This is a genomic window from Sphingomonas panacis, from assembly GCF_001717955.1.
GTDB classification, from domain to species: domain Bacteria; phylum Pseudomonadota; class Alphaproteobacteria; order Sphingomonadales; family Sphingomonadaceae; genus Sphingomonas; species Sphingomonas panacis.
The window spans coordinates 3627501-3685171 of sequence record NZ_CP014168.1 but is presented as its reverse complement, the minus strand read 5'-3'; the positions used below and the strand labels follow the sequence as shown (position 1 = coordinate 3685171).

Annotated in this window: 38 protein-coding genes (2 of these 38 cut by a window edge); 20 read left to right on the top strand and 18 right to left on the bottom strand. The window is 65.7% G+C overall.

Annotated elements, in window-relative coordinates; translation table 11 throughout:
* On the top strand, window positions 1-40 hold the 3' end of the coding sequence (locus J0A91_RS16675; RefSeq protein ID WP_069205833.1) for an acyl carrier protein. Its footprint begins 206 nt before the window's first position; only the last 40 of its 246 coding nucleotides appear in the window; the start codon falls outside the window, past its left edge; its stop codon occupies window positions 38-40.
* A 55-nt stretch (window positions 41-95) separates the two neighbouring features.
* Window positions 96-1079, top strand: coding sequence for a class I SAM-dependent methyltransferase (locus J0A91_RS16670; protein WP_083224737.1), 984 nt, complete (start codon window positions 96-98; stop codon window positions 1077-1079).
* An 18-nt stretch (window positions 1080-1097) separates the two neighbouring features.
* Here the strand turns inward: J0A91_RS16670 and J0A91_RS16665 are convergent, their stop codons facing one another.
* Together J0A91_RS16665 and J0A91_RS16660 are read right to left on the bottom strand one after the other, a co-directional pair.
* Window positions 1098-1658 carry an NUDIX domain-containing protein gene (locus tag J0A91_RS16665; RefSeq protein ID WP_069205832.1) on the bottom strand — a complete coding sequence of 187 codons (561 nt, stop codon included), beginning with the start codon at window positions 1656-1658 and terminating at the stop codon, window positions 1098-1100.
* 136 nt (window positions 1659-1794) lie between these two features.
* A complete protein-coding gene (locus tag J0A91_RS16660) occupies window positions 1795-2325 on the bottom strand; it encodes a Ros/MucR family transcriptional regulator (RefSeq protein ID WP_069205831.1) in 531 nt (176 codons plus the stop codon).
* A gap of 478 nt (window positions 2326-2803) precedes the next feature.
* On the opposite strand from J0A91_RS16660, the gene J0A91_RS16655 reads away from it, so the two are divergent.
* Window positions 2804-4702 (top strand): NPCBM/NEW2 domain-containing protein, encoded by a 1899-nt coding sequence (locus J0A91_RS16655; RefSeq protein ID WP_069205830.1) that lies wholly within the window; start codon window positions 2804-2806, stop codon window positions 4700-4702.
* Here the strand turns inward: J0A91_RS16655 and J0A91_RS16650 are convergent.
* From J0A91_RS16650 to J0A91_RS16620, 7 genes are all read right to left on the bottom strand, one after another.
* Window positions 4699-6777 carry an O-linked N-acetylglucosamine transferase, SPINDLY family protein gene (locus J0A91_RS16650; RefSeq protein WP_083224736.1) on the bottom strand — a complete coding sequence of 693 codons (2079 nt, stop codon included), beginning with the start codon at window positions 6775-6777 and terminating at the stop codon, window positions 4699-4701. The two genes, J0A91_RS16655 and J0A91_RS16650, sit on opposite strands and share 4 nt — an antisense overlap.
* A 123-nt stretch (window positions 6778-6900) precedes the next feature.
* On the bottom strand, window positions 6901-7977 hold the full coding sequence (locus J0A91_RS16645) for an alpha/beta hydrolase (RefSeq protein WP_069205829.1): 1077 nt from the start codon (window positions 7975-7977) through the stop codon (window positions 6901-6903).
* 40 nt (window positions 7978-8017) lie between these two features.
* A complete protein-coding gene (locus J0A91_RS16640; RefSeq protein WP_069205828.1) occupies window positions 8018-9466 on the bottom strand; it encodes a family 43 glycosylhydrolase in 1449 nt (482 codons plus the stop codon).
* A gap of 14 nt (window positions 9467-9480) precedes the next feature.
* A complete protein-coding gene (locus tag J0A91_RS16635; RefSeq protein ID WP_240502050.1) occupies window positions 9481-10170 on the bottom strand; it encodes an acetylxylan esterase in 690 nt (229 codons plus the stop codon).
* A 23-nt stretch (window positions 10171-10193) separates the two neighbouring features.
* Entirely contained in the window at window positions 10194-11111 is a 918-nt protein-coding gene (locus J0A91_RS16630; protein WP_206364918.1) for an alpha/beta hydrolase, read from the bottom strand.
* A 24-nt stretch (window positions 11112-11135) separates the two neighbouring features.
* Window positions 11136-12791 carry a carboxylesterase/lipase family protein gene (locus J0A91_RS16625; protein ID WP_069205826.1) on the bottom strand — a complete coding sequence of 552 codons (1656 nt, stop codon included), beginning with the start codon at window positions 12789-12791 and terminating at the stop codon, window positions 11136-11138.
* Between the two features lie 500 nt (window positions 12792-13291).
* Window positions 13292-14632 carry a GntP family permease gene (locus J0A91_RS16620; RefSeq protein ID WP_069205825.1) on the bottom strand — a complete coding sequence of 447 codons (1341 nt, stop codon included), beginning with the start codon at window positions 14630-14632 and terminating at the stop codon, window positions 13292-13294.
* Between the two features lie 232 nt (window positions 14633-14864).
* Here J0A91_RS16620 and J0A91_RS16615 point away from each other — a divergent pair, with 232 nt between their 5' ends.
* A complete protein-coding gene (locus tag J0A91_RS16615; protein ID WP_206364917.1) occupies window positions 14865-17867 on the top strand; it encodes a glycosyl hydrolase family 28-related protein in 3003 nt (1000 codons plus the stop codon).
* Between the two features lie 10 nt (window positions 17868-17877).
* Here the strand turns inward: J0A91_RS16615 and J0A91_RS16610 are convergent, their stop codons facing one another.
* Both J0A91_RS16610 and J0A91_RS16605 read right to left on the bottom strand, forming a co-directional pair.
* Window positions 17878-19953 carry an alpha-L-arabinofuranosidase C-terminal domain-containing protein gene (locus J0A91_RS16610; RefSeq protein WP_240502049.1) on the bottom strand — a complete coding sequence of 692 codons (2076 nt, stop codon included), beginning with the start codon at window positions 19951-19953 and terminating at the stop codon, window positions 17878-17880.
* A 68-nt stretch (window positions 19954-20021) separates the two neighbouring features.
* A complete protein-coding gene (locus J0A91_RS16605) occupies window positions 20022-23018 on the bottom strand; it encodes a TonB-dependent receptor domain-containing protein (RefSeq protein WP_083224735.1) in 2997 nt (998 codons plus the stop codon).
* A gap of 469 nt (window positions 23019-23487) precedes the next feature.
* Here J0A91_RS16605 and J0A91_RS16600 point away from each other — a divergent pair, with 469 nt between their 5' ends.
* Window positions 23488-24759, top strand: a complete 1272-nt coding sequence (locus J0A91_RS16600; protein WP_069205824.1) for an MFS transporter — start codon at window positions 23488-23490, stop codon at window positions 24757-24759.
* Window positions 24756-26378, top strand: a complete 1623-nt coding sequence (locus J0A91_RS16595) for a glycoside hydrolase family 43 protein (protein ID WP_069205823.1) — start codon at window positions 24756-24758, stop codon at window positions 26376-26378. Before J0A91_RS16600 ends, J0A91_RS16595 begins: the two co-directional genes overlap by 4 nt.
* Here J0A91_RS16595 and J0A91_RS16590 read toward each other — a convergent pair.
* From J0A91_RS16590 to J0A91_RS16570, 5 genes are all read right to left on the bottom strand, one after another.
* A complete protein-coding gene (locus J0A91_RS16590; RefSeq protein WP_069205822.1) occupies window positions 26375-27406 on the bottom strand; it encodes a LacI family DNA-binding transcriptional regulator in 1032 nt (343 codons plus the stop codon). The two genes, J0A91_RS16595 and J0A91_RS16590, sit on opposite strands and share 4 nt — an antisense overlap.
* Before the next feature lie 109 nt (window positions 27407-27515).
* Window positions 27516-27968, bottom strand: a complete 453-nt coding sequence (locus J0A91_RS16585; protein ID WP_069207420.1) for a MerR family transcriptional regulator — start codon at window positions 27966-27968, stop codon at window positions 27516-27518.
* 91 nt (window positions 27969-28059) lie between these two features.
* A complete protein-coding gene (locus tag J0A91_RS16580; RefSeq protein WP_069205821.1) occupies window positions 28060-29718 on the bottom strand; it encodes a long-chain-fatty-acid--CoA ligase in 1659 nt (552 codons plus the stop codon).
* Window positions 29719-29732: 14 nt separating this feature from the next.
* Window positions 29733-31031, bottom strand: coding sequence for an OmpP1/FadL family transporter (locus J0A91_RS16575; protein ID WP_069207419.1), 1299 nt, complete (start codon window positions 31029-31031; stop codon window positions 29733-29735).
* Between the two features lie 48 nt (window positions 31032-31079).
* The gene (locus J0A91_RS16570; protein ID WP_069205820.1) at window positions 31080-31481 is read right to left on the bottom strand and encodes a DUF2147 domain-containing protein; all 402 of its coding nucleotides are present in this window, start codon (window positions 31479-31481) and stop codon (window positions 31080-31082) included.
* A 186-nt stretch (window positions 31482-31667) separates the two neighbouring features.
* On the opposite strand from J0A91_RS16570, the gene J0A91_RS16565 reads away from it, so the two are divergent.
* The 6 genes from J0A91_RS16565 to J0A91_RS16540 all read left to right on the top strand — a co-directional run bounded on the left by J0A91_RS16565 (window position 31668) and on the right by J0A91_RS16540 (window position 38958).
* Complete coding sequence (locus J0A91_RS16565; RefSeq protein ID WP_069207418.1) at window positions 31668-32804, top strand: thiolase family protein; 1137 nt, start codon at window positions 31668-31670, stop codon at window positions 32802-32804.
* Complete coding sequence (locus J0A91_RS16560) at window positions 32801-35122, top strand: 3-hydroxyacyl-CoA dehydrogenase/enoyl-CoA hydratase family protein (RefSeq protein ID WP_069205819.1); 2322 nt, start codon at window positions 32801-32803, stop codon at window positions 35120-35122. The genes J0A91_RS16565 and J0A91_RS16560 overlap by 4 nt, the downstream gene beginning before the upstream one ends.
* Window positions 35123-35134: 12 nt before the next feature.
* A complete protein-coding gene (locus J0A91_RS16555; RefSeq protein WP_069205818.1) occupies window positions 35135-36925 on the top strand; it encodes an acyl-CoA dehydrogenase C-terminal domain-containing protein in 1791 nt (596 codons plus the stop codon).
* On the top strand, window positions 36922-37833 hold the full coding sequence (locus J0A91_RS16550; protein WP_069205817.1) for an NAD(P)H-dependent flavin oxidoreductase: 912 nt from the start codon (window positions 36922-36924) through the stop codon (window positions 37831-37833). The genes J0A91_RS16555 and J0A91_RS16550 overlap by 4 nt, the downstream gene beginning before the upstream one ends.
* A complete protein-coding gene (locus J0A91_RS16545; protein WP_069205816.1) occupies window positions 37830-38261 on the top strand; it encodes a PaaI family thioesterase in 432 nt (143 codons plus the stop codon). The genes J0A91_RS16550 and J0A91_RS16545 overlap by 4 nt, the downstream gene beginning before the upstream one ends.
* A 406-nt stretch (window positions 38262-38667) precedes the next feature.
* On the top strand, window positions 38668-38958 hold the full coding sequence (locus J0A91_RS16540) for a hypothetical protein (RefSeq protein ID WP_069205815.1): 291 nt from the start codon (window positions 38668-38670) through the stop codon (window positions 38956-38958).
* Between the two features lie 63 nt (window positions 38959-39021).
* On the opposite strand, the gene J0A91_RS16535 is transcribed toward J0A91_RS16540, so the two are convergent.
* Window positions 39022-42879, bottom strand: a complete 3858-nt coding sequence (locus J0A91_RS16535; RefSeq protein WP_069205814.1) for a LamG-like jellyroll fold domain-containing protein — start codon at window positions 42877-42879, stop codon at window positions 39022-39024.
* 277 nt (window positions 42880-43156) lie between these two features.
* The gene (locus J0A91_RS16530) at window positions 43157-46120 is read right to left on the bottom strand and encodes a TonB-dependent receptor (RefSeq protein WP_069205813.1); all 2964 of its coding nucleotides are present in this window, start codon (window positions 46118-46120) and stop codon (window positions 43157-43159) included.
* 524 nt (window positions 46121-46644) lie between these two features.
* Between J0A91_RS16530 and J0A91_RS16525 the strand changes: the two genes are divergently transcribed.
* From J0A91_RS16525 to J0A91_RS16490, 8 genes are all read left to right on the top strand, one after another.
* Complete coding sequence (locus J0A91_RS16525; RefSeq protein ID WP_069205812.1) at window positions 46645-46977, top strand: hypothetical protein; 333 nt, start codon at window positions 46645-46647, stop codon at window positions 46975-46977.
* A 7-nt stretch (window positions 46978-46984) separates the two neighbouring features.
* Window positions 46985-47680, top strand: a complete 696-nt coding sequence (locus tag J0A91_RS16520; RefSeq protein ID WP_069205811.1) for a cellulose synthase operon protein YhjQ/BcsQ — start codon at window positions 46985-46987, stop codon at window positions 47678-47680.
* A complete protein-coding gene (gene bcsA, locus J0A91_RS16515) occupies window positions 47677-52062 on the top strand; it encodes a UDP-forming cellulose synthase catalytic subunit (RefSeq protein ID WP_083224732.1) in 4386 nt (1461 codons plus the stop codon). The genes J0A91_RS16520 and bcsA overlap by 4 nt, the downstream gene beginning before the upstream one ends.
* Window positions 52063-52067: 5 nt before the next feature.
* A complete protein-coding gene (locus J0A91_RS16510; protein ID WP_069205810.1) occupies window positions 52068-55337 on the top strand; it encodes a cellulose biosynthesis protein BcsC in 3270 nt (1089 codons plus the stop codon).
* A 7-nt stretch (window positions 55338-55344) separates the two neighbouring features.
* Window positions 55345-55782 (top strand): cellulose biosynthesis protein BcsD, encoded by a 438-nt coding sequence (bcsD, locus tag J0A91_RS16505; protein WP_069205809.1) that lies wholly within the window; start codon window positions 55345-55347, stop codon window positions 55780-55782.
* 2 nt (window positions 55783-55784) lie between these two features.
* A complete protein-coding gene (locus J0A91_RS16500) occupies window positions 55785-56798 on the top strand; it encodes a family 8 glycosyl hydrolase (RefSeq protein WP_069207416.1) in 1014 nt (337 codons plus the stop codon).
* 85 nt (window positions 56799-56883) lie between these two features.
* The gene (locus tag J0A91_RS16495; protein ID WP_069205808.1) at window positions 56884-57375 is read left to right on the top strand and encodes a hypothetical protein; all 492 of its coding nucleotides are present in this window, start codon (window positions 56884-56886) and stop codon (window positions 57373-57375) included.
* A gap of 160 nt (window positions 57376-57535) precedes the next feature.
* A protein-coding gene (locus tag J0A91_RS16490; RefSeq protein WP_069205807.1) for a hypothetical protein crosses the window boundary here: on the top strand, window positions 57536-57671 show its start. It continues 2210 nt past the right edge of the window; only the first 136 of its 2346 coding nucleotides appear in the window; it begins with the start codon at window positions 57536-57538; its stop codon lies off the right edge, out of view.

The following is a 57671-nucleotide window of genomic DNA, read 5'->3' as shown; positions in this document are numbered from 1 at the left end:
GGCGCTGATCTCGCTGATCGAGCGCAAGACCGCGCGTTGATGTTCGTGATCGCCGATAGTGGCGGTCTCAGCCACGGCGGGGTAGGGGGCGTTTCATGCTGATCACGAAGCTGGCCCCGATCGCGGATCTTCTCGCCTGCCCGGCGTGCGGCGCCAGCCTCGACGTACCGGCCGACGGTGGCCCGACGAAATGCACATCGGCGGATTGCCGGGCTACACCGTTCGATCAGGTCGCCGGGCAGAATGTGCTGATCGAATTCGGCAGCAGCGTTCTGGACCGTGAAACGATGCTCGCCACCGGCGGCGCAAGCGTCTGGAAGCGCGACCGGCTCCGCTGGTGGTTCGGGCGGATCGTCTACGGCATCAACCCCATCGCCCGGCATTTCGCGCGCGCGGTCATCGCCGAACTCGAACGCTCGCCGCGCAAACAGCCGCTCGTTCTCATCATCGGCGGGGGCGCGATCGGCAGCCGGGCCGAGCCGCTGTACGAATCGGAAAAGGTCGGGGTGGTGGCGTTCGACATCTACGCCTCTCCCAACATCACGTTCCTGGCCGACGCGCATCGCATTCCGCTCAAGGACGCCAGTGTCGACGCGGTCTGGATTCAGGCGGTGCTCGAACTGACGGTCGATCCGATCCAGGTCGTCAGCGAAATCCGCCGCGTGCTGCGTCCGGCCGGTCAGGTGTTCGTGACGACGGCGTATCTCTGGTCGGTCTGCGAAGGCGCCTATGATTATTCGCGCTGGACCCCGAGCGGGCTGCGCTGGATGTTCCGACACTTCGACGTGCTTGCGCTCGGCAGCGCCTCGGGGCTCGGCACCGGCGTGCTGCTCGCGCTGCGGGCGCTCGCGCAATCCCTCTTACGCAGCAGCAAGGCGGGGCATATCGCGACCCTGCCGTTCTTCTGGCTGCGCTTCCTCGATCGCTTCACCGGCACCCGCGTCGCGCTCGACGCCGCGCCCGCGTTGTTCTTCCAAGGCCGGCTGGCGGACCAGCCGATCGATGTCCCAGAATTGGTGCGCTTCTACGATGACCAGATTGCTCTGGAACGCGAGGCTCGACGCGTAAGGGAGGGGTGATCCCGCGAAGCCGACCGGTCAGGCGAACAGATCGGGCCGGCGCACCCGCAGCGCGAGCAGCAAGGTGACCAGCTTGCCGTCTGGCAGACGATTGGTTTCGTAGCGCGTCCATAGCTCGGCCAGCGCGATCTCGTGAACCGTGATGTTTTCCTGTTCTTCCACGAGCCCGCCGCCGGCCGCGATCCGGTCGGCATCGTCATAGCTGGCAAGGAAATAGTCCAGCCGCTCGGTCGCGTTGCTCGGCATCGGCCAGATGCAGCCGATATGATCGAGCGTGCCGAGGCGCACTCCGGCTTCCTCCATCGCCTCCCGGCGCGCACATTCCTCGGGATCAGCGCTGTCGAGCTTACCGGCGATCGCCTCCAGCATGTCCGGGAAACCGAGCAGAGTGACGGGCGCGCGCGGCATCGAGACGGCAAGCGCCATGCCGGTCGCCGGATTATAGGGAAGGACGACAACGGCCCTGCCGAGTTCGATAACATGCCGGTCGAACGTCACGCCATCGGGCGCGCGCAATTTCACCGTCACCAGATTGAGCCAACCCTGGTAGATGGTACGGACGGACTCGATCGCGAACATGGCGCGGCCTATGCCATCGCATCACGCAGCACGCCAGCGCGCGTCTCGAACCAATCGTGCCGCCCACCATGCCCGAGCTGTTCCATGCCCGGGGCATCTGCGCATCGCCCGACCCATGTCGGGCGATGCTTTCAGATCACGCGGCTTCGTCGGCCTTGCGACGCGTGCGCTTGGCGGGTGTAGGCGCCGGGCTCGGTTCGTTTGCGGCCGGCGCTTCATCGGGAGCAGGCGCTGCGCCGCGACCCTTGCGACCCAGACCGATCCGCTGCGCCATGGCGCGACGCGCGAGCGAGTAGTTTTCGGACACCATCGGGTAGTCCGGGCGCAGATTGTAACGCTCGCGATACTGCACATCGGTCAGCCCGTGCGTCGAAAGGTGGCGGCGCAATGTCTTGTAGGGCTTGCCGTCGATCATCGAGATGATGTGGTCTTTCGATGCGAGCGATTTGCGCACCGAGACCGCAGGCGGGAACGCATCGGCGGTAGCGGTTTCTTCGCCAGCCGCGTCCGACGCCGACGATCCCGATTCGAGTTCGAGAAGGGTGCCGTGCATCGTGCGCAGGAAGGCCGGCACATCTTCGGCCGACACGCGGTTGTTCTGGTTGCCGAGCCACGCGATCGTCAGTTCGGTCGCGAGCTCGATGGAGTTCAGGGTTTCTTCAGCCATGACAATATGTCCGTGTGATCGAGCGGCGATATACGCGCGCTGCAGGAAAGACGTTCATTTGGAACCTTCCTCTTATGTCCAATGTTTTGCCGTAACGCAAATGTTAGCGTGTGGTTTATCTTCAAGGTACGTGCGCGACAACCATATCGCGGATTTAGGTCCGCGAAGTGACCTTCCGGTCTAAGAGTTTCACGGCATCCGACGGGATATCGCGCACCGATCCCAACTCAGCGCGACCCAAGTCTTCTTGCACGGACCGTGCGCCGCGATCGTGTTGGGCTGTCGGCCCAATCAACATGCATTTGCGCGGTCCGTTGCGAACCGGCGCGCTTACGAATTGAACTTTGCGAGAATTTTTCCTGAGCCAGCGTTGAAGATATGTGTGCGGTAGCGCTAACAGTCTGATCGAGCCGCTGCTAAGCGTCGGCGGCGACAAACGATCACGGATTCGGGGTCGGGAGAACGGGAGGATGGCAGGATGAAGAGGTTTCTCGGTACGACGCTCGCGGTGGCGGCGGTGCTTGCCGGTTTCACGGCGCAGGCCAATGCCGATCCGCTGGCGCCGACCGGCCGCTGGTCGGCCTATACGTCCGGCCACGCGCAAACCCCGCCGATGGGCTGGAGTAGCTGGAACGCCTTCGCCACGGATATCGACGAGACCAAGATTATCGGTTCGGCGCAAGCGCTGGTCGACAGCGGGCTGGCGCGCAAAGGCTATCGCTACGTCAACATTGACGATGGCTGGGCAATCAAGCGGCGCCTGACCGACGGCAATCTCGTCATCCGCACCGCGCGCTTCCCCTCCGCCGTGGTGGGTGCCGATCTCCCCACCTTCCGGCCGTTCACCGATCGGGTGCATGCGATGGGCCTCAAGGTCGGCATCTATTCGGATCTTGGCCGCAACACCTGTTCGCAAGCCTATTCGCCCGACGACACCGATCTGCCCAAAGGCACAGTGCTGGAACGCGAAGTCGGGTTGTACGGGCATGTCGATCAGGACATCGCCCTGTTCTTCTCCGCATGGGGTTTTGACTTCATCAAGGTCGATGGCTGCGGGCTGCGCGCTTATGGTGCCGACAGCGAAAAGGTGAAATCGGGCGCGTACCGCGAACTCAAGCCGCTGCTCGACATGGACTCTGTCGCACGCTCGGATATTCCCGCAGTTCAGGCGGAGTTCCGCCAGATCAACGCAGCGCTGGTCCGCAGCAACCCCGATGGCGACTTCCTGCTGTCGCTGTGCATCTGGGGCGCGGGCAACGTCCGCGCCTGGGGGAAGGATTTCGGCAGCCTCTCACGCACCAGCGACGACATCAATCCGAGCTGGGGCCGGATGCTCACCAACTTCGACAGTGCCGCCAAGCGCGCCTTCTACGCGCATCCGGGTTCCTGGAACGACCCCGACATGCTGTACATCGGCAAGGGCGATTTCGACGCGAACCATATCACCGAAGCGCGTTCGCACCTTTCGATGTGGGCGATGATCGACGCGCCGTTGATGATCGGCATGGACTTGCGGCAGGCGCCGAAAGCGCTGCTCGACGTGTTCGGCAACGCTGATGTGATCGCGGTCGATCAAGACCCCGCCGGGCATCAGGCAGTGGTCGCATTCGACAGCGACGAGGTCCAGACGTTCGTCAAGACGCTCAGCACCGGCGACAAGGCGGTCGCGATCTTCAACCGGAGTGCGGCGCCGATCGACGTCGATCTGACCGCCGCGCAGATGAAGTTCCGGGATGATGCCGACATCGCGCTGGCCGACCTGTGGAGCGGCAAGCAGCAAAGCTTCCGGGGCATGGTCAAGCTCCACCTCGAACCGCATCAGACGTTGATGTTCAAGGCGCGCGGCGCTCGCGTGCTGGCAGACGGCCTGTATCTTTCCGAACAGCCCGGCAACGTCAATCCGGCGGTCGACGGCGTCGTCGAACCGGCGCCCGATCCCATGATCCACCGTTCGGCCTCGGGATGGCAGGGCACCAAGGGCAGCGGCGAGCGCCCGATCTACGCCGGCTGGGGCGGCGCGCAGGCCGATAGCGCCCCCTATGGCGAGGCGCTGCGGATCGCCGGCAAGACCTTCGACACCGGCGTCGGCGTGCTGGCCAATTCGCGGCTGGAGGTACGCAACCAAAGCTATCGCCGCTTCACCGCCACGGTCGGCGTCAACGATTCGGCGCGCGATCGGAGTGCCGTGACGTTCACGGTGTATGGCGACGGCAAGCCCCTCGCGACCAGCAGGTCGCTCAAATGGGGCGATGCCGGGCAGCAGCTCACCGCCGACGTGTCGGGCGTCAAGATCATCGAACTTGTCGCGCGCGCGCCCGTGGCCGATCCCGCGACGCTGCCGGTGACATGGGGCGAAGCGGCGTTGCTGTCCCGCTAATTGGCGGCGGCGACAAGCACATCCTGAAGCCGCAGCATCGGTTCAGGGTCGCTCATCGCCCGGCTGGCGGCGCTTCGGAGCAGGTCGCGCGATCTGCTCCAGCGCGCCGCATCCCGGGCCTCGTTCGCCCAGGTGACCGCGCGCCCGACATAGTCGTCGGGCGTGTGGGTGATCCCGTCTGCCATGCCGATGTCGCGGAGCAACCCGGCGGCCATGCGCTGACGCAGGAAGCGGCCTTCGAGCGTTACGATCGGCAATCCCCGCTGCACCGCCTGCAACGCGGTCGTGAAGCCCGAGAAGGCCGGACAATCGAGATACACGTCCATCGCCTCCAGAAAGCCGTTGAACGCGCGCGACGTCATCCACGGCGCGACCTTGATGTAGCGATCGGGGTCGAGCCCCGCCCCAGCGAAGCGGTCCCGCAGCCGCGCGACGAGCTGTTTCCCCGCCCATTGCTGACGGTTCGGCATGACCAGCCAGAATTCGCACGCGCCGCTGCCTTCGGCGATGCGAGTCAGCAGCGCGTCGTCGGCGGGGTCGAACTTGATCGGCTGCTGGCACAATGCGAAGCGAACCACGCCCGCCGCGCGCTCCGGCCCCCGCCACGGCTCGCTTTGGTCCGCTGTCCATTCGATGCTGACGCCGGTGCGTGGCAAGCGTATCAGCCGCTCGCGATAGTGGCGCTCGGCGTCCAGCGCTTCCAGCGCCTCGCCGCTGAAGAACAGATCGATCGTCGGCAGGCCGGTGGTGATCGGATGTCCCCACGCAGCCGCCTGCACCGCCGCCAGACGTTGGCTCGCCAGCGCGCCCGTAACCGGGTCCATGCCGACCTCCGGGTACAGGATGATGTCGGGGCGGTGCTCCACGATCTTCGCGCGCCACGCCGCGACGTTCCGCTCGCCGCCGACGAACGTATCGACATTCGCCGCCGCCCATGCGGTATGCGCGTCGGTGCGGGCGCCGGTGTGGAACAGCGCAACGTCGAAGCGGCTTCGGTCCAGATGGGTCATCAAGCCCTGCAGGATGACGCGCCACACCGGATGGTCCCGCACATGCGCGCTGACGATCAGCAGGCGGAGCCGCCCGGCTCGCGCGCCGCGATCCAGGAAAGGCTGCGGCGTGGCGACGAGATCGCCATAGCGACACAACGCGCCGGTGACGTCCACAGGACGATAGGCGAGGTAGAACGGCTGGTTGCGTCCTGCCGCATCACGCACGGCTTGCGGATGCGTTGTCGCCCACTGGGCCAGTTCGTCCAAGGCGCCAGCGAACGCGTGCGGCGTTCCCGCCGCAGCCGCTTCCGTCGCGGGCATGATCGGGATCGCGCTCATCGCCAGCGCCAGCCGCGCGTCCGCCCGGTCTGGCTGGAGCGCCAGCGCTTGCCGGTATGCCAGCGCCGCCTCGCCAGATTGCCCCAGATCCTGAAGCGCATTGCCGAGATGGACATACGCCTCGACATAATCGGGCTTGAGCGTGATCGCGCGCCGATAGCACGACAGCGCAGGCTCGACCTCTTCGCGCGCAGTCAGCGCCAGACCGAGATTGTTGTGCGCCGCCGCCAGCGCCGGGTCGAGTTCGATCGCCCGCCGATACGCGGTGATCGCCGCGTCGCCCGCGCCGAGCGTGCGCAGGATGTTGCCGCGGTTGACGTGTTTGCCGGCGTCGCGCGGTCGTAGCGCGAGCGCACGATCGATCGCGGCAAGCGCTTCCTGCGCGTCGCCCTGCTGCGACAGCAGCCCGGCCAGGCTGGAATATGCCTCGGCATGCTCCGGCTGGAGCCGGATCGCCTGACGATAGGCGGCGATAGCATCCGCATGCCGGCCAAGCTGGCCGAGCACATTGCCATGATTGTTGTGAAACGCGGCGACACGCGCATTCTGCCCGATCGCGCGCCCGATCAGATCGAGCGCTGCATCATTGTGGCCCCGCTGATGCGCGACCACGCCGAGGAGATGCAGCGCATCGGCATTGCGCGGTTCGAGCGCGAGCACCGCGCGATAGCCTTGTTCGGCCTGACCCAACTGGCCGGCCTGGTGCTGACGGATCGCGGCCGTCAACAGGTTTCGTGCCTGCATCACGGATTTTCCCGGCTATCCGGCAAAGCGGCTGCGCGGCCGGAGACCGCGCAACCTGCCCGCAATGATCTCGCTCGCGTCGTTATTCCCATTCCGGCTTCGTACTGCCCCGCACGCTCGCGGTCACTTGCTCTTGAGGTGTTGGCTGAAGAACGGCAGCACGAATTCCTGCACGCGCGTCGCGACATTGCTGGTGTGCGTGCCCGAATAGATCGTGAAGCTGTTCGAGACCCCGTAGTCGTCGAGGATCTGGTGGAGCTTGGCCGCATCCACCTTCAGACTGTCTTGGTCGCCGACATCGATCGCGATCGCGCTGTAGCGCTTCAGGTTGCCGATATATTGGTCGACGAAGGCGAGCGGGGCGTTTGCCGCCCATTTCGCCAGCACGTCCGGCTGTGCGACGCCGTTCTTGGTCGGCAAATCGAGGTACAGCGGCGGCGCCTTGGGGTTGGGCGACCACGCGGCGGCGGCGGCAAGCTGCGCGCGCAGCATGAACGGCAGGCTAGCCGACTCCGCCGGAGATTTGAGCGCTTCGAGCGTTGCCGCCGCCTGCGGATCGGCCGGCGCGGCGGTGCGGGCCGAGAGGCAGCACGGGCTCATCATGTAGATCGCGCCGAACATATCGGAATGCTTCATGCCGATGCGCGCGGTGCCATAACCGCCCATCGAATGCCCGGCGAGACCGCGGCTCTGCCGGTCAGCGATCGTCCGATAATGCCCGTCGACATAGGCGATCAGGTCGCGCGCGATGAACGTCTCGAAGTCGCCGGTCGTCACCGAACTCGAATACATCGATCCGTTATGCACCGTCTTCGAATCGGGCAGGACGAGGATCATCTCCTTGGCGCCCTTGGCGAACGCGCCGGCGCTCGCGTCGGTCAGATGGATTTCCTTGCTCCACTGTTCGGCGCCGATCGAATAGCCGTGCAGCGCATAGACGACCGGATAGCGGCGCTTCGGCGACTTGGCATAGCTCGGCGGCAGCACCACCAGCACGTCGCGGTCAGCGGTTTCGCCTTCGAGATTGCCCTCGATCGAGGGCGCATGCACCTTGATATGCTCGATCGTCACCGGCGGCGCGTTGGGAACCGCCGGGGGCGGATTGGTCGTGACCTGCGCAAGCGCGATCGACGGCGCGCAGGTGGCGAGCGCCAGCGCGAGGTGCCAGGCTCTCGGCCGGAAACGGGAAGGCGTGTTCATCGGGTCGGCTCCTAAACGGCAATGGACGGGAAGGGTGGCGTCACGGCGCCTTGAAGGTCCACCGCCCGGCGTCGTTGGCCGGATCGAAGGTGGCGAGCGTCGGCGTGCTCGCCCCGATCGCGACGAGCGCGACATCGCGACGGCGCGCGGATTTCAGCTTCGGCGTGATCCGGTACGACCCGTCGGTAAGCTGGTCGATCCGCCACAATTGCTCCGCCGCGCCGGTGAAAATGGGGGCGGTCACGACCTCGTCGTCGGGTGTCGCGGCCAGCGCGCGGTCGGTGCCGGCGACGACGATCTTGTAATAGGGCGATCCGAAATAGCCGCCTGCCGCTGCCACCGGCGTAATCGTCCATTGTTGATGCGGGCGGATCATATATTCGCCAAGATCGACCGCGATCTTGTCTTTTGGCCAGGTCGCCTGATCCTCGGCGAGCGCCTGGTCGGGGATGGCGACGATCGGCGTGTCCGGCTTTGCGAAGAACGACTTGCGCGGGTCGAACGCGATGCGAACGAAATCGACGTTCAACTGAAGCGCGTTGCCGCTACGCTCCGACTTGATCTCGTAAGTGCCCGCCTTGAGGTTGTCCCCGGCAAGCGGCCAACCGTCACGCCACAGCAAAGGCTGGATCGCGAGCACGCTGCGCCCGCTGCGGTCCATGTCCGCCTCATAGTGCATCGAGAATTTCTCCATGCCGCCGCCGAGATCGATCAGCCCGAAATGGCCCGGCCCGAAAGTGCGCCCGCGCCCGTCGATCACCAGCTTGCCGCCGCCCTTGAGCAGCGGCACGCCCATATTGTCGAGATACGGCCCGGTCACGCTCTTCGCGCGGCCGACGCGGATGTTGTACGAGGAGTTCGGCCCGTCGCAGCAGGTGCCGTGCGTGCCGAGCAGATAATACCAGCCGTCGCGGTACATCAGCGCGGTCGCCTCCATGTCGATCGCGACATCGACCGGCTGGTTGCCGGCGAGGCGCGCACCGGTCTTCGGGTCAAGCTCGACGATGCGGATGAACCCGTAATAGGTGCCGTAGCTCAGCCACAGCCGGCCATCGACGAAGAGAAAGGCCGGGTCGATCGCATCGGCATTCTCGACGCCATCGGTGGAGGCGACCACGCCGACATCGTGATAGCCGAAGTCGGGCGATTTTGGATCGAGCGACTTGGTCCACATCATCTTGATGTTGCTGGCGTGGCCGCCGTTCATGCCGCCCCCGCCGACCGCGTAGGCGACATAATAGCGGTCACCGATCTTGATAACGTCGGGCGCAAGTCCGCCGCCGGGCCGCTCGCCGCCGCTATGCCACGTCCAGCCATCCTCGGAGACGAGCCCGCCGCCCCGCGTGCCGAACGTGTAATATTTGCCCTCCGATTCCATGATCGTCGAGGGATCGTGGATGAACGGCTCACCCGCGAGTTGCGCGCTCGCGGTGCCGGGCAGCGACAGCAAAGCCGCAAGGCCGGCTGCGGCGGTGGCGAAATGCCTCATCGTGTCTCCAGCCATCACTTCACGTCCACGCTGATGTCGCGGATCGGTTTGCCGTCTTCATCAAGGAAGCGGACGCAGAAATCGCTTAAGCCCGGGCCGTTAATGACCGCGCCGCGCAACACGTTGCGGCCCTTGGCGAGCGTCAGGCGGGGCGAGAGCACGTCGTCCATCACCATGCGCCTGTCGCCCGACAGCATCACCGCCTCCGTGCCGTTGAGCCACCACATCGATGCCGCGTTCGACCCGACCGCGAGCCGCACGTTCTTCATCTCGCGCGGGCTGTGGACCACCGTCACCGCGTTGAAGATCACGCCATAGGTTGGCTTGCCGAGTGCGGCGGCGAAGGTGAACAGCTTCACGTCGAACGGCACAGCATCGAAGGCGTGCCAGCGCAGCGGCGCGGCGCCTTTCACCGTCTCGCCGTCCTTGGGAAGCGCGGTGAACTGGCCGGGGAAATATTGCGTGGTCAGCGCGGTGCGGACGTAGCTGTTGGTGAACCCCGAATTGCTCCGGTTCGGCTTGACGATCGGTTCGAGCAGCAACCAGCGCTGAAGGAAGCCGTCCGCATCAGGCGCCTTCGCCGCGCCGGTCGCCGGTTGAAAATAGGGCGCGAGGCTGGGCAGGGCGGGGGCGTCGGCATCCGCCGCGCTCGCCAATGCCAGCCACGCCACCGCCGTGGCGATCGGCAACGCTTTCGGTATCATCCGCATCTTCCTTTTCGACCTGTTCACCGGCGCGCGAGCAGCCCGCCCGTCTCCAGCCATTGCATCATCGCTTCGAACCAGCCGGTGCTGGTGGTGCCCTGCTTGCCGAGCCCGAAGCCGTGGCCGCCATGTTCGTACAGGTGGAATTCGACCGGACGGTTCGCCTTCTGCCACGCATCGATCAGCCCGAAGCCCTTGTGCGCGAACAGCGGATCGTCGCTCGCCAAGGCCGCGAACATCGGCGGCGCATCGGCGGGCACCGACACCGCTTCCATCGACCCGTAGATCGGCGCGATGAAGGCCGGCTTCACCTCGGGCGCGGCCAGCGCCACCGCCATTGTGGTCATCGCACCCGCCGAAAAGCCGATCATCCCGACCCGCGCCGGATCGACTCGCCATTCGGCGGCGCGGCTCCGCACCAGCGCGAACGCGGCGCGCGCATCGGCGATCTGGTCGGACAGGCCCGCGACCGCATCGGCTGGCTTGAGCCGCGAGTCCGCGCGGCCTGCGCTTGCGAACATCGCGCCCACCGCCTGTTCGAACTGCGGCATGCCGGCGGGCGTCGGCTTGAGCCGGTATTTGAGCACGAACGCGGCCACGCCCCGCGCGGCGAACGCCTTGGCGACGCGCCAGCCCTCATTCTCCATCGACAGCATCAGGAAGCCACCGCCGGGCGCGACGATCACCGCCGCGCCGGTCGCCTTGGCCGGGTCGGGCAGGAACGGGGTGAGCGTCGCGGTGCTGACGTTGCGCGTCATCGCCACGCCATATTGGCTGAACCACGCTTCCGGCGCGGTCGAACCCGTCACCCCGCCGGTCTTGAGGGCGATCGCGTCCGGTTGGGCGGGCGCGGCCATCGGCGTCATGCGCGCGTCCTGCGCCACCGCCGGCACCGCGGCCGTCAGCAGCGCCGCCGCCAGCAGATGTCGAAAAGCCCCCATCGTTCTTCCCCTCATGTCGGTGTCTCAGCCCAGCAGGATGCGGCGCGGCGCGCCTTCGGGATCGTCGACCATTCGGCACTGGCTATCGAACACCATCGTCTGGCAGCGCGCGGGATCGGTCGGCGCCCAGGCGAGGCCGGGCTGGCTCGGGTTGCCGGTGCGCGCGAAGTTCGCCCAGGCGGTCGCCATCGTGCGCGCCAGCCGTTGCGCGTCGGGCGTGTTGCCGGTGCCTTGGTCGCAGCGCGCGGTATTGTCGAAGCAGAAGGCGAGTTCGGCGGTGTGCCACGCGCCCGCGACGCCATCGAGTTGCGGCGACTGCCACTGGAACAGATATTGGTACACGGGCGCCGCGCGCTGCGCATGTTTGAGCGCGACCATCGCCTGCACGCGGTTGCGGTTGGCGAGGCCCTGCACTCCGTAGGAGAGCGTGCGGATCGCCTTTTCGGGATGCGCCCGCTTCATCGCAGCGATCAGAGCATCGGCCTTGGCCGCCCCCATCTGCTTGGTGAGATCGGCACGCCACTCGGCCTCGCTCGGGTTCGAGCCGAACCGCATGCCCTCTTCGCTGACGTTGCCGATCAGCATGGGAATGTCGCGCGAGATCTCCGGCGCGACTTCCGAGAACGAGCGCACGTCGATGACCTTGCCGTCGAGCGTCGGACCCCAGCCGACGCGCGGCGTCGTCAACGGCCCCGGCATCCCGCGCATCGGCCCGTTGATGTCGGTCGCGACCCTGTTGCCGGTGTCGAACAGCGTCTTCCAGTCCGCCTTCTGCAATGCGCCGATGTCGCGCGCGCCAAGCTCGCGGATCAGCCGGCGCGAGAATTCGCGCGATTGCTCGGCGGAGGGGATCACCCCGCCGCCGCCCGACTGCACCGCCGCACGGTGGATCATCCCCTTGCCGGCACGCATCCCCAGCAACGTCGTCACCTTCGATCCGCCGCCGGACTGGCCGTAGATCATCACCTTATCGGGATCGCCGCCGAACGCCGCGATATTCTCCTGCACCCAGCGCAAGGCGGCGATGCAATCGGTCATGCTGACGTTGACCGACTCCTCGTAAGCACTGCCGCCCAGTTCGGTGAGATCGAGGAAGCCCAGCACATTGAGCCGGTGGTTGATCGAAACCTGTACGACATCGTGATGCCGCGCCATCTGCGCGCCATCGTGCGAGGCGAGTTCGTAAGACGAACCGAAACTATACCCGCCACCGTGGAAATAGACCATCACCGGGCGGCTGCCGCTCAGCGACGGCCTCCAGATGTTGAGCTTGAGCATGTCCTCGCCGAGGAAGCCGTCGTCCCATTGCTGGAGGAAGGTATGCTCGGTCGCGCGGAAGCTGTGCAGCGTCTGCGGGCAGTTCGCGCCATAAGCGAGCGCGGGATAGTCCTCGGTCCAGCGCTTCGGCGGCTTGGCCGGCAACCAGCGGTTCTCGCCCGACGTGTCATCGCCGTAGGGCACGCCCTTGAAGGTGAAGATGCCCCCAGCGACATAGCCGCGCACCGGGCCATATTGCGTTTTGGCAACCGCACTATGTGGCGTGGAACAGGTGCCCGATGCCGCCGGGGCGGCGGTACGCGCGGCCGATGCGGCGACCGGCGCCGCCGCAAGCCCGGCACCCGCGAGTGCCGACCCCAACAGCGCCTCGCGGCGACCCAGCAGCATGTCTTTGCGGATCATCCATCACTCTCCCGTGCGTGCCGCTCGGTAGGTGGCGGCTTGTCGTTGCTATGTTGTGGATTTGCAGAGTTCAGCCCGTTTCAAAGCACCCAAAAAAACGGGGTGCCGCGAACGGCACCCCTGAGGCTGGGGGAAACGGCAATGGCGTCAGGGCCGGTCGCGGCATAGCCACGTCGGCGTTGGATCGATGCAGGCGCGCGGTTCGGCGACGCGAATTTCGGATTGTCGGCACAGCCAAGCGGAATGCTCATACTCCTCCCCGATCCTGCATCTGTTCTATATGCTATCTCATCGGCACGCCGGTCGGCATGTGGTGCCGCCTGCAGCGCGGCACCCTTTGGCAGATCGTCCGACTATCGTTCGAACCGCCCCGTTACACCAAGTGGTAACGCTATCATATTTCGCCCGCAAGGGCTTTCTCGAAACAATCTTCCTGTCTGTAGAAGCAGGCCGATCCGGCCCAATGATAACGATCCCTTCCGGGGTCGTTTGCGAGGGCGCTAAACCACGTAACTCAGCGCGAACACCCCCGCCAGGCCAGCGACCGAAATCACCGTCTCCACCATCGACCACGTTCGGAACGTGTCCGGCGTCGAGGTGCCGACATAGCTTTTGACCAGCCAGAACCCCGGATCGTTGACGTGGCTGAAGAACACCGATCCCGCGCCGATCGCCAGCACGGTCAGTTCCGGCGACACGCCCGAGGCGGCGACCACCCCCGGCATGATGCCGACCGCGGTGATCGTCGCCACCGTCGCCGATCCCGCCGCGAGCCGGATCGCGACCGCGACCAGCCAGCCGAGCAGCAGCGGCGACACGGGATAGGCGAGCACCAGCCGCGCGAGCAGATCGGACAGGCCGGCTGAAACCAGCACCTGCTTGAGCGCACCACCCGCGCCGATCGCGAGCAGGATCGCGCCCGCGCTCGCCATCGTCTCATGCCACACCGCGTCCTGCACGGTCGCTTCGGCCAACCGCCGCCCGAACAGGAGCGGCAGGGCGAGCAGGTTGGTGGCGAGCAGCACCAGCACCGGATTGCGCGCGGCCGCCAGCAAAGCCGACCCGGCGACCGCCGGGATGAGTTGCCCAAGCTCGCCGATCGCGATCAGCAGCACCGGTAACACCACGATCAACAACGACACCGCGCGCGGTGGCGGCGCCAGATCGAGCGTGTGGTCGCTCAGCACGGTCGGCGTCAGGCGCACGCCGGGCGCGACGATCCGTGCCAGCAGCGGCCCTGCCAATATCGCTACGGGCACCGCGATCAGCATGCCGTACAACATCGTCAGGCCGAGGCTGGCATGCAGCGCTTCCACCGCGAGCAGCGGCCCCGGATGCGGCGGCACCAGCGCGTGAACCACGCCGAGCCCGGCCAGCGCCGGCATGATGAGCCGCAGTTTGGCGGCGTCATTGTCCTTCTGGTGCGGCATCGCCTCGGCGGCGGCGACCACGATCGGTAACAGCAGCACCAGCCCGGTCTCGAAGAACAATGGCAGGCCGATGATGATCGCCACGCCCAGCGTCGCCCAGGGCGCGGCGCGCACGCCGGTCAGCCGCAGCGCGCTCGTCGCCAGCGACGCGGCCGCGCCCGAGAGGTGGAGCATCGCGCCCAACGAGAGCCCCAGCGCCACCACCAGGCCAGTCCCGCCGATGATGTCGCCGACGCCCTTCTGCACCGCCTTGCCGGTATCGACGAGCGGTAGCCCGGCGAATAGCCCGACCGCGAACGCCCCGCATAGCAGGCCTATGAAGGGATGCAGTCGGACCCGCACGATCAGCACGACGGACAGGACGATCCCCGCGACCGCCGCGATCACCAGCCGCCAGTCTTCACCACTCATATGAGATTACGCTGCCAGGCATATCGATTCGCCATCCGTCCCCTCCGTCGTTCGTGCGTTATAGCGTCGCACGCTCTAATTTTTGCATCTTCATCGCGTAACCACGACCATCGGCGATGTTTACGTTAACATCAAGCACTGCTACGAGGAAGTGGTTCGATCGACTGCGTAAAAGGCGCGGCGCGTCGTTGTGCTTGGCTCGTGCATCCGCGCGGGGCGGCGACTTGGGAGGATGACGATGAAGGCAGCGTTTCTGGTCGGCACGATATTGGCCGCAATGGCTCCCGCGGTTGCGGCGGCCCGTTCCACCTCGGTTTATCAATCACTTCCCGCCGATCCGCGCGCGGTGATCGTCAAGGGCGTGGGTGATGGTCGCGCCGACGATACCGCTGCGCTCCAGCAGGCGATCGACTCGGCGGCGGCACCGACCGGCAATGGCCTCGTCTTCGTGCCCGCCGGACGCTACCGGATCAGCCGCAGTATCCTGCTGCGCTCGGGCGTGCGCGTGTTCGGTGTCGGCAAGACCCGGCCCGTGATCGTGCTCGGCGACAACACGCCGGGGTTCGCCAGCGGCATCGGCGCGATGGTCGCCTTCACTGGCGAGGACCAGTTCCGTTCGGGGAAGCCAGCGGTGCCCCCGCGTACCACCGTGCCATTCGATCCGACCATCTTCGACGCGACCCAGACGACCTTCTATTCGGCGCTGTCGAACGTCGATTTCGAGATCGGAAATGGCAATGCCGGTGCGGTCGCAGTGCGCTTCCGCGTCGCGCAGCACGCCTATCTGCGCCATATCGACTTCCATCTCGGCTCGGGGTTCGCTGGTGTCTATCAGGTCGGCAACGCCTGTGAGGATCTCCATTTCTACGGCGGCCGCTACGGCATCGTCACCGAGAAGACCGCGCCGATGTGGCCGTTCACCTTGCTCGATTCGACCTTCGAGGGGCAGAGCGAAGCGGCGATCCGCGAGCATGAGGTCGGGCTGACCTTGGTCAACGTCGCGATCCGCGACACGCCGGTCGGGATCGAGATCGACCGCGGCTATTCGGATTTCCTGTGGGGCAAGAACCTCCGCTTCGAGAATATCACCAACGCGGGCGTGCTGATCTCCAACGAGAAGGACGTTCACACCAAGATCGGCTTTGACAATGCCGTCGCGCAGAATGTGCCGGTGTTTGCCCGCATGCGCGAGAGCAATACGGTCGTGGCGGGCGCCGGCGCGCGCTACCGCGTGCGCGATTTCTCTTACGGGCTGAAGCTCGCCGGCCTCGGGCAGATGGGCGCGTATGCCACCGATGCCGATATCGTCCCGCTCGCGCGCATGCCGGCGGCGCCGGCGCCGGCGATCCGCGCGATGCCGCCGGTCTCGGCCTGGGCGAACGCGCGCGATCTCGGCGCCAAGGGCGACGGCGAGGCTGACGATACCGCCGCACTCCAGCGCGCGATCGACACGCACCGCATCCTCTATCTGCCGGTCGGGCGCTACCGCCTTACCGATACGCTCAAGCTGCGGCCCGACAGCGTGCTGATCGCGCTGCATCCCGCGCGCACGCGGCTGTTCCTGCGCGACGACACGCCGGCCTTTGCCGGCGTCGGCAGCCCCAAGGCGCTGCTGGAGAGCGCGAAGGGTGGCGATGCGATCGTCTCTGGCCTTGGTTTGTGGGCCGGCAGCATCAATCCGCGCGCATCGGCTCTGGTGTGGAAGGCGGGCGCCGCCTCGATGGTCAATGACGTGCGGATCGAAGGCCCGGTGCTGCGCGACGGCACGATGCAGGCGAAGTTCGGCGATCCGCGCGTCCATCCCGACAGCCAGCAGGCGAGCATCTGGGTGACCGACGGTGGCGGCGGCACCTTCGCGGCGATCTGGTCGCCCAACACGCTCGCCTCGGCTGGCTTCCGCGTATCCGACACCACCACGCCCGGGCATGTCTACGAACTCTCCGCCGAGCATCATTACCGGCATGAGATCGTGCTGGAGAATGTCGCCAATTGGGAGTTCCTCGGCCCGCAGACCGAACAGGAGGTCCGCGACGGCGTCAACGCGGTCTCCACCGAGTTCCACAATTCCCGCAACATCCTGTTCGCCAATTACCATTCGTACCGCGTCACACGCACCGCCAAGCCGATGGACACCGCGATCCGGCTGTTCAACTCAGGGAACATCCGCTTCCGCAACGTTCAGGTGAACGCCGAGAGCGGCTTCGCGAGCTGCGACACCAAGGGTTGCGGGACATTCGCGCGGGCGAGCAAATATCCGTTCGACAATGCGATCACCGACGTGACTCGCCAGCAGCAGGTCCGCGAACGCGATTTTGCCAAGCTCGACGTGCCGCCGGCCCCCGCTGCCGCCGCTACGGCGAGCGCGGTGCCGGTGACGCAGGGCGTCGAGAAACTCGCCGACGGTTTCTATTCGATCGCGGGTGCGGCCACCGACGCGAAGGGCAAGCTCTACTTCGTCGACCGCTTCTTCAACCGTATCCACGGCTGGTCGCGAGAAGGCGGGCTGGAAACCATCGCCGATCTGCCGCTCGATCCGGTCAGCCTCGCGGTCGATCGTTCGGGCGACCTGATGGTGCTGTCCTCGGCGGGCCGCGACGGCACCGTCTACAGCATCGACCCCGCCAAGCCGGCGGCGGTGCGCGTGATCGCGCCGACCCCGGCCAGGCCGCATCCTTCCGCCACGACGTTGCTCCCCGGCAACGTCTGGGCGAACGGCGAGTTCGACGACCGCATCGACCCCAAGACCTATACCTATCCCACGCTGGCCGACTTCTTCACCATCAAGATGGGTGAGGCCAAGCCGCAGGAATATGTCTCGCCCGACGGCTCGCTGGTGCTGCCGGCGTTCCGCGTGTGGAACCAGGGGCCGGACGATCAGCAGGGCTGGCGCTGGTCCGATCCGCTCGACGCCTACGGCCTCGTCGGCGCCGCCCCGGGCGCACGTGTCACGCTGACCAACGCTTCGGAGAATCGCACCTACAGCGGTCTGGTCGGGGCAGGGGGCAGCGTCACCGACCTCAAGATCGTCGCGGATCGCGGTGGCGAGAGCGTCGCCCGCGGCGCGGACGGGACGCTCTACGTCGCCAACGGGCAGGTGTTCGTCTATGGCCCCGACGGCGCGCTGGTGCGCCGCATCGACGTGCCGGAACGCCCGCTGCAACTCGTGCTGGGCGGGCGCGAAGGCCGCACTTTGTTCATCCTAACCCATCACGCTTTGTACGCGACCGGGGTCTAACCCCGGTCGCTCAGCGAAGCGGCAGCTCGTAGATCACCGCCGAGGTCGCCGGCACGACCAGCCCGCGCGCCGCGCCGCTGACCTTGGCTTCGCGGATCGTCACGCCCGCGGGCGCACCGACCTTGTTCTCGGCGGTCAGCGCCTTGCCGCCCAGCAGCCAGCGCGTCCCGCCACCACGCAGCGTCGCGCCTGCGAGGGACAGAGCCAGCCGCTGCGGCTGATAGGTCGCGTTGACCACACCGACCCGCAACGTCTTGCCGTCTGGCGACAACCCGGCGATCACGTCGAGCGGATAGGTCGGGCTGCCCGCCACCACCTTGGGATGGGCATAGCCGACGTCATATTTCGGCTGCGGCTGGGGTGACGATCCGTCGACCGCGACCGGCACGGTCCCTGCGCCGAAATGCTCGCCGAACAGCTTGAACACCATGCCGGTCGCATTGAGCGTCGCGTCGGTCGGCGTGATGTCCATCGTCGAGACGCCGGTGGTGAACGCCGCCATCTTGAGGAAATCGGTGTGGCGCAGCATCTCCTGCAACACCGTTGCATAAGCGAGCGACGACTTCAGGTTCGGCGGCCCGGCCATATAGGCATATTCGTCGATCGACAGGAACACGCCCGAATCGCGCAGCTTGGGGAAGCGCTGCTGGTAGATCCCCCATTCGAGCGCCTCCATGCGGACATGGTTCGACGGCGAGCGCACGAATTCCATCAGCTCGTCGCCGCGCGGTGCGTTCGGTCGCTCCTCGGCGCGATCATACCAATGTTCGGTGATGCCCTCGAACGTGCCCCAGGATTTCTCAAACAACCCGCCGGTCCAGTCCTCCTCGGTGCCGAACTTGGGCTGGATGCTTTCCAGCGTGGAGTTCTGCTTCACGCCCTTGGGATGAAGCTGGTCAGGCATCGCGCCCGAGGCGATCAGCACGATCGACGGATCGCGCGCGCGCATCAGCCGCGCGAACTCGTTGTGCTTGATCGTGTAATAATCGAGCGAGGTCTTGCCGATCTGCCACCAGCCGAACGGCTCGTTGCCGATGTTCCACCATTTCACGCGGTACGGCTCGGGATGGCCGTTCGCCACGCGCTTGGCGCCCCAGTCGGTGCTCGCCGCGCCGTTGAGATACTCGACCTCCTCGGCGGCGGAATTGGCATCGCCCAATCCCGCGTTGACGGTAACATAGGGTTCGACGCCGATGATCCGACACAGCTCCATCCACTCGTCCATGCCGAGATCGTTGGTCTGCATCGCGCTCCACGCATGGTCGAACATCGGCGGACGTTTGTCGCGGGGGCCAAGCGCCTCGTGCCAGTCCCAGTCGGACAGGAAATTGCCGCCTGGCAGCCGCCAGAAGCCAGAGTTGAGCGACTTGGCGATCGCGGTCGTGTCGGCGCGCCAGCCGTTGATATTGTCCGCCGGCATCAGCGAAACCGCACCGACGCGGAAACGTCCCGTGCCGGTGCCGGTGATCTCCAGCCGCGCATCCTTGCTTTCGGCGCCGGGGGTGAAAGCGAAATCGGCCTGCTGCCAGGCGGCGGCAGGCGCGGGCAGGGCGATGCTCTGCCGATCCTCGGGGCGTGGACCCCAGACCAGCGATACCGTTACCGCAGCACCGGCGTCGCCGCTGATCCAAAGATGTCCGCTGTACCGCTTGCCGCGCGCGACGCCGAGGCCGGCCTGGCCCAGCCCGCGCGGACCCGCGCCGCCAAGCGTGACGCTCGCGCTCTGCGTGCCGACATAGGGGTTGGCCGTATCCATCGTCACGGCATCGTCGCCGCCGATCGGCCGCCATTTGCGATAGCTCACGCCGGGCTTGCCCTCGGCGTTGAGCGGCGGCGGCGTGTCGCGCGATGCGGGCACAACGGGATAGTAAAATTTACGATCGTCGATCAGTTCGGCCCAGAGCGTCCGATTGACGAGTCCGCCGATCGGCTCGATGAACATGCCATATTCGTGCGGACTGACCGGGGTCGAGCGCTGCGTCGCGTCGATCCGTACCGTCACGCCGTTGGACACGGCCGGCGCGGCAGCGACCGGCGCTCCCATCATCAGCGCGGCAATCGAAACGGTCGCAAGCATCGCTTTCATGGTCGTCATCCCGTCCAGGCAAAAAAAAGGGGCGCGGCATGATGCCGCGCCCCGTCGAGGGGGGAGGGTTACAGCTTGAAGCGAACGCCGGCGCGATATGTCCGGCCGAGCTGATCGTAGAGCGTCGGGTTGTTGAAGATCGTCGAATCCGCCGGATCGACATCGAACATATTGTCGATCTTGGCATAAGCGGTGATGTTCTTGGTCAGATTGTAGCTGCCGCCGACATCCATGTAGAACCGACCGGGATAGAAGTTGTTGTCGATGGTCGGATGGTTGTTGTCCGAAACCGGGCAAGATCCCGCCTGGCAGACAATATACTTGTTGCCGAAGGTGCCGTCGCTGAACCAGCGCTCCTGCAACATCAAGGAGAACGAGTCGTTGTCGTAGCTCTGGATCGCCAGCCACTTCCAGCTCGGCGTATTGCCGGTGTTGTCACCGGCCGAATCGACCGGAACGTTGCCCGGCAGGCCGGTATCGGTCACGAACTTCATGACGTGCGTGGCGAGGGCGCGCACGGTGAAGTTGCCCGGCAAGCCCAGCGGCCGCTGCCAGCGATAGCTCGCCTCGATATCGAAGCCTTCGGTGTCATATGAGGCAAGGTTGAACGCCTGCGCGTTGATGAAGTACGGGCCGGTCGGATCGCTCAGGTTGGTGGCGCTGCAGGTCGAGAGCACGAGCTTCTGGAAGCATAGCTGGATGATGTCGTTCGCGCCGAGGCTCGAGATCACATGTTCGATCTTGAGCTTGTACCAGTCGAACGACACGCTGAGGCCAGGCAGCCACTTCGGATTGGAGAGTGTGATGCCTGCGGTGGTGTTGCGCGCGATTTCGGGCTTCAGCGCGGTGTTGCCGATCGCGTTCTGGACGGCCACCACGGTCTCGCCGGTGAACGGATTTAACGTGCCGGGCAGCGTCTGTGTGACCGGAGCCGCGAACAATTCCGAGAGGTTCGGTGCGCGCACGTCGCGCGACGTGACCGCACGGATGCGAACGCCGTCGATCGGGAGCGCCCAGGTGCCGCCGATCTTCCACGCCCAGACCGTGCCCGAGGTGCTGTAATCGGTAATACGCGCCGCCCCGTTCAGATTGGCATGGCCGAGCGCATCCGAATTGAGGATCGGCAAATTGGCCTCGAAGAAGCCTTCCTTGACGCTGTAGGCACCGTGGCCGTTCTTATAGGTGCCCGCATACCAGTTGCCATTGCCGCTAGTGTTCAGGAGCGGATCGGCCGGATAAGCGCTGTTGTACGGTGTATTGGCGGAGCCGGCGCCATAAGGATCGGCCGTCACCTTGTAGAATTCGTGACGGAATTCACCACCGAACGCGATCGACAGCGGGCCGGCCCACAAATCGAGCGGCGCGCCCGAGAAGTTGATGCTCAACACGTCCTGCGTCTGGCGCGTGCGCTGATACGGCCCGTTGTCGGGCATGACGTAGCTCAGCGACTGTGCCGAAGGGTTGCCGCCGAAGATGTTGAGCGGCTGGCAGCCGCTCGCCCGGGCCACCGGGTCGCGGCAGACGATCTGGCCGCCGACCGAGATCGCGTCGATCGCGTTGTTGAAGCGACCGTTGAGCAGGATGTTGTTCACGTCGACGTTGGTGTAGTTCGTGCCGTGTTCACCGTAGATGTCGTAGGACCATTCGGTGCCTGCGACTGGCACGCGGCCCTTGGCGCCGGCGACGAAGCGATACTGGCGACGATTGGTGTAAACGCGCGTGTTGCCAAGCGCGGCGTTGCTGGTGCCGAACTGAAAGGTTCTAGGCGCGTTAGGGTCTGCACCAGGGGCAAGCGGCGCGTTGTTGCAAGCCTGCGTGATCGATCCTGGCAAGAACGCGTTGTCGCACCGGATCGTGAGACCCGGCTTGTTCATGCCGTTGACGGGCTGGTTGTTGGTCTTCACCTGACCGACGTTCACGGTGAAATACAGCTCATTGTCGGGCGCGATGTCGAACCCGACACGGCTATAGCCGCCGACGCGCTGGAGCGCGGATTGCAGCGAGCGGCCGACGTCGATATTGCCCGACAGATCGCCGCCGACGCAGGAGCCGCCAAAGCAGCCTGCGACGCCGCCGCCGGTCGCCCGCGTCGGCACGCCGTTCGATCCGTACTGGAACTGGAATGGCCTGCCCGACTGGTCGAACGCGGTGCCCTGAAGCGGGCCGCCGGTGATGAGGCCGTATTTGGTGTACGTGTTTGACTGCGTGTAGTTGCGGATGAGGTATTGCGGCGACCCATCGTTGAGGATGTTGCGGTTGATCATCGAGGTCTGATGGAACCACGTGCGGCCGCCGGCCATCTTCAGCCCGAAATCACCGCCATCGACGCCTTCGTCATGCGCGTATTCGCCGCTGGCGACGACATGCAGACGTCCGTCGAAGAAGCTTTGGCCGACCGCCAACTGCGCCAGAACCTGCTTGTTGTCGCCGTAAGTGGTGATGCCGCCCTGAAGGTTGCCCTTGATGCCGGTGAAGCGCGTATCGGTGATGAAGTTGACCACGCCGCCGACCGCGTCCGACCCGTAGGAAGCCGAAGCACCACCGTTGACGACATCGACGCGCTGGACCAGCAACTGCGGGAACAGGCTGACGTCAGGAACGCCGGTCACGTTCGCGCCGACGACGCGCTGGCCGTCGAGCAGGGTCAGCGTGCGGATCGCGCCCACGCCGCGCAGCGAGAACGAGCTGAGACCCTGCTGGCCGCTCGACGTGCTGAACGTGTTGACCTGCGTGCCGGTCGAACCTTGCAGCGACGGCAACTGCGCGATCGTGTTGAAGATGTTGGGCTGCGCGTTCTGCGCGATGTCCTGCGCGCTGATCATCGTCGTCGGCGTCGGCGCGGTGAAGCCGCGCGTCGCGATGCGCGAGCCGGTGACGACGATGTCGCGTGCGGCGGCATCGGTCTGGGCGGGGGCCTGCGGTTCAAGTGTCGCAGGAGCTTCAGCGGCAGGTTGCGCCGGTGCTTGTGCCTGCGCGAACGCCGGCAATGGCAAACAGGCGACGACAGCCGCCAACGATGCGCCGCGCAAAAGGGACGAGCGGCAATCCAGAGCTTTCAACGTCATGTATATCTCCCCTGGCCTGTAAGGCGTTGTTTCTTGATATTTCCCCGAACGCGACACCGTGCCCGGAACAGTTGATGATCGTGCATCGTGCGGAAGGAACCGCGTGGCGGAACGCGCATCGCAGGCGACTCGCCATCAGGCGGCCGCGGTTACTTCGCGGGAAGTGCCACCATGATGCGATGCTGCAATGCTGAAGGATTGTGTTTCAGGTTTTCTCTCCCCTTTTCGTAGCCATTACTCGTCTCATGTGCCGTTGAACCGAGCATCATGACCCCGTCGTGCGCTTTGCTTTTGTGCATCGCACAATGTTTACGTTAACATCTTCGAATTAGTCCTACCAGCGATGCTTGTCAAGACGATGTGACCTCGGCTAGTGCAGGCGTGAGGATGGCATGATGTCCGGGACGATCGAAATGACCGTGTCGGGAGCCGTCTTTACCTCTTGCCGCTTGCCTGATCGGGCGGGGCCATGTTTACGTTAACGGAGTTGCCCTTGCGTTCCGCCCGCATTCCCAAGCTGCGCTGGACGATCATCGCGTTGTTCGTCGGCGCGATGATCCTCAATTACCTCGCGCGCTCCGTGCTCGGTGTCGCCGCGCCGGTGATTCTCGCGGAACAGCATATCAGCACCCAGCAATATAGCTGGATCACTGGTGCGTTTCAGATCGGTGTCATGCTTCAGCCGCTGGCCGGATATCTGCTCGACGGTGCCGGCCTGCGAATCGGCTTTTTCGTGTGCGCGGCGGCCTGGTCGCTGGTGACGATGGCACATGTCTTCGCGAGCGGCTGGCTTGGCTTCGCCGCGCTACGCGGACTGCTCGGGCTGGCCGAAGGGTCGGCGCAGCCGGCGGGGCAGAAATTGGTCGCGGAATGGTTTCCGGCGCGCGAACGCGGTGCGGCCGGTGGCATCTACAATATCGGCGCATCGTTCGGCGCGGTATTGGCGCCGCCGCTCGTCGCGTGGGCGGTGATGACCCAGAGCTGGCGGCTCGCCTTCGTCGTCGCCGGCGCGCTGGGTCTGGTCTGGTCGCTGGCGTGGCTTGCCTGGTACAATACGCCGCAGCGCCATCGCCGTCTGAGCGAAGCGGAGCGCGCGCATATCGCCGCCGGGCAGGAAACGCGGCTGTCGGCGGATGCGGGGCGGCCGTCGATCCTGTCGCTGCTTCGCCGACGGGATCTGTGGGGCATCGCTCTGCCGCGGCTACTGGCCGATCCGGTGTGGGGCATGCTGTCATTCTGGATGCCGCTGTATCTCGTGCGGGTGCGTGGTTTCGATCTCACCCAGATCGCGCTGTTCGCGTGGCTGCCGTTCCTCGCCGCCGATCTCGGCTGTCTGTTCGGGCCAGCGGTCGCGGCGTTCCTCCAGCGGCGGGGCGTATCGCTCATCAATGCGCGGCGCGGGGCGTTCACGCTCGGCGCGGTCATGATGACCGGCATGGCGTTGGTCGGCACCGTCGTCAGCCCTTATGCGGCGATCGCGCTGCTGTGTCTGGGCGGCTTCGCCCACCAGACCCTCTCTGTTACCGTTATCACGATGGCCTCCGATCTGTTTCGTCGCAACGAAGTGGCAACCGCCGCCGGACTTGCCGGGCTGGCCGGAAACCTCGGGGTACTCGTCTTCTCTCTGTTGCTCGGCGGCATGGTCGATCTGGTCGGTTACGAACCGTTCTTCATCCTGCTGGGCGTGATGGATTTAATAGGAGCAATATTGTTGTGGACCTTGGTGCGTAAGCCCGCATGACCCGCCTTCAAAACCCCATTCTGCGCGGTTTCAACCCCGATCCGTCGATCGTGCGCGTGGGTGACGACATCTACATCGCCACCTCGACGTTCGAATGGTATCCGGGCGTGCAGATCCATCACAGCCGCGATCTGGTCAACTGGCGCCTCGCGTCGCGCCCGCTCAGCCGCGCCTCCCAACTCGACATGCGCGGCGATCCCGATTCGTGCGGCGTCTGGGCGCCCGATCTGAGCTACGCCGACGGCAAATTCTGGTTAATTTACAGTGATGTAAAGCGATACGGCCAGACCACGGTGAACGGCGCGTCCGGCGCTTCTCTGCGCGACTTTCACAACTTTGTCGTGACATGCGACCGCATCGATGGCGAATGGTCCGATCCGAGCTATCTCAACAGCAGCGGCTTCGATCCCGCGCTGTTCCACGATGATGACGGCCGGAGCTGGCTGCTCAACATGTTGTGGGACCATCGGCCGAACCGGGGCCGGTTCGCCGGCATCGTCATCCAGGAGTTCGATCGCGCGGCGCTGCGACTTGTGGGCGAGCCGAAGCTGATCTTCACCGGCACCGAGCGCGGCTTCACCGAGGGGCCGCATCTCTACAAGCGCGACGGCTGGTACCATCTCATGGTGGCGGAAGGCGGAACGGGCTGGGACCATGCCGTGGTCATGGCACGGTCGCGCTCAATCTTCGGGCCTTACGATGTCCATCCCGACGGCCCGGTGTTGACCGCTCAAGGGCGGCGGGACGGTCCGATCACGCGCGCCGGGCACGGCGATCTTGTCGATCTTGCTGATGGCACGACGTGGTTGACGTATCTTTGCGGGCGTCCGCTACCGGGCCGGGAGCGGTGCGTGCTTGGGCGCGAAACCGCAATCCAGGCGGTGCGCTGGGACGAAGATGGTTGGCTGCGCACGATCAAGGGCGATGCCGAACCCGAGGTCGCGCCGCTGGCGCCGAATCTGCCGCGTGCGCCTTGGCCGCGGCGGGTCTGGGACGGTCGCTTCGATCGGTCGGATCTGCCTGAAGAATTTCAATGGTTGCGCACACCCGATCCCGCCGAACTGTTCAGCCTCACCGCGCGGCCCGGGCGGCTTCGCCTGTTCGGGCGCGAGACGGTGGGCAGTTACTTCCGGCAGGCGCTGGTCGCGCGGCGGCAGGAGCATTTCGATTACACCGTAACGACACGGATGGAGTTCGCGCCGACCAATTTTCAGCAGGCGGCGGGCCTGATTTGCTATTACAACTCCACCAAGTTCCACTATCTCAACGTTACGGTGGACGCAGGTGTGCGCCAACTCCAAGTGATGTCGGCGCATCCTGAAATCGGGTGCGAGACGGCGGTGGTCGTGGCGGCTCTACCCGATGGAGCAATAGAATTGCGCGCAACGGTCGTGCAGGACGCGCTGCACTTCGCCTGGCGCGTGGACAGTGCGGAAGATTGGCAAACAGTGCCGATCACTTTTGACGCGAGCATTCTGTGTGACGAGGTCACGGCGCCCGGCTTGCCCAATTTCACCGGGACGTTCGTTGGCATGGCGTGCCAGGATCTGTCCGGCACGGCGATGGCCGCAGATTTCGAATGGTTCCGGTATGTGGGGAAGGATGCGGCGCCGGTCTAGGCGGGGTGGGCGGTGGATGCGCGCTTGACGATGTCATGATCGAGCACGCGCTCACCGCGGCGACGTGTTTTGCGGTTGCTGCCGGCCGCTTCGGACGCCACGACCGCAAGCGCTTCGGCGGCGAGTTGGTGCAGCGGCTGGCGTACGGTCGTTAGCGGCGGCCAGAGCGTCACCGCGGCGGTGGTGTCGTCGAACCCCACCACGGTGAGCTCGCGCGGCACGTCGAGTTGCCGGCGGTGCGCGACCGATACGATCGCTGCTGCCATGTCATCGTTGCTTGCGAAGATCGCGGTCGGCGGCGACGGGCCGTCGAGCAGTTGCTCACCCGCGATCAGCCCTGACGCGTAGCTGAAATCGCCCTGCGCTACCTTCACCTCGACGTTTGTCGCGTCGCGCACGGCGTCGTAGAAGCCTGCCATGCGCTCAGCGCTTGCCGCCTGATCGGGGTTGCCGAGGACGAAACCCAGCCTACGGTGGCCGAGTTCGAGCAGATATTGCGTCATCTCGCACGCGGCACGGCGATCGTCGATGCGGACGCAGGTCGCGTCGGGCACATTGTACGCGCCGACGGCGGCGATCGGCCGGCCGAGGCCGCGCAGGACGTTCAGCACGATCGGCGCCTCGCCGAGCGGCGGAGCGAGGATAATGCCAGACAGCCCCGATTCGGCGAGCTTCTCCAGCGCGGGGCGGGCCGGTGGGGCGCCACCTTCCCCTTTCAGAAGGATCAGGCGTGCTCCGCGGGTCGATGCTTCCTCGAAGATGCCGGTCAGGAATTCGCTCATGAAAGCGGCGCTGGGATTGGAGTATACGATGCCGACGCGCAACTCGGCCGAGGTGACGAGGCTCCGCGCTGCCGTGTTCGGCGTGTAGGATAGCGCCTCGATCGCGCTTTCCACCGCCTCGCGTGTTTCGGGGCGAACTCCGTCTCGGTTGTTGATGACCCGCGACACGGTCATCGCGGAAACCCCCGCCCGCGCCGCAACGTCGATGATCGTGGCGCTCCGCGCCGGACGATCGGGTTTGTCCACGCGGCCTCCCGGATTTGATGTCGTGTCTTCGTACAACATAGCAACGATTTGGCAACGTGCGTGCCACGTCGCCGCCTTCCTCTTACTCACAGGTGGTAGGCTGCGGGTATCAGCGCGGGGAGGGGCGTCTCTGTATCGTTCTGCCCGGCCCGGCCTGCCCAATCCGTGCCGTCGCTTCCTGCTCGATCTGCCGCAATTCCCGAATCGTATCGACCAGCGCGACCTGCTGCTTTTCGAGATCGGCCAAGCGTTCGCGTACACGTTCGGCAAGGCGCGCCATCTGTTCAACGTGATCGGGATCGGCATCGTACAGGTCGAGAAACTCGACGATCTCCCGAATGGAAAATCCCAGCCGTTTACCGCGCAGAATGAGTTGCATCCGACCGATGTCGCGCCGGGTGTACACACGGGTGTTGCCGACACGTTCGGGATCGATCAGACCTTTGCCTTCGTAGAAGCGCAACGTCCGCTGAGTCACGCCGAGCTGTTCGGCGACTTCCTGGATGCCCTTGCGGACGCCGTCGGCAGGGGCCTTGCGGACGAGCGACCTTACGTTCTCCAGATTCTCCGACGTATTCACCTGCTACTCCACCCGCGCGTCATCCCCTGTTGACGAACAGGAAGGTACGATCTGGTCAAGAAATTTTCCAAAATCACGCGTGCTTGGCCTTTTCTTCCGCAACCAGCTCCTTCTTTGAGAGCTTGCCGATCATCGTTTTGGGCAGGCTGTCGCGGAACTCATATTCCTTGGGAAGTTCGATCTTGTTGAGCCGGGCTTCCAGAAAGTGTCGGAGTTCCGCAACGTCGAGATGCTGACCTTCGTGCAGCGCCACGAACAACTTTGGCGATTGACCACGATACGCGTCGGGGATGGCGATGGCGATCGCCTCCTTCACCGCAGGATGCTGGTAAGCAGCGTCCTCGATCATGCGTGGATAGACGTTGTAGCCGCCGCACAGGATCACGTCCTTTATTCGATCAACCAGGAACAGATACCCATCAGCGTCGAGATAGCCGATATCGCCGGTGCGCAGCGCGCCATCGACGAAGACAGCCTCGGTATCGGCTGGCTTACCCCAATAGCCTTTCATGATCTGCGGCCCGCGTGCGCAGACCTCACCGCGTTCGCCGGTCGGCATCAAGTGATCGGGCGCAACGGGGTCGCGGATTTCGAGAACCGTCGCCGGAAAGCGCGGACCGCAGCTATCGGCCTTGATTAAACCGTCAAGTGGATTGCACGCGATGATCGGCGAGGCTTCGGAAAGCCCATAGCCTTCGACAACACGCGCGCCGGTGCGCCGCTCAAAGGTGTCACGGATTTCATGCGGGAGCGGCGCGCCGCCAGAGATGCAGGCGCGCACCTTCGACAGATCGGGCACTTGCGCGTCGGGCAGCGCGTTGACCGCCGCGTAGATGGTCGGCACGCCAAAGAACTGGGTGGGCGGCTTACGCTTCATCGTGCGCAGCATCTGAGTCATGTTGAAGCGTGGCAATAACACCATCTCCGCGCCGATCTCGATCGAGAAATTGAGCACGGTGGTCAGCGCGAAGACGTGGAACATCGGCAATACGCCAAGCGTGCGTTCCTGATGCGGCGGCATTCCGCCGACATGAAGCAGCATCTGCGCACTGTTGGCGGTGAGGTTGGCGTGGGTAAGCATCGCTCCCTTGGGTACGCCGGTGGTGCCGCCGGTATATTGCAGCACGGCCACGTCGTCTGGCTGTCGCGCGACAGAGGTTGGCGCGGCGCGGTTTGCCAGCAAGGTGCGAAGCGGCAGGTTAAGCTGCCGATCTGCGATATGGGCGTGATCCTTGCGCTTGAGAAAGGTGAACCCGAGCGCCTGTATTGTCGGCAGCATATCGGCCATGCCGCACACCACGATCCGCTCGATCGTCGTGCCCTTCGCAACCTTTTCGACCTTGTCGTGGATTGCGCCGATATCCGGCACCGCGATCATCCGCGTGCCCGAATCGCGGATCTGATGATCGAGTTCCTGCTCGGTATAGAGCGGGTTGAACTGCACCACGATCGCGCCGACCTTGAGCGCCGCGAAATACAGCACGACGAAATAGGGGCAATTGGGCAGGCAGAGGCCGAAGCGGTCGCCCGGCTTCAGCCCCTGATCCTGTAATCCCCGCGCCGCCTGCGCGACTAAAGTACCGATCGCCCCGTAGGTCCACGTTCGCCCGAGGAAGTCGATCGCGGTCCGCTCGGGCCAGGTCGCCACCGCATGATCGAGCAGGTCGGTGATGAGGCGCGGACGGATGACGGGGTCTTCCGCAGCGATGGGCAACGAGGCGAGCGCTTGCATCGAATTGCCTCCCTTTAGAACCGCACCCGACCGCCGAGCGACAGCACTACCGCGTGCGCGTTGGTCAGCATGCCGTTGACGACGATCGGGGTCTGCGCGGCCGTACCCGCATAGGCGGCCGTCAGGCGATCGATCTTCGCGTCCTTGAAGGTGATGTACGAGCCCGCCGCATCGAGCGTGAACGACTTGCTCACCGCGAAGCTGGCGCCGCCGGCGAAGTTCCAGCGATCGCTGTCGGGAACCCGTGCGTCGCGGTTGCCGTCGCTGGTGGGGCTCTCGTCGCGTTGAACGCCGGCGCGCAGCGTCAGTTTGGGCGAAACCGCGAGATCGACGCCACCCGCATAGCTCCAGGTGTCGTGATAATTCTCCGGGATCGCGGTGTTGAGCGGGCCGCCGAGCCGGATCGCGTCGAACTCGGACCAGCCGCTGCGCACCGCCTGCGCGTTGAGCGTGATCGCGGGCGTCACCGCGAGTCGAGCGCCGACCATCGCCTGCCATGGCGTGCTGAAGGTGGCGGTGGTGCGAATCGTGCGGTTCTGCGCGGCGAGCGGGCCGACCAGGCCGGTGATCGCCACCGATCCGTCGAGCCTATGCTTGATCGCCGACTTGTAGCTGCCGCCCAGCGAGAATGGCCCAACATGGTATTGCGCGCCGACAGTATAACCGAAGTCGATGCCGTTGCCCGACAGCCGCTGTTCGCCATCGGCAAGCAGCGGTGAGAGGTTGGGCAGTGCGTTGGAGAGCGTAGCATCGGAATATTCGATGTTCATCGATGCGCCGATCGCGAGATTGTCCGTCACCGCGAACGCGACGGTCGGTGCGATGTCATAGGTACGCAGCTTGGTCCGGTCCGCGCTATAGCGCGCCCAACTCGTCGAGGGATAATCGGTGGTGAAGCTGTACGGCGCGTTGAGCGAGATGCCGACCGACAGACGCGGCGCGACCCCACACGCGAATGATCCGGCAGGCAGCACGCCGTTGCGGATCGGGTTGCGTGTGCTCGAATCGCCGCCGACCGCGCGGGCAGCTTGACCGGGACGAACGATCACGGTGCCATTGTCGACGACGTTGCCGCGCGGCAGGATCGCGCTGACGCCAAGCGCGCCGGCGCAGCCATCCTGCCAGCCGATCGCCGCCGGGTTCCACCAGATCGATTCAGGCCCCTGATCCGCGACCTCGCCGGAGAAGGCGCGGCCGGCGCCCTTCACCGACTGCTCCTGCAGGTAGAACGCGCTCGCGTGCGCCACGCCGCTAAAGGCCAGGAACATCACCGGCAGCGTCGCCAGCGCCGAAGTCCTGCGGAAATTCTTCATCTGCCTATCCATCCTCTCGTCTTTTTTACTGAACCGGTGATCGTGCGATCACCGAATACGCGTCCACACTTGCGTCTTGCACAACGGCCAGACGATGCAGCCCTTGAGCTTGATCTGATCAGCGCTGGTCGGGGTGAGCGTGGCGTTATACGTGCCGCCATCTTCGGCGTTGTAGATCGTGCCCCCGGCCCAGGCGTCCGGCTTCCAAGTGAAGCCTTTCAGGATTGTCAGCCCTTTCAGTGCGCGTGTGCGCAGGCTGGCGTCCTTGTTGTTGACGTCCTTGAGATGCGGATCGGCACGCAAACCGTCCGATTCGACCAGCGATCCGCAGATCGAGGCGCCGCATTTGCTGATCTCCACCACGCCGTGGCGGGTAGGTGTTTGCCATCGACCGACCACGGAGTCCGGGGTGGTCGCAGCAGCGGCGGCCGCTGCCAACAGTAACATCATCCTCTCTCTCCCAACCTTGTGTCATGCCGGTGAACCGGCGCGCTGGTCTCGGCGTTTCGCTCATTGCGATTGAAACGCGAATCACTCTTTGCCGCAAAAATCAGTTGACGTATAGGTCAATTATCGCACCATTAGGGAATGACGATGGGAACGCTGATTCCCGACATCAATGGAGAGGCATGTTTGATGCGCGACGTGGTTATTGCGGGCTATGCCCGGTCCCCCTTTCATCTCGCCGGCAAGGGCGCGCTGGCGCGGGTCCGTCCTGACGATCTCGCGGCTACGGTGATTCGCGGGCTGATCGAGCGCACTGGCGTAAAGCCCGAGGATATCGAGGATATCGTGCTGGGTTGCGCCTTCCCGGAAGGCGAGCAGGGCTTCAATATGGCCCGGCTGGTCGGGCTGCTGGCCGATCTTCCGCTGTCGGTCGGCGGCATGACGGTCAACCGTTTCTGTGGCTCCTCGATGAGCGCGATCCACATCGCCGCCGGGCAGATCCAGCTCGGTGCGGGTGAGGCGTTCATTTGCGCCGGCGTCGAGTCGATGAGCCGCGTGCCGATGATGGGCTTCAACCCGCTCCCGAACCCGGTGCTGGCGAAGAAGAGCGCCGCATACATGGGCATGGGTGACACCGCCGAGAACGTCGCGACCAAATATCAGATCACGCGAGCGCAGCAGGAAGCGTTCGCGGTGGCAAGCCAGGACAAGGCCGCCGCTGCAGTTGCCGCTGGCAAGCTCGATGCCGAGATCGTGCCGATCCAGACCAAGGCTGGCGTGGTCGATAAGGATGGTACGCCACGTCCCGGCACCACCGCTGAGGCGCTTGCCGGGTTGAAACCCGCGTTCAGCCAGGAGGGTACGGTTACGGCCGGCACAGCCTCGCCGCTCACTGACGGCGCAAGCGCGGTGCTGGTCACCAGCGAGGAGTATGCGCGCGCGAACGGCCTCACGATACTCGCGCGGATCAAATCGGTGGCGGTGTCGGGATGCCAGCCTGAGATCATGGGAATCGGCCCGGTCGAGGCATCGCGCAAGGCGCTCAAGCGCGCAGGTCTCGACGCCAGCCAGATCGACGTGGTCGAGCTCAACGAGGCGTTCGCCAGCCAGGCGCTGGCCTGTATCGGCGACCTCGGTCTCGATGCAGCCAAGGTGAACCTCGATGGCGGCGCGATCGCGATCGGCCATCCGCTTGGCGCGACCGGCGCGCGGATCGTCGGCAAGGCGGCGGCACTGCTCCAGCGTGAGGGCGGCAAATATGCGCTCGCAACGCAGTGCATCGGCGGCGGACAGGGCATCGCCACCGTTCTGGAGGCAGTGGAATGAGCGACACCATCAAGAAAATTTGCGTGATCGGCGCTGGCACGATGGGGGCGGGCATCGCCGCGCAGGTCGCCAATGCCGGTGTTCCTGTGCTGCTGCTCGACATCGTCCGCGATCCCGCCGACCGCAATGCGGTCGCCGCCGGCGCGGTCGCGAAGATGCTCAAGACCGATCCCGCCCCCTTCATGTCGAAGGCGGCGGCGAAGCTGGTCGAGACCGGCAACATCGAGGACGATCTCGCCCGCGTCGCGGAATGCGACTGGATCGTCGAGGCGATCGTCGAGCGGCTCGATCTCAAGCAACAGCTTTATGCGAAGCTGGAGGACGTGCGGCGTGCCGGCACGGCGATCTCGTCGAACACCTCGACGATCCCACTCGGCCATCTCATCGAGGGGCGTTCGGAAGCGTTTCGGCGCGACTTCCTCATCACCCACTTCTTCAATCCGCCGCGCTACATGCGCCTGCTCGAGATCGTGTCCGGGCCGGAGAGCCATGCGGCGCTGGTCGCGCGCGTGTCCGATTTCGCCGATCGCCAGCTCGGCAAGACAATCGTCGTCGCCAAGGATACGCCGGGCTTCATCGCCAACCGCGTCGGCACCTTCTGGATTCAGGCGGCGCTCAACGCGGCGTTCGAGCTTGGCCTGACGGTCGAAGAGGCCGATGCGATCGCCGGCAAGCCGATGGGTGTGCCCAAGACGGGTGTGTTCGGATTGGTCGATCTGGTCGGTATAGATCTGATGCCGCATCTCCAGAAAAGCCTTACCGAGACTTTGCCCAAGGGCGACGCCTATCAAGCGATCTCGACGATCCCGCCGCTGATCGGGAAAATGATCGCCGAGGGCTATACCGGCCGCAAGGGCAAAGGCGGTTTCTATCGGCTCAACCGCGAAGCGGGCAAGCGCAAGGAAGCGATCAACCTCGCGACCGGCGAATATCGTGCTGTTGTGACGCCGCCTTCGCTGCCCGGCGCGGCGGCCAAGGGCGATCTCGGCGCATTGCTCGCGCTGCCCGGCAAGTCCGGTGCCTACGCTTGGGCGATCCTCGGCCAGACGCTCGCCTACGCCGCCAGCCTGGTGCCCGATGCGGCCGACGATATCGTCTCGGTCGATACCGCGATGAAGCTCGGCTACAATTGGAGTTTCGGCCCCTTCGAGCTGATCGACAAGATCGGCGCGGTCGCGTTGGCCAAGCGCCTTGCGGACGAGGGCAAGCCGGTGCCGGCGATCCTGACGCTGGCGGGCGAGCGCAGCTTCTACCGCGTCGAAAATGGCGTGCGTCAGTATCTCGGCCTCGACGGCGCGTATCACGACATCGTCCGACCCGACGGCGTGCTGATGCTCGCCGACATTAAACTCAGCTCGAAGCCGCTCGCCAAAACGGCTTCGGCGGCGTTGTGGGACGTCGGTGATGGCGTTGCTTGCATCGAATTTACTGGAAAGATGAACGCGCTCGATGGCGAGGTGATGGCGCTGATCGGGAAGGCGATCCCGATCGTCGCCGAGAAGTTCAAGGCGCTGGTGGTGTACAACGAGGGCAAGAGCTTCTCGGCCGGCGCCAACCTGGGTCTCGCGCTGTTCGCGCTCAACATCGCTGCATGGGGCGAGATCGACAAACTCGTCGCCGGCGGGCAGGAGGCGTACAAGGCGCTCAAATATGCGCCTTTCCCGGTGGTCAGCGCGCCGTTCGGCATGGCGCTTGGCGGGGGGTGCGAGATATTGCTCAACAGCGATGCTGTGCAGGCACATGCCGAGACCTATACCGGCCTGGTCGAATGCGGGGTCGGGCTGATCCCCGGCTGGGGCGGTTGCGGCGAGATGATCGACCGCTGGCGCAGCAACCCGGCGATGCCAAAGGGGCCGATGCCGGCGGTGGCTAAGGTGTTCGAGACGGTTTCGACCGCGACGGTCTCCAAATCGGCGGCGGAAGCCAAGGAATACGGCTTCCTGCGCCCGAGCGATGGCATCACCATGAACCGCGACCGGCTGCTTGCCGACGCCAAGGCAAAGGCACTCGCGCTCGCAGAGGGCTATCAGCCCCCGGCACCGCCCGAATTTCGCCTGCCGGGCGCGGCTGGACGTGTCGCGCTCGACATGGCGGTGAAGGGCTTCCAGGCGCGCGGCCTCGCCACCGACTATGACGGCGTCGTCTCGGGGTTCCTGGCCGACGTGTTGACCGGCGGCGAGGCCGATCTGGTCGATACCGTCACCGAGGCGGACCTGCTCGCGCTGGAACGCAAGGCGTTCGCGAAACTGGTGCGCGACACGCGCACGCAGGCGCGCATCGAAACCATCCTCGAAACCGGCAAACCGCTGCGCAATTGAGAGACTGATCCCATGCAAGTCTATGACGCTCCGCTGCGCGACATGCGCTTCGTCCTCGACGAACTGCACCAGGATGACGGCTTCGGCGGCATCCCGGCGCTCGAAGAGTTCACGCCCGACCTGACCAGCGCCGTGTTGGAGGAAGCCGCGCGCTTCTCCCGCGAGGTGCTGGCGCCGATCAACCGCTCCGGCGACGAGGAAGGCTGCCATTTCGAGAACGGCGTCGTCCGCACGCCCGAGGGCTTCAAGGAGGCCTATAAGCAGTTCGCCGAAGGCGGCTGGACATCGCTCGCCTCCGATCCCGAGTGGGGCGGGCAGGGCTTGCCGGAAGCGGTGAGCAAGCTCGTCGAGGAAATGAGCTGTTCGGCCAATCTGTCGTTCGGTCTGTATCCCGGCCTCAGCCACGGCGCGACCACCGCGATCGAAGGCCATGCCAGCGAGGATATCAAGCGTGCCTATCTGCCCAAGCTGGTGAGCGGCGAATGGGCAGGCACCATGTGTCTGACCGAATCGCATTGCGGCACCGATCTCGGTCTGTTGCGCACCCGCGCGGTGCCACAGGACGATGGCAGCTACCGCGTCACCGGCTCGAAGATCTTCATCTCGGCTGGCGAGCATGACCTCACCGACAACATCATCCATCTCGTGCTCGCGCGCCTGCCTGACGCACCCAAGGGCGTGAAGGGCATCAGCCTGTTCCTCGTGCCCAAGTATCTGCCCAACGATGATGGCTCTGTTGGTCCGTCCAACGGCGTCGCCTGCGGCGCGATCGAGCACAAGATGGGCCTCAAGGCCTCCGCCACCTGCCAGATGAACTTCGACGATTCGACCGGGTGGCTGGTCGGTGAGCCCAACAAGGGCATGGCCGCGATGTTCACGATGATGAACGCCGAGCGCGTCTCGGTCGGCATCCAGGGGCTCGGTGTCGGCGAGGCGGCGTATCAGTCGGCAGTGTGGTACGCCAAGGATCGCCTGCAGGGACGATCGTTGTCGGGCGTGAAAAATCCGGACGGCCCGGCCGATCCGATCATCGTTCACCCCGATGTGCGCCGCATGCTGATGACGATGCGCGCCTATAACGAGGGGTGCCGCGCGCTGTCCGGGTGGGTATCGCGTGCGCTCGATGCCGAAAAGCATTCACCCGACCCCGAAGTGAAGCAGCGTGCAGCCGACTTCACAGCCTTGATGACGCCGGTCGTGAAGGCGCTGTTCACGGACCTCGGCCATGAAAGCGCGCATCTGGCGGTGCAATGTTACGGTGGCCACGGCTACATTCGCGAAAGCGGCGTCGAGCAATATGCCCGCGATGCCCGCATCGCGATGATCTATGAGGGCACCAACGGTATCCAGGCGCTCGATCTGGTCGGGCGCAAGCTCGGCGCGCATACGGGACGCTACCTTCGCAGTTTCTTCCACCCGGTCTCGGCGTTTATCGAGGAGAACAGCGGCGAGGGGCCGATGAAGCCGATGATCGACGCGCTCGCGCGAGCGTTCGGCGCGCTCCAGCTTTCCACCGCGACGATCGCCCAGCGTGGTATGAGCGACCCGGAGGAAGCGGGCGCGGCGGCAAGCGACTACCTTCGGCTGCTCGGCCTCGTCGGGATGGCGTACTGCTTTGCGCGTGCAACAAAGATCGCCGGGCTGAAGCTACTGTTCGGCACCGATGAAAAAGCGTTCTACGACGCCAAGATCAAGACCGCGACGTTCTTCTTTGAACGCATCCTGCCGCAGACGGCGGCTCTGTTCCTCCAGATCAAAGCCGGCAAGAAGTCGATGATGGCGCTTGATCAGGACGCGTTTTGACGCTCCCGGTGTCTCTCTCGGCGCGGCTCGCCATCCCGGCGATCGTCGCGCCGATGTTCCTCGTCTCGGGGCCGGATCTGGTCGTGGCGTGCTGTACGGCCGGGCTGCTCGGGACGTTCCCGGCGCTCAACCAGCGTACAACGGATGGCTTCGAGCAATGGCTCGAGGCCATCGCGGCCCGGCTTGCCGGAGTGTCGGATGCGGCTCCGTTCGGCGTCAACCTCATCGTCCACAAGAGTAATACCCGGCTCGACGCCGATCTTGAGCGTATCGTCGCGCACAAGGTTCCGGTGGTCATCACCTCGCTCGGCGCTGTGTCCGAAGTGGTGCGCGCGGTGCAGAGTTACGGTGGTTTGGTGCTGCACGATGTCATCAGTGCCCGCCACGCCGAAAAGGCTGTCGCGGCCGGGGTCGATGGACTGATTGCGGTATGTGCGGGTGCGGGCGGTCATGCCGGCAGGCTCAGCCCGTTCGCGCTGGTTTCTGAAATACGGACGTTTTTCGATGGCCCGCTGGCGCTGGCTGGCGCGATCAGTGAAGGGCGGCACATCGCCGCCGCGCGGATGATGGGCGCGGATCTTGGCTATATCGGATCGCACTTCATCGTTGCCGAGGAGAGCCTCGCGAGCAGCGCGCAAAAGGCGATGATGCTTGAGGCGCGCGCGGCCGACATCACCTACACTGACAAGGTCACGGGGGTGAACGCCAATTTCCTCACGCCCAGCCTCGCCGCCGCGACGCTGCCAGACTCGCATGGCGGTCTTTCGATCGCAGAAGAGGCACGCGCCTGGAAGTCGATCTGGTCGGCCGGACATGGCGTTGGCGGAGCACGCGCGATCCGCCCCGCGCGCGACATCTGCGCTGCGCTGGTGGCGGAATATCAAGCAGCGAAGCGCATCGCGCTATGACGGGCCTCGATGAAATCCGCGCAATGGTCGCCGGTGGCCGACGGCCGCCGATGATGGAGTTGCTCGATATTGATCTGGTCGAGGTCGATAAAGGCTATGTGATGTTCACGGCAACGCCCGGCGCCTCGCACTACAATCCGCTAGGGATCGTACATGGCGGCTTCGCAGCAACAATGCTCGATTCGGCATGCGGTCTTGCTGCGAGCAGTGCGACCGACGTGCCGATGACGTGCGTCACGCTCGAGATCAAGATCAGCTATCAAGCTGCGTTGAGTGCGCGGACCGGGCAAGTCCGCGCGATTGGCCGGCTGATCTCTTTGGGCCGTCGCGTCGCATTCACCAAAGCGCGGCTGGTCGACCAGGCCGAGCGACTCTTCGCCACGGCCACATCGACGTTGTTGGTGTCTGAGCGTAACCAAACCTCTTGATGTTCGTGCCGCGTGGGACATAGCTTGGGGCATTTCTGTCACCCCTGCTTGTTGAGGACGCCGCTTTCGGAATCTTTTTGCCCAACAAAGCCTCGATCGCCTGACATTCGGAGCGGCGTCCAGCTGGTCGGGTGGGGCTGGGGTCTATACGTCGCTGGGTGCGGCTTCAGGCGAAGCGCATCGGCGCACCATTAACTATCTTGCCCGCGCGACCTCTTGTTCTGGTCCGTATATGGTCGTTACGCTTTCGATTCGAAAGCGTACATGACAGTTGGGGGCAACTGATGAAGAAACATGCAGATGAGACTGCGGCATTTGACACCGAGCTTACCACGAATTGCGCGAAGGGCGCCGCCTCGATGCCGGCGGCTCGCGCACGCGATAATTGCGTGTCTCGGAGATCGTTATGAACGATGCAACCCCGCTCACGGAGCTCTTTGTCGAGAGCTTCAACCGTGATCTTGCCGCACTAGACTGTCCGGCGCGCGTCTCGATGCCGCGTGGTGACCACGACGATCGCGTTTTGGAGCTTCTTGACGCAGAGGGCGAATTTCTGTGTTTTGTGCCCGAAAGTGGCTCGCCGGAGATGGCGAAGACTGCGTACGGCCTTTACCTTCAGGGTCTCCACGCCGGCGAACACCTCGCTTGGGCAAAGCTCCACCGGATGATCGGCACCCTCTTGAATCCGAACGACTGAATCCGGTGATATAGCTGACGATGATCTCCGCCCACGCGGGATTTGTCTGCGAGATCGTGCCGATTACATTGTTACGGATTTGCGGTTTCCGTTGGCGATCGTTGCGCCGATGCGGGCGCGGTTGTTCGTCGTCGATATTTCGCCCGGATTCCCCTCCAGCGCGAGCGTCACCGAGAGCGTATCGGGTTCGACGCCGCGTGGGATGGCGAAGCGGACGCTTGTCGTTTTCGGGAGCAGGTCGATCGGGGCTGCCAAACTCGGAAAGCGTGCGGTGGCAAGCGACTGGCCTTCGCCGTTGATCAGCGTCGCGATGCCGGCCGGCGTTGGCTTTGCGCCGAGGCTGTGGATGGTCGCGGTGAGATTGGCGCCTTTGACGACAAGATCATCGGCAGACAGGCCAATGTCCGCGCGAGTCCGCGGTTCTTCGCCTTCCGCCGCCAGCGTCAATGTGAACACGATGGTCTGGCGGGGCGGAAGCGAGAGTGGGACGGGCGTTCCTTCTTCAAAGTCGATCTGCGTGGCGGGCGAGGGCGTGTCGGCTTGGTCGTCGCCGTTGGTGTCGATGCCGCGCGTCATCGACCAGCGGCCCGCCGCGATGCCGTCGCCGATCATCGTCGCGGTGATCGGCCGATCGGTGAGATTGTATGCGATCACCTTGAAACGTCGGGGATCGCCGGAGGGAATCAGGATTGCGAGGTCTTCGGCGGTCGTGCCGCCGTCGAAGCGCCAGCGGACGAGATTGCCGGGCGCGTAGGCGTTGCGGCGGTGGGCGACGCCGCCGAGGCGGGTGCGCTGGAGCAGTTCGATCGGCACGCTGACGCGATCGGACCACAAATGGCCTTCGGTCAGCAGGTGCATGCGCTGGCTGTCGGACCGGATTTCGGCGCCGAACAGATCGGCGAGGATCGTCTTGTCGCCGGTGCTTTGCCAGCGGACGAAGCGGGCGAAGTCGGCGTCGGTGCTGCCGCCAAGATTGCGATCGTTGTCCACTCCGGCCGCGGTGATGGTGCCGTCGGCGATCTGTTGGATCAGCTTGGGGCCGGCGGGGAGGCGGGTGAGGAGATCCGGGTTGAGGCGGGAGATGGCGGCAAGGTTGTGGTGGGTGAGATCCGCGACGATTGGGCGAAGGTAGCGATCGTCGTGGGTCCAGGTCCAGGCGGCCCAGAAGACGTTGGCGGCGCTGACCACGCCGCTGCCGCGCGTGGCGTCGGTGGCCCATTCGATCTCGGACGGATAGCTCCAGCTTCCATCCGCCGCCTGCTTGCCGTGGGCGAGCCAGTCGTCGAGCAGCGGCAACAGCGCGGATTTCACCGCGGGCGCGCCGTTATAGTCGGCGAGCAGCAGGCCGGGATGGGTGATGAGCAGGCTGTAGGGGCGCTGCCAGCCCCAGACGCCCTCGCGCACGATATCGGTGCCGCTGTAATAGCTCGACACGAAGTGGTGGTGCCCTGCGGGGTTGACCGCGATCAGGCGCGGATAGTTGCGCGCCACCGCCATCGCGCGCTCGATCGCGGTTGGGTCGCCGCGACTGAGCTGGAGCGACTGGGCGACCGAATTGATGCCCTCTTCGTAGCTGTGCAACTCGTCGGCGCGGATGCGGCTCAGCCCGTCCGACCACATGCCGTTGGTGTAGGTCGCGTCCAACACGCGACGTTGCGAGGCGGCGAGGCGGGCGGGCTCTACCCCCATCAGCGCGAGCGGCACCCATTGGTTGACCAGATCGGTATCGTCGGAGAGGCCGCCACCGAACTCCCCATCGGCGATCTGGCGGTTGTCGATCCACCAGTCGACGAACCGGCGGTAGAGCTTCAGATTCTCGCTCTGGCGGAACGCCCAGAGCGGCGCGCCGGCGGGCGGGACGGGCTGGGTGAACGGGGCATAAGGCTGGTTGGGGTTCTTCTCGACCCAATAGGCGCGCGCGACCGCATTGTCGGGATCGACGCGCAGCACGTCCGATATGTCACGTTCGAAACGGTCCCAGACCGGATAGGCGCGCGTGTTGGGCTGTTCCTCGACCAGAAAGGCGAGATTGTCGCGCGCCTGTTCGAAGCGATCGGCGACATGCTCGGGCTTGGCGGCGGCGGCGGGCTTGTAGAGCAAACGCAGACGCGTGCCGTCGAGCTTCGCGGCATCGAAGCCACCGCCGGCGGCGGCGATCGTGACGTAGAGGTTCGCGCCGGGCGGTAGGATACGATCGCGCGTGTCGAGCCAGAGCGTGCGCGCCTCGTGCGGCTTTACCGAGACATTGATGTCGAGCAGGTCGCGATCGGGCCAGGTCGGATCCTTGACGCGGATGTTGAGCGGCAACAGCGCGCCGTGGGTCGGCTGTACGTCGAGCGCGGGCAGATCGATCGCGATCCCGTCGAGGCCGACGTCCATATTCTCGGTGCCATATGCGAAGCGCGAGATCGCGCCCCCCGGCCGGCTGTCGCGGAAATCGCCGGGGATGAGGATGTGGACGAGCGGCAAGCCGCGCGACGCCGGTGCGGCGACCGGCTTGCGCGGCGCGCCGGCGGGGAGCGCGACGATCGTCGCGCGCTCATCGGCGACGTAGCGGCCGGCGATCGTCCGGCGCAGCGGATCGAGCGCGGGATAGCTGGCGGGATCGGCTGTCGCATCGAGCGTGTAGGTCATCACCACGGGATCGTCGGGGACGGTGCGGGCGGTGACGTCATAGGCGCCGATCTCCTCGATCGGGGTTTCCTGCGCGACGTTTTCGAAGCGCAGCACGCCACCGCGACGTTCCTTGCCGAGTGCGGTCGAGGTTCGCTCCAGCCCGGCCGGGCGCGTAAGCAGCTTGCCTCCCAGGTCGCTGAGCGTGCCATAGGCCGGGCCGTTGATCTCGATCCGGTTCCACGGCTCGTCCGGCAGGGTGAGCGTGTAGGTCTTGCCGCCGGTCGAATAGACGTTCCAGTCGGGCAGTTCGAAATAATCGTGCCGGCCTGGCAGGCGCGATCGGTTGTAGACGCCCGGCCACGTCGTCTCGCGGATGCCGTCGGCACCACGGAACATGCGCTCCTTCTGGTCGCGCGTGTCGGCGAACTCGACCTTGCGGATTCGCGTCTCCGTGCTGGCGAGATAGTCGGGTGCGGCGCCGGTCCAGCCGTAGCGCAGCCACCATTCGTCGCGCGTGGTGGTGTCGGCGAGCGAGCGCGACGGGGCGGCGGGCACCGCCGGCGCTTGCGCGGCGGCGAGCGCGGCGACCTGCGCATCGTCGAGCCGGTGATCGTAGATGCGGATCTCGTCGATGTCGCCGGAGCGAACGTAATTGTACTGGCTCTGCACCTGATACGGCGAGACGATGCGCTGGAACGGGCCGAAGCCGAACAGGCCGCCGTCATAGACCGCCTTGCGATCGGCATGGGCGACCGGCTTGCCGTCAATCCACAGCTTGACGCCGCTGGTCTCATCCCATGCGAAGGTGACGTGAATCCACGTGGTCGGCGATGGCACGGTATCGATCCGAAACGAGACGCGGGTGCGGGCGAGGCCGGTATCGGTGACGAAGGCATCGAAGCCGTGGCCGTTCCAGTCGATCCGGCCCCACGCCATGTCCCAGCTCGTGCCGTCGCTGTCGCCGATGCGGAACAGCGGAAACGGCGTCGTGCCCAGCGGGGTGCGCGGGCGGAAGAAGAACGACAGCGTGCCGCGCTGCGCGACGATGTTGCCGGGCGCGGACCAGGCGAGCGTGAGCTGGTCCGCCAGCGAGAGCGCTTGCCCGACGCGACCGTCCGCGACCGTCCTGACGCCGTCGGCGAAGATCGGGGTGGCGAGGCCAGCGGCGTGATCGGCGATCGCGCCGGTTTCGCCGGATACGGCGAAGAGGAGGCCGTCGTTTCCGCTCGCAGGCGTCTGCGCGAGGGCGGGTGTAGCGAGACAGGTTGTGGCTGCCATGAGAACGCGGAAGCTGGGTGCCTTCATGCCGGTCTGTCTCGCCTGGGTTTTGATGGAAGGATGGAGGGGGTGGGGTGCCCCCTCCAGTGGGGAGATGAGGTTGGGGTGGCCCGTTCGTGCTGAGTAGAGATCAAGTAGCCCGTAGGGCGTGTCGAGAGCTCGTATCGAAGCACCCGTTTCGCCAGGGGCCTGTCCTTCGATACACTCCCTCGATACGCCGTGCGGGCTACTCGGCAGTTACTCAGGACGAACGGAGTATTAGGATAGTGAGTACGGAAGACGTTTTAAGGAAAATCATCGTGCCTCAGAATTTCACCCCCACGCCAAAGTAGATCTGTCGCCCCGTGTGGGTGTTGATGAACGGGCTGTTGCGATCCGTGCCCTGATATTGATCAACCGCCGCATCGGTGAGGTTAAGGCCCTGCATCGTGATCTTGAGGTAGTCGTTGACCTGATAGGACAGATTGGCGTCGATCGTGGTGATCTTGCTCTGCCCGTTGACGTCGTTGCCGGTGTTGCCGCCGGGCACGCTGACGAGGAAGCCGCCGCGATAGGCGATCGAGCCGCGGATCGAGAATTTGCCGTCGTCGAAATAGGCGGTGGCGTTGGCGGCGTTCTTCGAGAGGCCGACCAGGGCTGCGGTGGTGGTGAGGATCGGTACGCCGTTCGCGCTGGTCAGGACGTAATTGATCTTCGAGGTGACGTGCGTGTAGTTCGCCAGCACCCCGAAATGGTTGAGCCATTCGGGCAGGAAATTGAGCGGCAGGGCCGTCTGGGCGTTGATCTCGAAGCCCTTGAGCGGCCCGCCCGGCGTGTTGAACGGGCGGCGCGAGGTGAAGATGTCGGTGGGCGCGGTGGTCGAATTGGCGAGCAGCACGGGATCGAGCCCGAGCTGGTTGAACGGCAGATCCTCCTGCAAGGTCTGAATGTAGGTGCTGATCTTCTTGTAGAAATAGGCGACCGACAGCAGGGAGTCGCGGGTCGGATACCATTCCACGGCGAGATCGAGCGTTTTGGCCTTGATCGGATCGAGATTGGGATTGCCGACCGTCACGCTGCGCGCGCCGGTGACGGTGATCGACCCGCCGGGGGTGAGATTGCCGAGATCCGGCCGGGCGATCACCTGCGACGCGCCGAGGCGGAAGATCACCGTGTTGACCGGCGAATAGGCGAGGTTGAGCGAGGGCAGCCAATTGTCATAGGTGCGTTTCGCGGTGACCAGCACCGGTGCAGTGCCGACGAGCTGATAGCCGTTCGACGACTGCGAGGTCTGCACGTAGCGGACGCCGATGTCGCCGCGCAGCGGGAAGCCGAACAGGCGATCGCCGTCGAACTCGACCTGCCCGTAGCCGGCCTTGTCATCCTCGGTGACGCTGCGGATATTGCCGCGCGCGCTGGTGTTCTCGACCCCGTTCTGCGCGAAGGTGCCTGTATTCGAGAAGATGTCGAACACCTTGACGAACTTGTCGAGATCGGGCGTGACCCACGATGTCGGCGTCGGTGAGGGGACTTTGAAGCCCTGGCCGAAGCCGGTCAGCACGCGGGTGAGATCGGCGACGGTGGTGCCCGCCGGCAGCGCGGGCACGAGCAGCGAGTTGACCGCGCGCCCGGTGGCGGAGGATTTGAACTCGAAGCGCTTGTACGAGCCGCCGATCTTGAGATTGAGGCCGTCGAGCAGCTTCATGTTGCTCTGGAGGCTCGCGTTCTTGAAGGTGTTGATCGAGCTGCTGGTGCTCAGCCGGATTTCCGACGTGTTGTTGATGAAGCCGAAATTGGCGGGATTGGTGACATCGAACCCGTAGTTGAGGATCGGGTGGCGGCTGTCCTGCCGATAATCCCAGCTATAATTCTGGCTGTTGGGGCGATCGATCGTCAGCGTCGTGTCGATCGGCACTTCGAGATCGGATTTCGAATAGCCGATCGCGCCGGTGAGCGTCCACCAGCTTGCCAGATCCTGTCTGCCGTTGAGCGTATATTGCTGGAACTTGGTGGTGAAATCGGTGAAGCGCGTTTCCGAGCGGATATCGACATTGTCGAACACGCCGTAGACGAGATCGCCCGCGCCGTTGACCTCGGCCTGACGCACCGCCGTCTGCGGCTTGCCGTTGTTCGAGAGCGCGCGGCTGAACGAGAAGGCTTCGATGAAATTCTCTTCGCGGGTGGCGTGATAGTTGGAATAGAGCGCGTCGAAGGTGAGCAGGGTGTGGCTGCTCGGCTGCCACTGGATCGAGCCGGTCAGCCCGAGCCGCTTCTGATCATGCGTGAGCCGGCCGTAGCGCGGCAGGCGGGGAGCGTGGACGGCCGTGCCGCCCCCGGCGTTGACGGTGTTGTAGGCGGCGACGTTTTCGGGAGTGTTGGCGGGGCGGGCGACGCCGGTCGAGCAGGCGGTGGCGGTGGTGCCGTTGGCGCCGGAGAGCGGCGGGTTGGTGGGCGCATAACCGACCGGCGCGCAATAGCCGCCGTTCGTGTTGGTGGTGTCGAACCCGACGGTGCCGGCGCCATCCTCATATTTGCGGCTGCGCGAATAGGCCGCCGAAACGAGCACGCCGACCGTGTCATCGAACAGCTTAGTGGTGAACAGCGCGGCGAGGCGCGGATCGACCGCCTTGCGCAGATCGTTGTAATTGCCCTGCACCGAGGCGGCGAAGGTAGTCTTCTTGTAATCGAGCGGGTGCGCGGTCTGGAGATCGACCGTCGCGCCGAGCGAGCCTTCGTCGATCTCGGCGGATTGCGTCTTGCGCACCGTGATCGAGCTGAACAGTTCCGAGGCGAAGACGTTGAAATCGAAGCCGCGGCCACGATTGGCGCCGCCCGAGCTGTCGGTCGAGGTGGTGGTGCTGAGCGCTTCCATGCCGTTGATGCGGATTCGCGTGAACTGCGCGCCGAGCCCGCGCACGGTGATGCTGCGGCCCTCGCCGGCATCGCGCCCGATCGACACGCCGGGGACGCGCTGGATCGATTCCGCGAGGTTGTTGTCGGGGAATTTGGCGATGTCCTCCGCCTTGATGACGTCGATCGCGCCGATCGACTCGCGCTTGGCATTGATCGCCGAGGCCAAGCTGGCGCGGAAGCCGGTGACGATGATGTCTTCGGTCGGGGTGTCGCCGGGTTGCGCGGTGACGGTCTGGCTGCCGGCCTCGACGGTGGCGGGGGCGGGTGCCGACGGGGTGGTGCCGGGGCCGGGCGGCGCCGTCTGTGCGGCGGCGGTGCCGGCCGCGAGCGCGAGGACGGACGAGCAAAGCGCCAGCCTGGTGATCTGAGATGTCATCGCGGTTTCCCCTCCTGTGGGTGCTTCGCCGTGGTCGATGGGCTCGACGTCTGTCCGGCGTTCTGAATGGTGTGTTCGGGTCAGATGGTGTGGCGCGGGCTTCTTGGGTGAACGGTGTCATCGGCGCTGACGGTCGCGGCGGGCGGGCTGTTTTCGAGCGGCATCTTCACGATATGTCCCCTTCCTCATCGCGGCGATCGTCGGTGGAGACATGCAGATGTCGCGGGCGGCGCTGCGAAGCCGCGTTGAACCCCTGTGCATCCTCATCCGAACGATCGCGGCGGTTGCGTCGTTTTTGCTGTTGTGGGTGTTAGATTTCATATTTTGGCACCGGTGTCATCAACTTTTTTGCGGAGCCGGGACGGCGGGCGGCGGGGCGCGTTCGCGGGAGTTGGCGGCGGAATATCCGGTCGTTGCGAATGGTTTTTTGATGATATTTCCGATTGTTGGGGAATCTCCATCCTTCGTTAACCAAGGTATGGTGTGTATGAGGTGCCGGAGAACACCGAGCAGGGGGGCATGACATGACCGATGATGTGCGTAGATTGCTCGACCAGCTCGGTCAGCCTGACCTCGAATATCGGGTGTTCTCGGAAAAAACGGAGACGCCGGGCTACTGGCCGATCTTCCGGCTGATCCATGCCAATCCCGCGCTGGCGCGCCTGCCCGGCGCGCAGCGACGGTCGCCGGCCGCGGATCGCGCCGCGCCTGCGCAGGAGTGGTCCGGCGCCGATCGCCGCGTCGGTGGCCCCGGCAAATTGTTCCGCCGCTATGGCGAGGCGCAGGCGCCCGTCGCGCCCGCGCCCGAGGAACCAACCGACGACATTCGCGGCCTGCTTCGCCGCCTTTCGGAGTAGAGCGGCGATGATCCTGCTTTTCCAGTCCCCCAAGGGCGGCGTCGGCACATCGACCGTCGCCGCCAATATCGCGCTGGTCCTCGCCGAGCGCGGCGTTTCGGTGACCGCGATCGATCTGACCGGGCAGGGCGCGCTGGCGCTGTGCCTGGGCGACGGGTCCGGCGCGGTCGGGCAGATCGATGGCGGGGCGACGGTGGTGATCGCCGGAGTCCACATGGTTTCGCCCGGGTCAGACCGGTCGCCCGCCGAGATCCTGGCGACGATCGAATCGCATGATGGCGAGGACAGTGTGGTGGTCGTCGATGTCGCCGCGGGCGACCGGCGGACGCTCGACCTGCTGCTGCCGGCCGCCGCGCTGCGGCTGTGCGTGCTGACGCCGGACCCGGCGACGCTGGCGGCGCTGCCGCTTGTGTACCGCGATGCGCAGCCGACGCGCGACGACCGGACGTTCTTCCTGCTCAACCGAGTCGACGACCGGTTGCGGCTCGGCCGCGACATTGCGGCGATGCTGCGCGGTCTGCTCGGCGATCGCCTGTTTGGTACGATCCGGCGCGATGAGGCGGTCGGCGAGGCGCTCGCGATGATGGAGACGCTGGCGAGCTTCGCACCGGCGAGCGCCGCACTCGGCGACTTCCGCGCCGTCGCCGAACGGCTGGTCGCCGACCGCGACGATGCCACGCAGCCCCAGCGCGGTATCGCATGAACACTGCCGCTGTCGCCGCGCCGGACGCGATCCCCAGCGCCGGGTTACCGCGCGGTGTTGCATGGCTGATCGCGATCGTCGCGGCGCCGATCGTGATCTGTGCGGTCGTGGTGCCGCTCGACCTGCGCGAGCAATGGATGTTCGCGCTCGCCATGATCGCGGCGGTGCTCGTCATCAACCGTATCAAGGGTCGGCAGATGACGCTGGCGATCTGCCTGATCTCGGCGCTGGTCTCGACTCGCTATATGTGGTGGCGGACCACCGCGACGCTGGAGTTCGGAACGCCTTTCGAGTTCGCTCTCGGACTGCCGCTGTATATCGCCGAACTCTACGCCTGGCTGATCCTGATCCTCGGTCTGGTCCAGACCGGCTTCCCGCTCGACCGCCCGCTGGTGGCGTTGAAGGGCGAGCCGCGCCGGTTCCCGAGCGTGGACGTGTACGTCCCGACCTATAACGAGAGCCTCAGCATCGTGCGGACCACGGTGTTCGCGGCGATGGCGATGGATTATCCGCCCGACCGGTTCCGCGTGTTCATCCTCGACGATGGCCGCCGCCCCGAATTCCGCGACTTCGCACGCGAGGCCGGCTGCGGGTATCTGACCCGATCGGACAACCTGCACGCCAAGGCGGGCAATCTCAACGCCGCGATGAAGCGCACCGACGGCGACCTGATCTGCGTGTTCGACTGCGATCACGTGCCGACCCGCGCGTTCCTTCAGGTCACGGTCGGCTGGTTCCAGCAAGACCCCAAGCTCGCCGTGCTCCAGACGCCGCACCATTTCTACTCGCCCGATCCGGTTCAGCGCAACGTGACCGCGGTCGGCGACATGCCGGGTGAGGGCGAATTGTTCTACGGCGCGGTGCAGAGCGGCAACGACCTGTGGAACGCGACCTTCTTCTGCGGATCGTGCGCGATCATTCGCCGCGAGGCGCTCGAACAGACCAACGGCTTCGCGGGCGAGACCGTGACCGAGGACGCGCATACCGCGCTCAAGCTGCAACGGATGGGCTGGAACACCGCCTATATCAACGCGCGGCTTTCCGCCGGCCTGGCCACCGAGCGGCTGGTGCTGCACATCGGCCAGCGCATCCGCTGGGCGCGCGGCATGACGCAGATCTTCCGCATCGACAACCCGATGCTCGGGCGCGGGCTGAACCTGCCGCAGCGGCTTTGTTACCTGAACGCGATGCTGCACTTCCAGTTTCCGCTGCCGCGCATCATCTTCCTAACCTCGCCGCTCGCCTATCTGATCGCCGGGCAGAACGTGATTCACGCATCGGCGGCGATGATCTTCGCCTATGCGGTGCCGCATCTGTTCACCTCGACCAAGTCGAGCGAGCGCCTCCAAGGTTCCGAGCGGCGGCCGTTCTGGGGCGAGATCTACGAGACCCTGCTCGCCTTCCACCTCGCCAAGCCGACGGTGCTGACGCTGTTCAACCCCCACAAGGGCAAGTTCAACGTCACCGACAAGGGCGCGACGCTGGAGAAGGGGTTCTTCGATTACCAGACGCTGCGCCCGCACATGATCTGCGCGGGGCTGTTGATCCTGGGCATCGCGATCGGCTTCGTGAAGCTGATGTTCCCGCAGACCTTCAACGTGCAACTCGGCACGCTGCTGCTCAATACGGCGTGGACGATGTTCAACCTGCTGATCCTCGTCTCGGCGATTTCGGTCGGCCGCGAGACGCGGCAGACGCGCGACGCGGTGCGGTTCGAAGCGGCGCTCCCGGTGTCGCTCTATCTCGACGATGGCTATGTCGTCGATGCGACCACCATCAACGTATCGATGAGCGGCCTCGCCATTCGCGCGCCGGAACGCTTCGACGTGACCGGGCGGACCGTGACCGACGTCGGATTCCAGATCGGGCAGCGTGCCTTCACGGTGCCGGTCGAGACGATCAAGGTCGCAGGCGGGATTGCGCGCGTGCGCTTTCCCGCGCTGGCGATCGACGAGGAACGCCGCCTGTCCGAAGCGCTGATGGGCCGCGCCGACGCCTGGCAACACACCACCCGGCACAAGACCGAAACGAGTTTCGAATCGATGAAGGATATCGCGAGAATTTCCGCCTCCACGCTGGTCGCAGGTGGCGGATCGGTACGCAATCCCCGCCAGCTCGTCAGCGCGATCACCTCCGTGATGATAACCATGTTCCTGATCGCGCTGGCGCTCGGCATCCTCGGCGGCGTGGCCAACGCGGCGAGCATGCCGGTGCAGGCGCAGGCCGCTGCGGCCGCCGCCGAAGTTGCCGAGGCGCCGGGCAGCCATGCGTTGCACTTCACGCTCAAGGACTTGCGCGTCCAGAGCCGAATTCGCTTGCAGGGCACGCAAGGCGAAGTCGGTATTCCGTTCGGCCTGCGCCACGACGAGGTGGTTTCCACCGCGCAATTGACGCTCAACTTCGCCTATTCGCCGGCGCTGCTGGGTGATCTCAGCCAGCTCGTCGTGCTGGTGAACGGCGAAGTGGTACGCAGCATCGCGCTGCCGACCGAAACCGCGAACGGCATCGCCATCACCATCCCGATCGAGCCGGCGCTGTTCACCGCCGGCGACAACCAGATCAACCTGCGCCTCGTCGGCCATTATGCGCGCGATTGCGAAGACCCGCTCAACAGCACGTTGTGGGCGAACATCAGCAACACGCGATCGGCACTCGACCTGACCGTGCAGAAACTGCCGGCGCGGCGCGATCTGTCGATGTTGCCCGCGCCGCTGTTCGACCGGTCGCAGACTCAGGCGCTCAAGCTTCCGTTCGTCTTCGCCGGATCGCCGACCAACGCCGAACTCCAGTCCGCAGCCGCGATCGCCGGGTGGCTGGGCGCCGAGGCGAGCTATCGCAGCTTCCAGTTCAAGCCGGTGGCGGGCACGCTGCCGGTGGGCAATGCGGTGGTGTTCCTGACGCCGAACCGCGGCGTTCCGGGCATCGCCATGCCGCAGATCGACGGGCCGACACTCGCCATCGTCGCCAATCCGCGCGACCCGTTCGGATCACTGCTGCTGGTGATGGGCCGCGACGACCGTGAATTGAAGCTCGCCGCCAATGTCGCGGCGACCGGCGGCGGCGCGCTGAGCGGCGCGTCCGCGTCGGTCAGCGGCGCGCGCGTGCCCGTGACCGACCGCTACGGCGCGCCGCGCTGGCTGCGCACCGACCGCGCCGTGCAGCTTGGTGAGATCGTCCGGCCGCACAGCCTGCAAGGGCAGGGGCTGCCGCCGGGGCCGCTCACCGCCGATTTCCGGCTCGCGCCCGATCTGTTCTACTGGCCGCGCACCGGCGCACGGCTCAACATCGGCTATACCTATCCGGTCGCACCGTGGCTCGACCGCCAGCGCTCGCGGCTCGATCTGTCGCTCAACGGCCAATATCTCAAGACCTTCCGGCTCGCCGAGGCGAACTGGTGGGGGCGGATGTGGGGCGCGGGCGGCACGACATCGCGGCACGACACGGGTAACGCCATCCTGCCGGGCTATGCGCTGTTCGGGCAGAACCAGATCTCGCTCTATTACGACCTTCAGGTCGCCGACAAGAAGCGCTGCTCGGGCACGTTGCCGACCAATGTTCAGGTCGGCATCGATCCGACCAGCACGATCGACCTGACCGGCGTGCAGCACGCGGCGCTGATGCCGAACCTCGCGCTGTTCGCCGGCGCGGGCTTCCCGTTCACGCGCACGCCCGATCTCGGCGAGACCGTCGTCGTGATGCCGGCCAGCCCGACCGCGAGCGAGGTCGAGACGTTCCTCGCGCTGATGGGCCGGTTCGGCGACGCCACCGGAGTCGCGCCGACGCGGCTGACGGTGGTACGCAGCATCGACGGCGATGACCTGAGCGGGCACGACATCCTCGTCATCGGCAGCCCGGCGCGGCTGAACGTCGGCAATCTGTTCGAAGGTGCGCCGGTGCATTGGAGCGGCGGCCGTATCGAAGTGGCGCAGCGTTCGGCGATCAGCCGCGCGTGGGACTATTTCAGCCCCTATGCCGAGGCGATGCCGGCCAACGTCGATCAGGCGCTGCTCTCCACCAGTGGCTTCCAGGGTGTGACCAGCTTCCACTCGCCGTTCGACCCCGACCACAGCGTCGTCGCGGTGCTGGCGACCCAACCCGATGCGCTGCCCGACCTCGTCAACGGCCTCGCCGATCGTGACATCAACGCGCAGATGCAGGGCGATCTCGCCTTGTTCAGCGGCGACCGGATCGCGAGCTTCCGCGTCGGCGGCGTATATTGGAGCGGCGTGCTGCCGTGGTGGCTGCGCATCGGCTTCTGGCTGAGCCAGCACCCGATGCTGCTCGCGCTCTCCGGCGTGTTGGCGGCGCTGCTGCTGTCGCTGCCGCTCTATCTGATCCTGAAGGCGCAGAAGCGCCGCCGGCTCGCCGGCATCAAGGAGTGACCGTAATGGCTTCGCGTACTGTTCTGAAGATCGCGTTGTGCATGGCGATCGCCGCGAACGCGGCGCCCGTCCAGGCCGCCCCGTCGGCGATCGACACGTTGCTCAGCCAGGCGCGCTATTGGAACGCCAAGGGGCGTGGCGATCTTGCCCGCAACGCGCTGAACCGCGTGCTGGCGATTGACCCGAGCAACGCGGAGGCGCGCGCGGCGCTCTCGCGCCCGGGCCCGCCGAAAGCGCCCGCCAAGCCGGTTGCGAAGCCGGTTGCGACGCCGGCGGCTGCCGCACCGGCGCCTGCGCGGGCCGCACAGGCGCCGGTGCGGGCAAAGCCGAGGGACGGCGGTGGCGATGCGCGTGCGGCCGGTTTCGCCGCGCTCAACAGTGGCAAGCTCGATGTGGCGGCGGCGCGGTTCGCGGCGGCGCTCAAGGCGCAGCCGGCGGACCGCGATGCGCTCGGCGGGCTGGGGCTGGTGCGTTTGCGCACCAAGAAGTTTGCCGAGGCGCGCGACCTGCTCACCCGCGCATCGGCGGGCGGCAATGCGGGCAAGTGGGCGACGGCGCTGGCGGCGGCGCAATTCTACGGCGACATGGACGACGCGCGGGCGGCGCTGAAGGCGGGGCAGGTCGATCAGGCCGAGCAGATCGCGCGGCGGCTGGCGACGTCCGACTTCAAGGATCGTGACAGCGCCAACCTGCTGCTCGGCGAGATCCTCTCGCGTCAGGGGCGCAATGGCGAGGCCGCCACGGCCTATGCGCAGGCGGGCGCGGCGGGGGCGTCGAGCAGCGGTGCGCTTCGCGCCCAGGCGGCGCGCGCACAGGCGCAGCAGCTTGCCGCGACGGGCGATCTGACCGGCGCGGTGCAGGCGTTCCAGACGGCGGTCGCGGCCGATCCGTCCGATCCGTGGGTCCGTTATCAATATGCGATCTTCCTCGCCGATCAGGGACATCAGGGTGACGCGGCGGCGGTGATCGCGCCGCTCTCCTCGATGAACACGGCCGAGGCGTTGTACGCGGGTGCGTTGTTCTTCGATCATGTCGGTTCGCCGATGACGGCGGCGGCGCGGATGGCGCAGATTCCGGCCGAGCAGATGACGCCGGAAATGCGCCAGTTCGCGATCACGATGAAGATGGGCCAGGCGATCGACCGCATCAAGACGTTGCAGGCGCAGGGCAATATCGGCGGCGCGCTGGCGGGTGCGCGTGCGCTCGCCGCCGGGCCGCAGGTATCGGTGCGGACGTTGGGCGCGGTCGCCGATCTGCTGATGTCGATGGGTGACGAAGCGGGCGCGCAGGCGCTGGCGCAGCGTGCCGCGGCGATGCCGCTGGCGGAGCCGAGCGACTATCAATCGGTGGTGGGCGTGCTCGCGCGCAGCGGGCAGGAGATCGAGGCGACGACGCTGATCGCGCGATTTGGCAATTCGGGCGACAGCGGTGCGGTGTCGCGGCTCAATGCGGTGCTGGCCGCCAATCAGGCGGACCGGATGCGGCTGGCCGGGCAGAATGCAGCGGCGTTCGACGTGCTGCGGACCGCCTATGCGACCGCGCCGCAGGACCATGATATCCTCGGCGCGCTCGCCCGTTTGTACCAGAACGGCGGGATGCCGGGGCAGGCGCAGCAGGTCTATGCGATGCTGATCGCGCAGAAGGCCGACGATGTCGGCGCGCTCTCAGGCTTTGCCGAAGCGGCGGCGGCGGCGCGCGATTATGACGGGGCGGAACAGGCGATCGAGCGCGCGCTGACGATCGCGCCACGCAATGCCGACGTCTATCTGTCGGCGGCGCGAGTCGAGCAGGCGCGCGGGCACAAGGGCGCGGCGCTCAAATATCTCAAGCAGGCGCGCGCGCTGAGCGGCGGCGAGGCCGGGCTGGCGGCCGGCGCGCCGTTCGAAGGCGGCAACCCCTTCGCCAATGCCAGCGGCAATCCGTTCGCTGGCGGGATGGCGGCGGCCCCGGCCAATCCGTTCGCGCTGTCCGCGCGACCGAGCGGCATCGGCGGTGGTAACCGGTTCACGCCGGTCGGTGCGCCGTTGCCGCCGATGGGTGGCGGCGGCGGGTTCGGTGCGGCCAATCCGTTCGGGCAGTCCTCGGCCGCACGCGCGGGCGCGTCCGCCGACCCGACGCTGGCGCGGATCGATCGCGAGATCTCCGCGCTGGCCGGTGAGGCCGGGCCGACGCTGGACGCGAGCACCAGCTACCGCAACCGATCGGGCGAGGCAGGGCTGAGCAAGCTCAACCAGATCGGCGCGACCGTGACGGCTGCCGCGCATATCGGCAACGCCAAGGTCAGCGTTTCGGCTTCGCCGGTCGTGCTCGACGCGGGCAACATGACCCGCTCCGGCCTAGCACGCTTCGGCACCAACCCGACCGCCGAGGCGACCGGCATCGTCGACAAGGCCGTCTCGCAGCTCACGCCCGCCAATTCGCAGCATGATGCCGGCGTCGCCGCGTCGATCGCGCTCACGGTGGGCGCGCTCAAGGCGGATGTCGGCGCAACGCCGATGGGCTTCCAGAAGACCAACGTCGAGGGCGGCGCGAGCTTCACGCCCAAGCTGGGCGACCATGTCACCGTCGGCATCCACGGCGAGCGTCGCGCGGTGACCGACAGCCTGCTCTCCTATGCCGGCACGATCGATCCGGTCAGCGGCCTGCCGTGGGGATCGGTGATGCGCAGCGGCGGCGGCGGATCCTTCTCCTTCGACAACAACGGCAGCGGCATCTACGCGGATGGCGGCTACCATCGCTACGACGGCGTCAACGTGCGGTCCAACCGTGCGTTCGAAGGGAATATCGGCGGCTATATCAACATCTACCGGCAGGGCACGACGAGCGTGACCGGGGGCGCCAACCTCAATTACCAGACGTTCGACAACAACCAGAACTACTTCTCCTACGGGCATGGCGGCTATTTCAGCCCGCAGAGCTTCGTCGCGGTCGCCTTCCCGCTGCATTACCGCACCGAGAAGGGCAATTGGAAAGCCGGCGCGGATTTCTCGCCGGGGTTCCAGAGCTACCAGCAGGACGCGGTGCCGGTGTATCCGACGCTGCCCGCCGCGCAGGCGCAACTCGATGCGCAGAAGATCAAGAACACTGACGTGCGCTCCAGCTACGACAGCCTGAGCAAGAGCGGCTTCGCCTTCGCGGGGTCCGCCTCGGGTTCCTACCGGGTCGGCGCGGCGACCGAGATCGGCGGCGAGGTGAAGTATAACAGCTTTGGCGTCTACAACGAGTTTCAGACGTTGTTGAGCATCCGCCAATCGCTGAGCGGCTCCGGAAAATGAGGGCATGATGGACCATTCGACCCCGCGCGCGCCCACCAACGTGACCAGCCTTCTGCTCGAATTGCTGCTGACGGAAGTGCGCGAGACCGCGCAGCCCGACGAGGAACTCGCCTTCCACCATTCGATCGGCTTCCAACTGGCGGCGCGCTATCCGTTGCAGCCCACCGGCAACCTCGAAGCGGTCGAAGCCGAACTGAACGACGTGTTCCAGCCGCTCGGGCTGGGGACGGTGCGGCTGTCGGTAGCGAAGGATGGTATCCATATCCGCCACCGCCTGCTTCCGGTCGACGGGCTTGAGCAGGAGGGCACGTGGCGGGCGGTGCTGCCGCGCGTCCTGCAAGGTGCCTATGATGCGTGGCTGCGGTCGCTGGGCAGCGGCCCCAAACTGCACACGACGATCGTGTCGAACGACGGCTTCACCTTCGAATTCCGGCACGGAGCATGACCATGCCACAGGATCGTCGCAGCTTCATCGGCGGGTTGGTGCTGGCAGGTTTGTTGCCGGGCGGATGCGCCGCCGCCAGCCCGCCGCCGCCGCCCCGCGTCGGCGGACCGTGGGCCGCCTTTTCGGCGCGGTTCCTCTCGCCTGACGGGCGGATCGTCGACACCGGCAATGGCGGCATCAGCCATAGCGAAGGGCAGGGCTATGGCATGTTGCTCGCCGAGGCGGCCGGCGACAGGGCCGGGTTCGACCGGATGTGGACCTGGACGAGCCACGCGCTGTCGCGCACCGATGTCCGGCTGTTTTCGTGGCGGTTCGACCCTGCGGCGGCGAACCCGGTCGCCGACCCCAATGACGCGAGCGACGGCGATATCCTGATCGCCTGGGCGCTGCTGCGCGCGTCGCTTCGCTGGAAGGTGGCGGAATATGGCCTGCAATCCGCCGCGATCCGGGGTGCGATCCGCAAGCATCTGATCCGGCAGATCGGCACGCGGACGGTGCTGTTGCCGGGCATCCAGGGGTTCGAGACGCCGGGGTTGCTGACGCTCAACCCGTCCTATTACATCTGGCCCGCGCTCGACGCGTTTCTCGCCGCCGATGGCGCGGGGGCGTGGGGCGCGGTGCTGAGTGACGGGGAACGGATTCTCGCCGAAGCCCGTTTCGGCACGCACAAGCTCATCACCGACTGGATCGAGATCGATTCCGCAGGCGTGCGCCCGGCGCGCGGAAAAGCGCCGCAATTCGGCTTCGACGCGGTGCGCGTTCCGCTCTACCTCGCCTGGGGCAAGCGCCGCGCCGCGCTGGCGCCGTTCCGCGACTTCTGGAGCGACTGCCTGACGCGGCACGTGCCGATCCCCGCCTGGATCGATGTCGTCAGCGGCGCGCAGGCGCCGTATGCGCTGTCGGACGGGGGGATGGCGGTGGTCGACATCACGCTCGGCCGAAGGCCGCGGAGCGCGCGCGGGGGAGATTATTTCTCAACTGCGCTGGGCGCGCTCGCGGCGCTCGCGGCGGCCTGACCGGCATCGGCGCGTAATCGGTGGCACGTCGGCGCGGTGCATATTATGCTGCGACCGCTTGATCCGCTTGCGAGGCGATTGTTCGATGGCACGTAATGGCTGGTGGCTGGCGCTCCTCCTGCTGGCCGGCTGTGGCGGCCCACATCGCCCCCCGCCGGCGACGTTGATGTTCGGCGGCCTGCCCGTCGCCGGCAGCCTTGCCGATGCGAAACGCGCCGGCTTCGTCGATTGCCTGCAAGCCGACGGGATCAGCATGCGGTGCCGCAAGCACAGGGTGATGTTCGAGGGCACCGGGCCGTATGAAGCCGCCGTCGACCTTGCCGGGGGCGACGGCAGCGGCGGCTTCGGGCTGGTGACCTTGTGGCACGACCAGGATCAATACGCCGTCTACGCGATCACCGACGTGCTGGAAAAACAGGGCTGGGTGAGCTGCAACACCGCCACGGGCGACCACGGCGACCAGATGATCTATTCCAAGAAAGGCGCGCGTGTCAGCGTCTTCATGGATCTGAGCTATTGGGGCAAGCGCCGGGTGCGCGTGATCCCCAACTGGAACAGGCGCGAGCGGCGCTGCTGAGGGTGCCTGCGCAACCCACGGCGGTACCGATGGTTCTTGTCCGAGCATCGCACGGCGTTCCCGCCGCATTGCGGACACAGGCTGGCGGCATGACCGCGAGCGATTGACAGGTGCGGAGAACGTTTTGCGGGCTTTTCCTTTGTTATGTCTCGCCGGCCTGATGGGCCTGGCGCCAGCATCACCGGCGCAAGCTGCGACCTCCTCGTTCGATCTGATCGGGCCGCGTCTTCACGTCACGGTAACGCATGACGGCACCCAGCTTCCGTTGCAGCGCGTGCCGAACCTCGCCGAAGGCG

Bases quoted from the DNA above. Each gene is read 5' to 3' on its own strand.
- J0A91_RS16670 (WP_083224737.1), top strand. From the start codon at position 96: ATGCTGATCACGAAGCTGGCCCCGATCGCGGATCTTCTCGCCTGCCCG.
- J0A91_RS16665 (WP_069205832.1), bottom strand. From the start codon at position 1,658: ATGTTCGCGATCGAGTCCGTCCGTACCATCTACCAGGGTTGGCTCAAT.
- J0A91_RS16660 (WP_069205831.1), bottom strand. From the start codon at position 2,325: ATGGCTGAAGAAACCCTGAACTCCATCGAGCTCGCGACCGAACTGACG.
- J0A91_RS16655 (WP_069205830.1), top strand. From the start codon at position 2,804: ATGAAGAGGTTTCTCGGTACGACGCTCGCGGTGGCGGCGGTGCTTGCC.
- J0A91_RS16650 (WP_083224736.1), bottom strand. From the start codon at position 6,777: ATGCAGGCACGAAACCTGTTGACGGCCGCGATCCGTCAGCACCAGGCC.
- J0A91_RS16645 (WP_069205829.1), bottom strand. From the start codon at position 7,977: ATGAACACGCCTTCCCGTTTCCGGCCGAGAGCCTGGCACCTCGCGCTG.
- J0A91_RS16640 (WP_069205828.1), bottom strand. From the start codon at position 9,466: ATGAGGCATTTCGCCACCGCCGCAGCCGGCCTTGCGGCTTTGCTGTCG.
- J0A91_RS16635 (WP_240502050.1), bottom strand. From the start codon at position 10,170: ATGATACCGAAAGCGTTGCCGATCGCCACGGCGGTGGCGTGGCTGGCA.
- J0A91_RS16630 (WP_206364918.1), bottom strand. From the start codon at position 11,111: ATGGGGGCTTTTCGACATCTGCTGGCGGCGGCGCTGCTGACGGCCGCG.
- J0A91_RS16625 (WP_069205826.1), bottom strand. From the start codon at position 12,791: ATGATCCGCAAAGACATGCTGCTGGGTCGCCGCGAGGCGCTGTTGGGG.
- J0A91_RS16620 (WP_069205825.1), bottom strand. From the start codon at position 14,632: ATGAGTGGTGAAGACTGGCGGCTGGTGATCGCGGCGGTCGCGGGGATC.
- J0A91_RS16615 (WP_206364917.1), top strand. From the start codon at position 14,865: ATGACGATGAAGGCAGCGTTTCTGGTCGGCACGATATTGGCCGCAATG.
- J0A91_RS16610 (WP_240502049.1), bottom strand. From the start codon at position 19,953: ATGAAAGCGATGCTTGCGACCGTTTCGATTGCCGCGCTGATGATGGGA.
- J0A91_RS16605 (WP_083224735.1), bottom strand. From the start codon at position 23,018: ATGACGTTGAAAGCTCTGGATTGCCGCTCGTCCCTTTTGCGCGGCGCA.
- J0A91_RS16600 (WP_069205824.1), top strand. From the start codon at position 23,488: ATGTTTACGTTAACGGAGTTGCCCTTGCGTTCCGCCCGCATTCCCAAG.
- J0A91_RS16595 (WP_069205823.1), top strand. From the start codon at position 24,756: ATGACCCGCCTTCAAAACCCCATTCTGCGCGGTTTCAACCCCGATCCG.
- J0A91_RS16580 (WP_069205821.1), bottom strand. From the start codon at position 29,718: ATGCAAGCGCTCGCCTCGTTGCCCATCGCTGCGGAAGACCCCGTCATC.
- J0A91_RS16575 (WP_069207419.1), bottom strand. From the start codon at position 31,031: ATGAAGAATTTCCGCAGGACTTCGGCGCTGGCGACGCTGCCGGTGATG.
- J0A91_RS16570 (WP_069205820.1), bottom strand. From the start codon at position 31,481: ATGATGTTACTGTTGGCAGCGGCCGCCGCTGCTGCGACCACCCCGGAC.
- J0A91_RS16565 (WP_069207418.1), top strand. From the start codon at position 31,668: ATGCGCGACGTGGTTATTGCGGGCTATGCCCGGTCCCCCTTTCATCTC.
- J0A91_RS16560 (WP_069205819.1), top strand. From the start codon at position 32,801: ATGAGCGACACCATCAAGAAAATTTGCGTGATCGGCGCTGGCACGATG.
- J0A91_RS16555 (WP_069205818.1), top strand. From the start codon at position 35,135: ATGCAAGTCTATGACGCTCCGCTGCGCGACATGCGCTTCGTCCTCGAC.
- J0A91_RS16545 (WP_069205816.1), top strand. From the start codon at position 37,830: ATGACGGGCCTCGATGAAATCCGCGCAATGGTCGCCGGTGGCCGACGG.
- J0A91_RS16540 (WP_069205815.1), top strand. From the start codon at position 38,668: ATGAACGATGCAACCCCGCTCACGGAGCTCTTTGTCGAGAGCTTCAAC.
- J0A91_RS16535 (WP_069205814.1), bottom strand. From the start codon at position 42,879: ATGAAGGCACCCAGCTTCCGCGTTCTCATGGCAGCCACAACCTGTCTC.
- J0A91_RS16530 (WP_069205813.1), bottom strand. From the start codon at position 46,120: ATGACATCTCAGATCACCAGGCTGGCGCTTTGCTCGTCCGTCCTCGCG.
- J0A91_RS16525 (WP_069205812.1), top strand. From the start codon at position 46,645: ATGACCGATGATGTGCGTAGATTGCTCGACCAGCTCGGTCAGCCTGAC.
- J0A91_RS16520 (WP_069205811.1), top strand. From the start codon at position 46,985: ATGATCCTGCTTTTCCAGTCCCCCAAGGGCGGCGTCGGCACATCGACC.
- bcsA (WP_083224732.1), top strand. From the start codon at position 47,677: ATGAACACTGCCGCTGTCGCCGCGCCGGACGCGATCCCCAGCGCCGGG.
- J0A91_RS16510 (WP_069205810.1), top strand. From the start codon at position 52,068: ATGGCTTCGCGTACTGTTCTGAAGATCGCGTTGTGCATGGCGATCGCC.
- bcsD (WP_069205809.1), top strand. From the start codon at position 55,345: ATGGACCATTCGACCCCGCGCGCGCCCACCAACGTGACCAGCCTTCTG.
- J0A91_RS16500 (WP_069207416.1), top strand. From the start codon at position 55,785: ATGCCACAGGATCGTCGCAGCTTCATCGGCGGGTTGGTGCTGGCAGGT.
- J0A91_RS16495 (WP_069205808.1), top strand. From the start codon at position 56,884: ATGGCACGTAATGGCTGGTGGCTGGCGCTCCTCCTGCTGGCCGGCTGT.